Here is a 46,622-nt window from a genome sequence, read left to right on the forward strand (position 1 = left end):
AGCTTGTTCTGCTTTTACTTTAGCATCTTTAGCAGCATTTTCTGCTGCTTGCGCCAGCTCCTTGGCTTCTTCTGCTGCCTTCTTAGCCGCTATTTCTGCTTTAAGTGACTCTTCAATTTCCTTAGCTTTGACCTCTGCTACCGTAGCACGAAGATCTGCAGCTTTTGCTTTTTCTTCAGCGTCTTTAACTTTTGCTACTGCTTCACTAGCTATCTTTTTGGCTACATCCACTTCTTCTTTAGATGCTTTTGCAGCGGCTTCAATTTTTGCTACTGCTTCGACTCTTGCAGCTTCTGCTGCTGCTTTTGCCTGTACTGCTTCTGCTCTTGCTGCATCAATTGCTGTCTTCGATGCTTCTGCTGCTTTTTCTGATTCCTCTCCAAACTTCAATTCTGCTGCTTTAAGCGCTTCTTCTGCTGCCTTGGTTTTGGCTTCTGCTACTTTAAGCGCTTCTTCTGCTACTTTGGTTTTAGCCTCAGCTGCTTTAATAGCTTTTTCAGCCTCAGTTATATTACCAGCTCCACCTCCCGTATCAGTACCTGGCAACACAGGTGTTGGTTTCGGAGTGATAGGATCATCTCCGCCACTAGTCACACATGACGCTAGAATAATAGCACTTAAGAGAACCACACTGGCTTTGAGTGGTGTATTTAGTTTTTTTGCTGCTGTTACAGCTGAGATTGAATGACAGTTAGGCGACATTCGTCTTCCTCCATGAAGAGTTTATGATATTCCGTTACTTCGAATAAAATACAACTTTAATCCAGTTGCATGCATACATAAACAAATCCACTACAGAAAGTCAATTAATATTAATGAAATAATGTTCACTGTAATATTTAGTTACCAATTAATCCTTATAAGCGAATACAATAAGCTATATAGAGAAAATATGTATCAATATACGCACAAAAGAATATAGGACACTCTTATACTTTCATAGTCATCCAAATTAAAATAATTACGATAATCAATGATGCATTTCCATGTATTGCGTCATTTTTTAGAAAAAGTAAGATAATCATCATTTTTTTAGAGTAAATTGAGTATTTCCTATGTTTTATAAGAATAGTTAGACTAATATAAGAAAAATAATGAAGCATTAGTAATTATATAAGTCCTTTATCAATACAATATTAGAAATATTAATTAGGAAGTTTTGAAATAATAAAAAATCCTCCTCATATTAATTTATATACCTTGATACATATAGAGATGTTATTGAGATTAAAGACAGGGATTGAGTCAAATAACAATTTGAGAATTAATTATAAAAATCGAACTATGTTCAATAAATTCTCATATTAAATAGCAGTCTTAAACTATATTGATACAAAATATACCAATTTTTGTTTTGTATTTTTATTACTTCTACTTACTAGTTAATCTTTCCATCATGCTTTATACAGATTTCGTGAATACAAGAATCTAGAAAACAAAAAAAAGCGCCCTAAGGCGCTTTTTTATATCTAAGTTTTTATGTTTAATTTATTTATTGCTTTTCAGCACCAAAGGTTCCTTGGAAAGTCGTGCCTTCACCTGGTTGAGCACCCTTGCCGCCTTGAGCTAACGCTTCTTGGTAAACGCCGCCTAAGAATTTAGCATCTTCACCATAGAAACCACCTGCGGCATCGATACCATCCTTGTTACCGGCGAAAGTATTTCCTGTAATATTAGCATTGATATTAATTTGGTTGCCAGTAGGCATATATTTATAATCGCCATCTGCAAACTTCAATGTACCTTCAAGCTTATTATTGACAAAATCAACATCGAACTTCGAAGTACCATCAACTACCGGACCACCGCGAGCGCCTTCTTTTAGATGCAGGTTATCCATATAGGTAGCAACACCAGCATAGACTACCATACCATCATTGATGTCGTTATCAATATTGTACTGTGCCAAGTCTTTCATGTACTGCATATCTTCAAGGTTTGTACCATTGCCTTGTACGTAGACAGTGGATACACGCGCCAAGTCTGTTGTAGCTAACTTTGGATCTCCATATACATGTCCAATTTGCATCTGCGTTTTCATTTGTGTATCAAAGTTCTTATAAACAGATGAATAGTTTAGATCTAATGCTACAGGACCTTGAACTTTTGTGTTTTCAGTATGAAGCTTAAAACCATTACCATACTCTGAATCACTAGTTCCACTTATATTGACAAGAACCTTCTGTTTTACAGAGTCAGGCTTGGTCATGTCAGCACGGGCAAAGAATTTATCGTAACCAGTAAAGTTATCTCCTAATTGATTGTCTACAGGAACCTTAGATCCATCTACAGTCACAGTCTCTGTAAAGTCAGATTTGTCATTACGTATCTCTGCATAACCAATCGCATCTTCCGTAAGAGTTAAGAACTTTTTACTACTTAGCGTATTACTCTGGAAACCAGTAAGTTCAGTATCTACTTTAGCATCGGGATTAACTGGCGGCGTCGGCGTTGGCGTTGGCGTTGGCGTTGGCGTTGGCGTTGGCGTTGGCGTCGGTGTCGGCGTCGGCGTTGGCGTTGGCGTTGGCGTTGGCGTTGGCGTCGGTGTCGGCGTCGGTGTCGGTGTCGGTGTCGGTGTCGGCGTCGGTGTCGGCGTTGGCGTTGGCGTTGGCGTTGGCGTTGGCGTCGGCGTTGGCGTTACAGCTGCGTTTTTCTCAGCTCCAAAGGTACCTTGCGAACCATTACCTTCATAAATACCACCGATATAATTGGCGTCCTTACCGTAGAAGGCACCATTAGTATTATACTCACCCTTTTTACCTGTGAATTCGTTGCCATTGATATCAGCACCTAGTGCAATATCGCCGGCTTTAGTAAAGCTTAGCTTACCATCGACTTTTTTCGCAACGAAATCAGCTGTAAATTCTGAGCTACCATACTCAATGGCATTCCCTGAACCTACTTTACGATTGGTGGCATCGCCAGTATATTCAAACTTACCTTCACCCGGTAGAGTTGCTGTTTTATTACCAATGACTAATACGCCGTCCACTGGGATTTGATTTCCTAATGCATTCACCTCACCATCAACATGGGCGATACGGAGTGCACCATCAGTACCGAAATCTTTATAGGTTGAGGTATAAGTTAGGTCGTCTTCACCCAGCACATTGCCTTTGCCTTGATGAGATTTAAACCCACTTCCGGTGTCAACATCATTGTCACCAGATAAGGCAACTGCTACTGGTTTTTGAACAATTCCTGTCAAAGCTTCATCAGCGCGGGCATCGGCATCGGATACACTACGAATATCAAAAATACGTGTGGTTACTTCTTTTACCCCTGCAATCGCTCCTGTATTCACAGAAAGATGCTGTGCACCTGATAATTTAGTTTCTGCTGCAGAGCTATAATCCGCAGGTGTTGGTGTTGGTGTTGGTGTTGGTGTTGGTGTTGGTGTTGGTGTTGGTGTTGGTGTTGGTGTCGGTGTCGGTGTTGGAGTTGGTGTTGGTGTTGGTGTCGGTGTCGGTGTCGGTGTTGGAGTTGGTGTCGGTGTTGGAGTCGGCGTTATTGTTTCAAATACATCGCCAAGATTATAAGAAGGCTCATCAGTCGTATTACAGGCGGCGAGGATCATTGATGTTAAGAGTACTACACTGGCTTTTAGCGGGGTTTTGAATTTTTTAGCTGTCGATACAGCCGTGATTGAATGACGGTTAGGTGACATTCTTCTTCCTCCATGGATGATTAATTGATATTCCTTTATCTACTACTTGTACTACTAGTGTTTAGATAAGAGCTATAGATAACCAAATTTAGTTTACAAAGTCAATTCATAACAGCTGACTGCTGTTGATAAAAAATGACGCAAACGTTCATTTGTGAGAGGTTAAACATTTATATGAGTATTAACTCAGTACTCAATAAGATAGATAATAGTCATTAGTGAAGCTTATCTAACTCACTAGATAAGCTTTTTAAGAACTTTATTCAAAATAATACTATCAAATGCAATTTTACTGACTTTGGTAAGAGATTTTTACGCCCGCAATATAACCATCATTGTCTTCAGCCTTACTGACGATACTACCATTAGGTAACTGTCCAGTAGCATCCCCAAACTTAAGATACTTGCCGCCGACAGATACTGCCCATTCTGGTGTGACATTGTATTTAATGCCACCACCAATACTATAAAAACCTTCAATGGTACCAAGTGAACTCACAGGGTCTCCAGCACCAGAATCATAGCCGAGAACAACTGAACCAGCCAATTTTTCATTAAATCGCTTAGCTAAACCAACATCGACCTTCCACTGATCTTTTTCGTAGGATAATAATGGTAAACCTTCTGGTACAGCTGCCTTTGAGAATACATTATATAAAGGCGGAACAATCGAAAAATCACTCCAAGGTACCCAGCGAACATCCAGCGTTCCTAATAGTTGATATTTCTCACTCAAACCTGTCTGTATATTTAAGTTTACTGATTCAGGTGTGGTAACTGTCGCCTCAGTTGTCGCATTGGCTTGGATATCATATCCAGCACTTCCTGGAATCTGAGAAAGAACAAGGCCTTTATATTCACTATCTAAAAGCGGAACTCTCTCAGCGATATCTGTTTTATGTTCAATTTCAGAACGATAAGTTAAAGCAGCATTAAGCGCTATTTCAGGTTTGCTATAAGCAAGACCTGCAACCCAGCCGTAATCAGTATCCGCATTAACGTTAGCATCATAGCCTGTTAACGGACCATAGGCTTTACCTCGCAAATGTACGTCCGCTTTTGCTTTTTGCATTACTGGGCCACCAAATACTTGGAAACCATTAGACTTGTAACCAACCAAACCGGTCCAAGTCTCAGTATGAACACTAACATTGGTATTTTTATTATAATCAGGGTCTGTTATTGCAGAGTTTATTTTTTCGTTTTCAGCACCTATTCCATTGAATTTAGGTGTGATAAGCGTTTCTTCACCTACTTTTGATACGAAATTACTATCACCTTTATATTCTACCTCTGCCCCGAATGGCTCATCATAAAAGACACCAATACTTATATTGTCATTGACGTCCGTTTTGACACCATAACGCATAAAGCTATAGGTATCATCAGTAGCATTACCGGTACTCTTACCTTTAACATATTCAGCTTCAGTATTTGTTATACCAAATTTATTGCCCGCATTGTCATGAGCAGATACCTTGGTATCGATATAAGCAAAATCAACTTCTGCATAGGTTCCGGGATTAAAAAAGCCTTTGATATCTTGACCAGAACGATCAAGACCAGCAGCTTGCGTCAATGATGCAGCCGATAAAGCAAAAAGAGCGAGAGTAAGTTTAGAGATAGGGAATTTTTGAGACACTTGATATCCTCCATGAATATAATAACTGGCAAATAGCTTGGTTATGATATGTCTTATATCAGTAACTTCAGCTGATGCTGTGCAATCCTTTGCCAAACGACTTTGAACTAAATCTTTAGAAGTAAGAATCGATGACTCGATCTTCACATTTCCTAAACATCAGACATTACAGCTATGTAAGATAACGTAACCGATTTAAGTATCATAATTAAAGTTGAGTCTTATAGCAACTCCCTTTTTGAACTTTAAAGAAATAGGCTAAAGCCGATAGAGTTTATACTAAAAAACAAATATAGATTGGTACGACTCAAACCTATGATATCAGTACATCTTAATCAGAAAATTATGTATTAGACATATTAGTCAGAGGAATTTTTTATATTAATTTCTAAATATATAAGTATAAAAAAAGCAAAGCAGCCTATATGGCTGCTTTGCTTTTACGAACATTAATCCTATCAATTATTGATAGAGAGTATAGTTACTTACCTTGATAAGACAATTTTACACCAACGATATATCCATCATTGTCTTGGAAATCTCCGACAATTTGCTGCGTCGGTAATTGACCTTTGGCATCACCAAACCACAAGTATTTACCACCGGCGGATACAGCCCACTCAGGAGTGACGTTATACTTAGCGCCCAAACCAACACTATAGTAGCCATCAATCGGACCTAATGATGTCGTTGGATCGCCTGAACCACTATCCCAACCAACCGTACCGCTTAAAGCGAGCGCAGGTGATAGACGTTTAGCCATGCCAAGCTCTACCTGCCATTGATCATCGCTATAGTCTACTAGAGCTAAACCATCTGGACCGTAACTGCGTTTACTAACTTCATTATATAATGGCGGTACGATAGAAAAATCACCCCAAGGTACCCAGCGTACTTTTGCCGTGGCTAATGTCGTAGGATTAATACCCGTTTGAAAATCAAAGTTTACTGATTTTGGCGTGGTGATTTCCATGTTATTGGTTTGGGTAGCTGCCGCTGGATTACCCGCTAAAAGACCTGCTAATGGATATGTTTCAGTAATATCCATGCTATGGTCAATCTCTGAGCGATAAGTAAGCGCTGCTTTTAAAGCAATCTCAGGTTTACTATATGCTACACCCGCTAGCCAACCATAATCTTGATCAGGACTAATATGGGAAGTATAACCTGTAGCAGGTCCGTACGCACTACCACGTAGTTTTACATCAGCCTGAACGCGCTGAGCAACTGGACCGCCATATATTTGAAAGTTTTTATTTGCACCAAGCTTCATACCCATTATGGCAGTGATATTTTCAGAGCGTACTTCAACGTTAGTGCCTTCAGTATTAGCAAGCTGATTAGCAGCATAATTGTTTAGCCCTTCTAGAGGAGCCAATTGTGCTTCACCAGCTGCAATTTGCGCCTGTCCTGCTACAATCTGTGGACGTAAAACCGCTTCGAGTGCAGGGTTCGCTGCGATGGCAGCTTCAGCTTGTTTAACTCGTTCTCTACCTGCGTCAAGGGTTTGTTGAGCACCTTTAACATATGTGTCTAGGCCTTGGGCAGTCGTAACTCCAGGTAACTTCCCAGTTAATTGTGACGCAATCAGCCCATCAATGGCGGCGGTTGGCGCACCTACAAAGTTATTATCACCACTATAGGCAGCAGCCGCACCAAAAGGCTCATCGTATAAGATACCCACACTAAAGGTATCATTAATATCAGTTTTTACACCATAACGGAAAAAATCATAAGATTCAGCAACTTCACCCGTACTCCTACCTTGGACATAACCGGCATCATCAGTGGCAACACGTTGATTATCATAACCGCTAACATCAGCGTCGATATAGGTATATACAGCTTCGGCATAAGTGCCATCTTGTAAGAATGCAGTGATATCTTGACCTGAGCGATCAAGACCTGCAGCGTTAGTCATACTGGCTACAGAAAGAGTAGCTATCGCTACGGCAAGGGTTTTTAAGTGAAAAGTAGCGCGCATTGTATATCTCCAAACATCCTCGTTGTTTAATCGTTGTAATAATCAACATTTAGCATTGTTACGCAAAATATATGATTATGTAAACGATGTCCTAAAATGAATAGTAATGACTTTCTGACACTAAAACAACAATTAAAACGCTTTATTTCTTGTTAATGACTGAGCGGTACAAAACATTAAATTACTTTAATAAACAATAGTTTACTTAACACACAATCATTAATTCCTAATTAACATTATTGGCGAACTTAAATCGGAAAATATAGGTTTTTATTCTTAAATTAAAAGATATTTATTATTGTATTTCTCTTTATTTTAAACATAAAAAAAACGACCTATTTAAGGTCGTCTTTTTATCTATAAAATATAATTTATATAAATATTAGCAATTTATAGTTTACTTAGCTTGATAAGATAGCTTCATACCAAGAGCAAAACCATCATTGTCTTCAAAGTTACTAACGACATTCTTAGTTGGTATTTGACCTTTAGCATCGCCGAACCATAGATATTTACCACCGGCAGAAACTGCCCAGTTCTCAGTGAAGTTATATTTTGCACCTAGACCCGCGCTGTAATAACCGTCAATAGGACCTAATGAAGTTACTGGATTACCAGCACCACTATCCCAACCAATATTACCAGTCACTGCTAATGCTGGGGTTAGTCGCTTAGCTAAGCCTAATTCTACTAACCATTGATCTTTGTCATAGCTCACTAAAGACAAACCTTCAGGGTACTGCGCTTTACTCACTTCTGTATAAACAGGAGGTACGATTGCAAAGTCACTCCATGGTACCCAGCGTACTTTTGCTGTCGCTAAAGTCGTTGGATTGATACCTGTTTGAAAATCAAAGTTTACAGATTTTGGAGTAGTGATATCTATCTCACCAGCTTTTTCAATGCTGGCTGCAGGATAGCTTTCAAATATTGGTAAAGTATGATCAATTTCTGAGCGATAGGTTAACGCGGCTTGTAAAGCAATTTCAGGTTTACTATAAGACACACCTGCTAGCCAGCCATAATCTTGATCTGAGCTAATATGAGCGGTATAGCCAGTCGCAGCACTATATGCCAGTCCACGTAGTTTTACATCAGCTTGTACTTGTTGAGCAACCGGACCGCCATAAACTTGGAAATTTTTATTTTCGCCAAATTTCATGCCAAGAATTGCAGTGATATTTTCAGTACGCACTTCAACGTTGGTTCCTTCGCCTTTGGTATTAAACTCTGCTTGTGCCGCAGCCACAGCTGGCGCTAATGCTTTGTATTGTGCTTGCTCTGTAGGCGTTAATTCAATTTTATTGTCAATTTTATACTTAATTCCACCTACTGTTTGAGCCGCAGATGCAAAATCCTTAATCTTACCACCTGATACAGCATTAATCGTAGCGTTGCGATCACCTTGAGCAACAAAGTTGTTGTCACCACTATAATCGGCAGCAGCACCAAAAGGCTCATCATATAAAACACCAACGCTAAAGGTATCATTGATATCTGCTTTTACGCCATAACGGAAAAAGTCATACGACTCTGCGATATCATCAATTTTCTTACCTTGCTGATAAGCATTTTTATCTGGGCCAACATAAGCATTATCATGACCACTAACATCAGCGTCTAGATAAGTATAAACGGTTTCGGCATAGGTGCCATCTTGTAAAAATGCCGTGATATCTTGACCTGAACGATCAAGACCTGCTGCACTAGCGATACTAGCTGCAGAAAGAGCAGCCAAAGCTACCGTAAGAGTCTTTAGATTGAAATTTGCGCCCATTGTGTATCTCCAAACATCCACATTGTTTTACCGCTACACCGAACTTTGTTAGGTAGACAGTATCTAAGGTGAAGGATACTAATGTTTTTTTTACATTAAGACAACCTAAAAACACATTATTTCTCTAATATGACCCAATAGTCATCGTACGGTGTATTTATGCAAAAACACACATATACGCTTATCATAAACAGCCCATCAGACGGCTTATCAGTAAGAGGTATTTTTCTACTTAATAGTGTGGCGGTCTATCTGCCACAACATCAAACGGCGCCACACCGCCCTCTCCATCTTGGCTTTCGACTTGTTTATAGATAAACTGCACCTGTCGCTGCAAGGTTTGGATATCTCTGTCTTGACGCGTAATGACTTCATCAAGCCGTTCTACGGTAACCTCAAGATGAGACAGGTTCATCTGTAATTCAATAACCTGTGCTTGTAAATCCGCTTGGGTATCTGACAGCTTAGCTTGACTATTGGAAGGTTTGCTATCTATCGAATTCAGTTCATTCATATTTTTCTCAATACCAGATAATGTATTCATGACCTTTGTCAAATCTCACCCATGACCATTTAAAATAACCGTTATAAAATAGTGCTTATAAATGCATTTATGCATACTACAGTTAGGTGGCAGCATGTTATACTGCTAGCAATTTTGCAACAACCCCTACCTCACTATTATATAAGCTTAAGATATTCTATGGCATTGATACATTTAAAAGATATTCACTTAGCCTTTGGCGTCGCTCCTGTTCTTGACGGCATTGATTTTGCGATTAATGCGGGCGAGCGTGTGTGTTTAATTGGCCGCAATGGCGAAGGTAAGTCCACCTTATTTAAACTGATTAACGGCTCATTGCAGCCTGACAGCGGTGAGATTATCACCAATAGCAGCATGCGTGTTGCGATGCTAGAGCAAGACGTCCCTGAAACCAGCGGTCGTATCCTGGACATCGTGATGGGCGGTAGCCGCCGTACCGCTGATTTGCTCATTAACTATAATAAGCAAGTCGATATGTGTGCCAACGGCGATATGGACGCTTGCGAGCATATGGCAACACTGCAGCATGATATCGATGCGGTACATGGCTGGGATTTAGAGCGTGATGCAACCCGTCTGATTACGACCATGGGACTCGATCCTGAAGATGATTTGTCTTCACTCTCTGGTGGTCGTAAACGCCGCGTACTACTTGCACGTGCGCTGGTTACTAAGCCTGACGTACTATTACTCGATGAGCCAACCAACCATTTAGACGTTGAAAGTATCGAATGGTTAGAGCGCTTCTTATTAGATTGGCAAGGTTTGACTTTATTGTTTGTGACTCACGATAGAGCATTTGTGAATAAGCTTGCTACGCGTATCGTTGAGCTTGATCGTGGTCAATTAACGAGCTATGACGTCACCCAAGGCGCAAAAGGTTATGCCCGTTATCAAGAATTAAAAGAGCAGCAGCTACTTGCTGAAGAAAAAAATAATGCTAACTTTGATAAGAAACTGGCACAAGAAGAAGTTTGGATTCGCCAAGGTATCAAAGCGCGTCGTACCCGTAACGAAGGTCGCGTCCGTGAGCTAAAAGCCTTGCGCGAAGAGCGTAGTGGTCGCCGCGAGCAAGTCGGTAACGTCAATATCACCATGGGTGAAGGCGAGAAAAGCGGCAAGCTGGTCTGTAAAGTTAAAAACTTGCATCTGGAATATGATGGCAACGTCTTGGTCGATAACTTTAGCACCATGATTATGCGCGGCGATAAAATTGGTATCGTTGGTCCCAACGGCGCTGGTAAAACCACGCTCATTAAAGCCCTACTCGATATGTCTGACGATGAAGTGACCAAAACAGGTACAGTTGAGCTTGGCACTAATCTGAAAATTGCCTTTTTTGATCAGCTGCGTGATCAGCTAGATTTAGAAGCCAGTGTGGCGCAAAACGTCTCGGAAGGTTCAGACTTCGTCGAAGTTGGCGGGCGCAAGACGCATATCATGAGCTATCTACAAGACTTCTTATTTGCCCCAGAACGTGCACGTACGCCAGTCAAAGCCCTATCAGGTGGTGAACGTAACCGTGTATTACTTGCCAAGCAGCTATTAAAGCCTGCTAACATTCTGGTACTCGATGAGCCAACCAACGATTTGGATATGGCAACCTTAGAGCTATTAGAAGAGTCTGTTAGTAGCTTTAACGGTACTATCCTGCTAATTAGCCATGACCGCTCATTTATGGACAACGTCGTCACTTCTACTTGGGTGTTTGATACTGATGAAGACGGCAAAGGGGTGGTCAAAGAGTATGTCGGCGGTTATCAAGAATATTTGGTACAAAAAAACCGTGAAGAAGCAGCAAAGGCTAAGAATGCTAAATCGTCTAACGATAATGCCGCCAATAGCAAATCTAGCAATAAAGCTGCGGTAGCCGCAAAGCCTAATACAGCGGCTAAAAAGCTCAACTATAACGAGCAGCGTGAACTTGATAATTTACCGAAAGAAATCGCCGCGCTTGAAGCTGAGCAAACTCAGCTAGAAGAAAAGCTGGCTGACGGGTCATGGTTTACCAAAGATATTGAAGCCGCGACTGCCGCCAGTGAGCGTTTATTGGTCATTGAAGATGAGATGATGACTAAGCTTGAGCGCTGGCATACCCTTGAGAGCTAGTATTTATAGTTAGTATAAAAAATAAAGTACTACAAGCTTAATCTGAATCATGGCGCCCTTACCTTTAATGGTTATGCCTTTAATAGCTATCTTATTAATAGATATCTTATTTAAAATGCACTATTAAAGGTAGGGCGATTTATAAGTATTTCATTTTAGTAAGTAGAAATAAATAGCCAACGGCTACTTACACAGTAGTGATGTGCTGAAAGTTAGTGAACATTGTCTGAATTTCAAGTATCATTCGCTATTGCTGAATATCCTTATTAATTATAAGGTCATTATTCCTATAAGCCTTGTTGCATACAGGCATCTGTTAAACATTGATAAGTAAGGTCTTTTAGACCCATTATCTGGTTTAACGTTGTAGCGTGCCCTATCAAGGTTGCTTTATTTTTAACACAATAATTTATTTTATGACCGAAATAGCTTAGAATAGCAACAATTAGCAAAATTAGGCACAGCTAACGTGGCTTGATAATTGTAATTTTTCTAAGCCACAAACCCAGTGTGGGATAATCCCATTTCATTCACCTGGAGGAAGTTTTAATGAGCCATGCCGAAGGCGTTAACGTACAACGTCGTAGAGTTCTTATTGCCTCGACTGCCGTAATTGGTGCAGCTGGGGTAGCTGCTGTGGCAACACCTTTTGTCCGCTCTTGGACCCCAAGCGCTAAAGCTGAGGCTGCTGGTGCGGCAGTGACCCAAGATATTGGTTCTATCGAAGCAGGACAGATGATTGTCGTCAAATACCGTGGTAAACCTATCTTTGTGGTCAAGCGCACTGAAGAGATGCTGACCACGCTTGAATCAGTAAAGCCACTATTATCTGACCCCGATTCTGATGCATCTTTGCAACCTGAATACTGTAAAAATCCTGAACGCTCTATCTCGCCAGAAGTATTGGTAGTAGAAGGCGTCTGTACGCATTTAGGCTGTGCACCAAACTACCGTCCTGATGTTGGCGCAGCCGATTTAGGTGGTAATGATTGGTACGGTGGATTTTTCTGCCCATGTCATGGCTCTAAATATGATTTAGCGGGTCGTGTTTATAGTGGTGTACCTGCACCGCTTAACTTACCCGTCCCAGAGTACAACGTGGATGGTACCATCTTGACGATTGGGGAGGCTTAATATGAGCATGGGTAAAAAGTTAATGCATTGGGTGGACGCGCGTTTTCCTGCGACTGAAACCTATGAATATCATATGTCAAAGTACTATGCACCAAAGAACTTTAACTTTTGGTATTTCTTTGGCGTGTTATCAATGGTGGTACTGGTCAACCAGTTAGTCACTGGTATTTGGCTGACGATGATGTACAACCCAAGTGCCGAAGGGGCATTTGCCTCTGTTGAATACATCATGCGTGATGTTAAAGGTGGCTGGCTCATCCGTTATATGCACTCGACCGGCGCATCAGCGTTCTTCGTCGTGGTATATTTACATATGTTCCGCGCCTTGCTATACGGTTCATATCAAAAACCACGTGAGCTTATTTGGCTCATCGGTATGGGTATTTACCTAGCATTGATGGCAGAAGGTTTCTTCGGTTACCTACTTCCTTGGGGCAACATGTCATTCTGGGGCGCACAGGTCATCTTAAACCTACCTGCTGCACTGCCTGTGATTGGTGATGGTCTTGCTGAATGGGTACGTGGTGATTATATTATCTCAGGTATCACCCTAAACCGCTTCTTTGCCTTGCATGTGGTTGCGATTCCGCTGGTGCTTGTGGGCTTAGTCTTTATGCATTTAGTGGCTCTGCATCATGTTGGTTCGAACAACCCTGATGGCATCGACATTAAGAAGCTAAAAGATAAGAATGGCGTACCATTAGACGGTATTGAATTCCATCCGTACTACACTGTGCATGATATGGTGGGTATTGTTGTCTTCTTTATCTTGTTCTTTGCAGTGGTGTTCTTCTTCCCAGAAGGCGGCGGTTTCTTCCTTGAGCCACCAAACTTTGAGACAGCGAACTCGCTAAAAACACCTGCGCATATTGCGCCAGTATGGTACTACACACCTTTCTATGCCATCTTACGGGCAGTTCCTGATAAGCTTGGTGGTGTTATTGCGATGGGTGGTGCGATTGCCGTACTGTTCTTAATTCCATGGCTCGATAGATCTCCAGTACGCTCGATACGTTATAAAGGCATCTTATCTAAGATTGCACTTACTATCTTTGCGATTAGCTTTGTCGTACTAGGCTACTTGGGTGCAACACCTGCAACCCCAACGGCGACTATCATGTCACGTATATTCACAGTTCTATATTTCTTGTTCTTCTTATTGATGCCGTTTTACACTGCCATTGAGAAGTGTAAACAGCCACCAGAACGCGTTACCGGAGGTCACTAATGAGCACGCTAATTAAATCCCTAGCTGGTCTAGGCTTAGGCGCGGCATTAACCTTGACTGCTGGTAGCGCACTGGCAGCAGGCGGTGGCTGCGGTACTTTCACCAATGCTGACGGTGTGGTAGAACACCTAGCTTGTAGCACAGCCCCTATTGATTTTACCAATAAAGGCTCGCTACAAAACGGCGCGAAAATATTTATGAACTACTGTGCCGGTTGTCACTCCGCACAGTACGTTCGTCACTCGCGCATTGCTAAAGATTTAGAGATACCACCTGAGCTGGTCGAGAAGTATTTGATGGTCACCACCGATCAAATCGGTGATCATATCAATGCTGAAATTGACCCTGAAGTACAAGCATCATGGTTCGGTGCGGCTCCGCCAGATTTGTCTCTTGAGACACGTCTGCGCGGTGATGACTGGGTATATACGTACCTGTTGTCATTCTATGAAGATCCAAGCCGTCCTTGGGGCGCTAATAACTTAGTGCTTGCAAACGCTGCGATGCCTCACGTCTTGCATAATATGCAAGAAGAGCTGAGTGCCGATGAGTTTGAATCTGAGGTTGGTGACTTGGTTAACTTCATGGCGTGGATGGCTGAGCCTGTTCGTCATGACCGCCAAGTGATTGGTTTCTTTGTGATTTTATTCTTATTGGTATTACTAATTCCAGTTTACTTATTGAACAAAGAGTTCTGGAAAGACGTAAAATAATTTAAGTATTAAATACTAAGACTGCATCATAAAAAAGGCATTACTTCGGTAGTGCCTTTTTTTATTCTTTGACAAACCGTTAAACACTAAAACATTAGCTGATAGCAAGGCTGCCCCCTAATGTTTACGTACGCTACCTTGATAAACAGAGCCACATTGTTTACGATAACAGGCTTTACTAATATATTAGGCTTTCATGATTGATGCGAATGACATTCCAAGTAGTCAGCTGATTTTATACGCTGATGACGGCTACGACAGTCATGTGGTGCGTCTATTACTTGAAGAAAAAAAGCTTGCCTATTATTTATCACGTTTGCACTCTGAGCGTCCTGAAGATTTGACAGAGCTCAACCCCTATCATACTCTGCCTGTCTTGCAGCAGCGGGAAATTGCACTATATGAGATTAACGTCATCTTTGAATATCTTGAAGAGCGCTACCATGCCAATAAGCTATTGCCTGAAACGCCGCAAGAGCGCGCGCAATTCCGCCAATTAGCATGGCGTATTCAACGCGATTGGCTGGTACTCGGTAAACGCCTGTTGATGCATCCAGACAGTTTCAATAAAGCCCAAGCTGCCATGGCCAAAAAACAGCTGAGCGATTCACTCATTACTTTATCACCACTGTTTGCGCATAAGCCTTACTTTATGGCAGATGAATTTGGCTGGTGTGATGTGCTCTTAGCGCCTCTACTATGGCGGTTGGAAGAAATGGGCATTGAGCTACCGCGCGCTATCAGTCGTCCTCTATTTGATTATCAAAAACGGGTTTTTGAGCGTGATAGCTTTCAAAAAAGCGTGCGCTAATTAGACAATAGCAAAATGCTACCTTAAAATAACCAATAATTAAGCATGAACGACTTTTTTATAACGAACACTCTACCGTCAATTCTTTTTTAATTATTATTTCATATCCTCAGTATAGGAAGCCAAAGATGAGCGAAGAAACCACCTCTATTACCCCAACCCGTCCTTATATGGTGCGCGCGATATATCAATGGATAGAAGACAATGCGCTCACGCCGTATCTGATGGTGGACGCCACCGCCGACAATGTACAGATTCCAAGAGAACATGTACAAGATGGGCGTATTGTGCTCAATATCGCCAGTCGTGCGACCGGTAATATGAGTATGGGAAATGACTACATTAACTTTAGTGCGCGCTTTGGTGGGGTATCACAAGAGATTTGGGTGCCGCTGACGGCGGTAATGGGCATCTATGCCAAAGAAAATTCGCAAGGGATGTTTTTTGACCCTAATGAATATGACAATTATGAACCTGAAGAGGACGCTGTTGCGAGTAGCAGCTCTAAAACCAACATTGCAGCGCCTAAGCCCAAACGTGATAATAAAGCCGGTTTAAAAGTTTTAAAATAATTGACCTTAAAAAAATAATCGACTTTGAAATAGCTGAGTTATAAAACAATAAAAAAGCCAGTCATATTAAATATGCTGGCTTTTTTATTGTCAGTCTAAAACACTTAAATTCTTAGCGCTTAAATTCTTAGCGCTTAAATTCTAGACGCCTAAGTTCTAGGTAAAGTCACGCCGCGTTGACCTTGGTATTTACCACCGCGGTCTTTATAACTGGTTTCGCAGACGTCATCAGCATCACTTTGGAAGAACAGCATTTGCGCCACGCCTTCGCCTGCATAAATACGTGCTGGCAAATTGGTGGTATTACTAAATTCTAACGTCACGTGCCCTTCCCACTCAGGCTCAAGCGGCGTCACGTTGACGATGATACCGCAGCGTGCATAGGTTGATTTACCGAGGCAAATGGTCAATACGTCACGTGGAATGCGGAAATATTCCATCGTACGCGCCAATGCAAACGAGTTTGGCGGAATAATACATTCGTCACCAACGATATCGATAAAGCTTTTCTCATCGAAATTTTTAGGGTCAACGACAACCGAATGCACGTTGGTAAAAACTTTAAACTCAGGGGCACAGCGCACATCATAACCATAGCTTGAGGTGCCGTAACTGACCAAACGCTCGCCTGCATCATTAAAGCGTACTTGACCTGGCTCATATGGTTCAATCATGCCATGTTCTTCGGCCATTTTACGGATCCAGCGGTCAGATTTGATAGACATTGTTCTTCCTTAGCAAAAGCAAATATTTAATAGTGGTTATGATACCGTATTTCGATAGCGACGATTATACGGAATTGGCGCCTTAATTTATAGAGCCTCAACGACTTTAAAATAAAGCATGCTATTCAATATCTAATAAATGTCTTACTGATGTCTTGCTGCTGCTACTCAAACCTATGCTCACTACACTACCATTTGGCAAAATGGTCTTCTGCCAAGCCCATTACCTTATCAATTTTAATGACCTCATCTCCTAAGCGAATCTCCCCACTATATAATCCAAGCCATTGCTCAAAGATACTGGCAAGCACACCGAAGTTATCGGTCTTTTTATAGACGGTAATTGGCGTAAAGGTTAAATCAATATCGACATTGCTCCAGCCGAGGTTTTGATGATAAATACGCCACGTATTCTGCGCGGGTGTATCCAAATCTTGACGTATAAACATCACGGGCGGCAGATAAACTATCTGACCATCAAGCCAGCAAGCATTTTCACTGGCGCCCGTTTCATTGACGCCCATTGATAAATTCAAGGTAAAATGACGCCCGTCTGGCAAATAGCTATTAATACAGCTCCAAAACCAATTGGTCTTGTGACGCATATAGCCAAGCGTCCAATCTAGATTGGCGCTAGTGGTATCAGTAAAGTCTATTTGCTTAGCTTTAGCATCGGGAGAATTGAGAGAATCAGGATTATGAGCAGCATCAGCGTTAAATTTTGAATTGTCTTTAATGCGTAAATGCCCAGATACAGCGGTTAATGGTTCTTTTTGGGTAAACGTCCAGCCGCGCCTGCCCGTTGGCGTACAGATAGCAAGTGGCTGTGATTGCCTTGCTAAGGCTGCATGGAGTGCAAGGTTTTGACTGTCTAGCACAACGTTAATCTGCGAAGGCGTAAAATCTAAATTGACGGTTAGTTTGGCATGAGTAAATGCCATTTGACCTTGATAGCAATCACCTGTCAAATGCGTCTGCCGAGTCAAAGGCTGCAAGGCTTCATCAACCTCTAGCTCACCAGTCTCATCATTGTAAAGATAGACAAAGGCACTGGTTGCGAGCTTAATCGTCGCCAGTGCTAGACAGATTCGATACGGCGGCTGAATAATTTGAATAAAGCAGAATTGGTTGGCTTTAAGCGCTTTACGCCAGTTGGGCAGTGCTTTTTGCGAGATAAGATGACTGTGATAGTCCAGATAATTGATGCTCTTAACTTTCGCAAATACGCCAAAGGTAGGTTGACCGTTTTGAATAAGCTGGTCAAGTTCAACTGGTCTAAAGTGATTAGCGATAGGTTGGTTATTATCATTTTGCTTCATTTTTACGGCATCCTAGCCAAAATTCATTGCGAGACTACCTGTCCTTGGTAGCTGACTGCGGTACTTATGATTCTTCTTTTTGCCTGTCCTGATGCTGCCCAAACTGCTTCTCTAATGGCTTTAATCTCTATCGTGGTCAACCCATCTGCTAGCGTTTCGGTTACATTCGCTACTGCAAAGCCATTCAATGCAAATGCATGCTTGGGAAACTTAAGCAATAAATCAGTCATGGCTTGTACTGCTTGCGAAAAATCAGCAATCACCATTCGGCGATTGCTAAAATCCGCATTAACCTGATGGCGTTTACTACTGCCATCTTTATAGTAACAAACGGCAATCAGTTGATTGTTTGAGAGCTCAATCACGTATATCGGTGGGCGGAATAATTTTAATAACTTATACTGTTTGGGAATATTATCTAAATGACGTTGATAAATCGATAAGCTCACGATATTCCCTTTTCTAAAAATTAAAATCATTCAAGTTTTGCATACTTAGGCTATTTTGCTATCAATAAAAGCCATTAGCACTATTAAGAGCCATTAGAAAACCATTAAAAAATACGCTTATCATCGACAGGCTTGGCAAACTTACTAATATTGGCTTCGATATTTTTGGCAATACTCAAATAATACGGCGCAAACTCATCATCGGCCAACACGCTCGGCTCCCCTTTATCCACTTGTGCACGAATACCGCTGGCTAATGGCAATTGTCCTAATAGCGGCACCTGATATTGCTCAGCGATAAACTCGCCACCACCCGTACCAAAGATAGCTTCGGTATGATTACAGTTGCTACAGGTATGTAGCGCCATGTTTTCAACCACGCCAAGCACTGGAATATTGGTCTTGTTAAACATCTCGATACCCTTTTGCGCATCGAGCAATGCAATATGCTGCGGCGTCGTGACAATCACCGCACCTGTGACGGGGATACGCTGTGCGAGCGTCAGCTGAATATCGCCCGTACCTGGTGGCATATCAATCACTAGGTAATCTAATTGTGGCCAGTTGGTTTGGTTATAGAGCTGCATCAGTGCACCGGTGGCTTTTGGTCCACGCCACGCGACAGGGGTATTATCACCGTCAAGCAAGCTACCAATCGATAGCATCGCCATACCATGGGCATCAACTGGCACGAACTGCTCGTTTTCGAGTTGCGGCTTTACATCGGCGACGCCCAGCATCGTTGGCATACTAGGGCCATAAATATCAGCATCGAGGACGCCAACACGGTTGCCCAGTTTTTGTAATGCCAAAGCGATATTAACGGTGGTGGTTGATTTACCAACGCCGCCTTTACCGGAAGCTACGACAATAATATGACGAATACGCGGATGCGCGGCCAATGATGCTTGCGTTGGCGCAGCTTTAGTGATCGGTGGTTCACTGTCGCTATTAGACTGTGCGCTAGGCTTGGATTGATTTGCCATAGCATCCGTGGTCTTTGGCATTTGCTTTGGTAAGGTTGAGCCTGCACCCTTAGCTGGTGCCGACAGACGCACATTCATATGAATGGTTTTGATGCCATGCGGGTGCAGCAGTTGCCCAAGCTCTTGCTGAATGGTTTCAGGGCTACTGTCCTCTGGCAGGCGTAAGTCTAAGGTAAGCTCTTCACCGTTGCGCTCCAGTCCCAGCACCATGGTGGCAATGCTAAGCGTACCTACTTCATAGCCGAGCAGCACCTTATCCACGGCACTGTCACGTTCTGCCCGCTGCTGCGCGGTTTCGGTTTTTGGGGTCGGTTTATTTTTTTTCATAAAGTTAAACATAGCTACCGTTACTGCCTATACAAGTGGGTGGGCATGGTAAAAAACTCAATTCATACTGTGATAAACAGGCTAAATCATACTGCCCATGAGCTTCCTAGCCAAACCTTTTATCGTGACAGTGTAGCTCAATTACAAGGATAAAAAAACCACAACGCCAATAGGATGATGCTTTGTAAAATTCATCTATTTTCAATGATTGTTATTAATCACTGGTGCCAATGATTGTTATTTCTTTATTACCTTTATTAGCTAATGAAGAAATTAAATGGCTAAGAATTTTGAAGCAATAAACAGATAAATCAGCACGCCTGACGCATCACATACCGAGGTAATCAAAGGCGCACTGGCAGTAGCAGGGTCAAAACCTAACTTATTAAGCACAAACGGTAAACTCATGCCAATCACACAGCCAATCATGACCACCGACATCATACTCAGCGCCAGCACTAGCGATACAACTGCATCCCCGCGCACATAACCGATAACTGATATAGCTACCGCCATCGTAGCACCTAGCATGAGCGCAACCAAGGCTTCACGACCGAGCAATGAAAACCAGTCACGCATGACCACATCGCCAGTGGCTAGCGCACGTACCATCAAGGTTGCGGACTGAGAACCGGCGTTACCACCACTATCAACCAGTAACGGTAAGAAAAACACCAATACCAAATTGGCGGCAATCACATCTTCAAAGTTTGAGATACTAAGCCCAGAGAGCAGGTTTCCAAAGACTAAAAACACTAGCCAAAACACACGCTTACGATATAAAACCCTGATACTGACGTCTTTTAATCTGCCGACCATGGTCGAGACACCACCCGACTTATGAAAGTCATCGGTGGCCTCATCGCTAGCAACGTCCATCGCATCATCGTGAGTGACGATACCGACTAACGCGCCGCTGGCATCAGTAATTGGCAAGGCAATCAAATCATAGCGCGCGACGGTTTTAGCAACGTCTTCTTGATCGTCGTTTACATCAGAAGATATGACCGAGCGCACCATAATGTCATTAATCAGTTGCTCAGGCGACGCTAAAATAAGTACTCTTAATGACACCACGCCTAGCAGTTTACGCGCATCATCAATCACATAAGCATGATAAATGGTTTCAGCATCAGGTGCTTCTAACCTAAGAGCATCCAGCGCTTCAGCAACCGTCATCTCGGCCGCTAACGTCGCATAGTCAGATGTCATCAACGCGCCAGCCGTGCGCTCTTCATAGGCAGACAGCCGGCGAATATCTTCACGTTTTGCCTGTGCAAGTGCGGGTAGCAACGCATCTCGCTGTTCCTGATTTAGATGCTTATATAAGTCGGTGCGCTCATCAGATGGCATCTCTCCGACTATCTTTGCTAGGCTTGCACGCGGAAACTCAAGAGCCATCGCAACCTGAATATCGACGTCTAAATAGGCAAATATCGTCGAGCGATTGGGCAAAACCTCAAGCAGTTGCCACGCAAGTTTGGGTTCAATCAGTGCCAGCACATCAGCAATATCAATCGGACGTAATGCTTGCACCTCATCAATTGCTTGCTCAAACTGCTGCTGCTCGATAGCACGGCTTAGTTTTGCAGCAAGGGTCACCGCTAGGTCTTCATTATTCATTATTTTTACTCCGTGCAGCGCGAAATTATGCAACAGGCGCTCATAAAAAAGAGCCAATATAATTGGCTCAAGTTAACATAAAATCAAATCCTAATGGATTGGGGTTTTATTAGCAAGCTAATGATTTTTAAACCAATCAAACAGCTCGCAAACCTATCCATTAACCACGCCGTTAATTCATAAACCAGCCATGACTGGCAACGATAGACTGACCAGTGAATACATTACTTGGGAATGCTGCTAAAAATAATGCCAATTGAGCAATATCATCAACGGTGGTAAATTCTTTGTCGACGGTATTAACCAGCATAATGTCATTCACTACCGATTCTTCACTGATGCCTTTTTCAGCCGCTTGTTGCGGAATTTGTTTTTCGACCAATGGTGTTTTGACAAACCCCGGGCAAATCACATGCGCGCGTACATTGTGCTCAGCGCCTTCTTTTGCCAACACACGGCACAGTCCAAGCAGTCCATGCTTCGCAGTCACATACGGTGCTTTAAATAATGACGCTTCATGCGAGTGCACCGAGCCCATATAAATGACCGTACCGCCTTTGTCAGCTTTATACATGTGCTGTACGGCCGCTTTGGTGGTTAAAAACGCCCCATCTAAATGAATAGCAAGCATTTTTTTCCAATCATCAAACGCCATTTTATGAATCGGGTCAATGATTTGAATACCAGCATTAGAGACAAGAATATCAATAGCGCCAAAGGTATCAACTAATTGCTGCACGCCAGCGTTTACCGCGTCTTCTGATGTGACATCCATTTCAATTGCCAGTGCCCGACCGCCAGTAGCTTCGATAACATCGACCGTTTGCTGTGCTGATTCAAGATTAATATCGGCAATACCAACTGCAGCGCCTGCCTTAGCATAAGTCTCAGCGATATCGCGTCCAATGCCACTTGCAGCACCTGTGACCAATGCTACCTTGCCGGTCAAATCTTGTTGTAATGTGGTCGCCATATTTTATAATCCATTATTAAATAGGTTTTTTGGATGTCTGTGCTAGACATATTTATGCAACAAGCTTATTGAGCAATAGTCACGGGCGTTTTTTCTTGTAGCTCATCGAAGCTAACACCTTCTGCCAACTCAACCAATTTTAGGCCATTGTCAGTGACGTCTAATACGGCAAGTTCGGTGATAATACGGTCGACCACGCCTTTACCCGTTAATGGCAGCTCGCAATTGGCAAGGATTTTTGGCTCGCCATGTTTATTAACTTGCTCCATCAGCACAATCACCCGTTGCACGCCTGCGACCAAGTCCATCGCGCCGCCCATGCCTTTAACCATTTTTTTGGGAATCATCCAGTTGGCCAAATCGCCTTTTTCTGACACTTCCATCGCGCCCAATATCGCCAGATTGACATGGCCACCACGAATCATCGCAAATGACTCTGAGCTACTAAAATAACTGGCGCCCGGCTCTGCGGTTACCGTTTGCTTGCCCGCATTAATCAAATCTGCATCCACGTTCTCTGCCGTTGGAAACTCGCCAATACCTAGCAAGCCGTTTTCAGACTGTAGCCAAACATCCACATCTTCAGGAATGTAGTTGGCGACTAGGGTTGGTAGTCCAATACCCAAGTTGACATAATAGCCGTCTTGTAGTTCTTTTGCGGCACGCTGTGCCATCTGCTCTCTTGTCCATGCCATGGTAACTTCCTTATTTTTTACACTGCTTTATTATTAATATAATCATTTAAAAATATTTTTATAAAATTACTGAATAACTTAAGCGCTTTCAACGGCTTTAGTGGTGGTTTTTTCAATACGCTTTTCAGGATTGCTGTTTAAGACGATACGCTGTACAAAGATACCTGGTAGATGTACTTCATCAGGATCGAAGGTGCCCGTTTCTACAATTTCTTCGACTTCGACGATGGTAATTTTGCCTGCCATGGCGCAATCTGGATTAAAGTTACGCGCCGTCTTACTAAAGATTAAATTACCCGCTTTATCTGCTTTTTGCGCTTTGATTAATGCCACATCCGCACGTAATGAATGCTCAAGCACATAAGTACGGCCATCAAAATCACGCGTCTCTTTGCCTTCAGCCACTTGTGTGCCGACGCCCGTCGCCGTATAAAACGCTGGAATACCAGCGCCACCTGAGCGTAGTTTTTCTGCCAAAGTTCCCTGCGGCGTTAATTCAACTTCTAATTCACCTGCCAAGTATTGACGCTCAAACTCTTTATTTTCACCGACATAGGATGAAATCATTTTTTTAATTTGACGGGTTTGTAATAGCAAACCTAAACCAAACCCATCGACGCCGGCATTATTACTGATACAGGTCAAATCTTTGACGCCGCTATCACGTAACGCTTCGATGAGCGCCTCAGGAATACCACACAGACCAAAACCGCCGATAGCAAGTGTTTGTCCATCACTTACCACACCTTTTAGCGCCTCTTCGGCACTACTATATACTTTTGAGCGACTCATGCTTATCTCCTTGCAAGTCGAGTTTTTGTTATTAACAGTCATCATCAATGATGATTTGCTTTCATTTATAAATCAATCATCTATAATTTTCATTTTATAGTAATACATTATCTATCGATATATTAGATACAGCTGTAATGCTAACTTACCATATTATTGTGTTAGCGAGAAGAGAATAACGGTAAGAACTTACGCGCCAGCGCCGTCATTTAAGACATCCTCATTCACTGTGGCAGCAGTCTAGATTTATGTTTAATAAAATATTGAATACTGCATATTTTGATTAATTTTATTGACCCATGTCAATACGCCCTGCATACTCGATGCTTGAACTTTGCCAAGGAGGGCGGATCATGATGAGTACATTTGCTATTGTCATCACTTTATTACTATTGATGTTTTTTGCTTATCGCGGCTATTCTGTGCTGATTTTAGCACCGATTATGGCGATATTAGCCGTATTACTTTCAGGTGATTTTTTAAGCAGTATCCCCGCCTATACCGATGTCTTTATGGGGGCGTTAAGTGGATTCTTACTGAAGTTCTTCCCTATTTTCTTATTGGGTGCGCTATTTGGGCGTTTGATGGCAGACTCTGGCGCGGCGACAGCGATTGCCAATACTGTGGTCGAAAAGCTCGGTGCCAGTAAAGCCATTTTAGCGGTCATCTTAGTTTGCGCCATCTTAACCTATGGCGGCGTGTCGTTATTTGTGGTGGCCTTTGCCATCTATCCAATCGCCAAAGACTTGTTTAAAGCCGCTGATATTCCTAAGCGCTTGATTCCGGCAGCGATTGCGTTAGGTTCGTTTACCTTTACCATGACAGCATTGCCCGGCACGCCCGCCATTCAGAATGCCATTCCGATTCCTTATTATAATACCAACGTCTTTGCCGCGCCTATCTTAGGTCTCATCGGCGGTAGCATCATGTTTATTTGTGGTTGGTTATGGTTACAATCTCGTGCTAGAAAAGCCAATGCAGTAGGTGAAGGCTACGGTCAGCATGATGAAGAGGATGTCGGTGGCGTTGGTGCGGCAAAACAAGCATCTGAGACCCTAAGTACGCATCACACCTCGTTTACCGTTGCTATGATTCCGCTGGTGCTGGTCATCGCCCTAAACGCTTTATTAACTTATGCTATTTTCCCGTCGCTCGACTTTAGCGCCTTACAAACTCAATTTCCCGACTTAAATATCGCAGGCTCGCTCGGCTTGTGGTCCATCATTATCTCATTGGTGGTTGCTTGTACCGTACTCATTGTGCTGCGTATTGGTCATTGGAACAACCTACAAAAAACTATTAACCGTGGTACTTATGATTCGATGTTGCCGATTTTTAACACCGCCTCAGAAGTGGGTTACGGTGCGGTTATCGCCTCGCTAGCAGGCTTCCTTATCATTCGTGATAGCATCTTAAACCTAAATCCTGACAATCCTTTGATTTCAGAAGCAGTGGCGATGACCACGCTGGCTGGTATTACGGGCTCATCGTCTGGTGGTTTGAGTATTGCCCTATCGACGTTGGGTGAGGACTATTTAAGAATGGCGGTGGCCGCTGGTATTGACCCAGAGCTGATGCACCGTGTTGCTGTGATGGCAGCAGGTGGTTTAGATACGCTACCTCATAGTGGTGCGGTCATCACCTTACTGGCGATTTGTGGCTTGACCCATAAGCAATCCTATCTAAACGTTGCCATGGTGACGATGGTGATTCCACTTATTGCGGTGGTCGCCGTTATCATTTTAGGGACGATGTTTGGCTCATTTTAAAAGAAAGTCGGACGTTGAAAATAGACTTTAACTTGCAAAGAAACATCTCTTTTATAAACCCACTTGGCAAATTGCTTAGTGGGTTTTTTATCGCCACTTTATGACGATCCTCTTTAAAAAAAATAGCTTATTGACACTTAATAAATGCATAGAAATCTATCGGCATAATATAGCCAATGACTATGTTGGTTAATGGATTAATTACTGAGGAATGTCACAAAATTGGCTGAATTACGGTATCATAGGCACACTTTTTTAATTTTTCTCTTTTTTGTAAGTTTTTAGACGTTTTTAGCATTGATGATTTAATATTAATCATATCGCGCCTGCTCGTCATAAAGCGCTTGAGACGTTTGATAACCAACCCGTTTATATAAAAATATAGGTGATGAAAGTGCGTGAGATTCTAGTAACCAGTGCGCTGCCCTACGCCAATGGCTATATCCATTTGGGGCATCTTGTAGAGTATATTCAAACCGACATTTGGGTACGTGCGATGAAAGCACAGGGCCATCAAGTCACCTATGTCTGCGCCGATGATGCTCATGGCACCGCCATTATGCTCAAAGCTGAAGCCAATGGCGTAACGCCAGAAGAGCAAATCGCCTCGGTAAAAGCCTCACATGAAGCAGATTTTGCCAAATTTTTGATTAATTTTGATAATTATCATTCAACGCATTCAGAAGAGAATCGAGAGTTCTCTGAGCTGATTTATCGTCGCCTTAATAGCGCCGGACATATCAGCACAAAGGATGTGAAGCAGCTTTTTGATCCTGAAAAACAGCTGTTTTTAGCCGATCGTTTTGTCAAAGGAGAGTGCCCTGAATGCGGCGCGCTTGACCAATATGGCGATAATTGTGAAGTGTGCGGTACCACCTATGATGCGACCGACCTTATCAATCCGCACTCAACGTTATCCAATGCGACGCCAGTACTTAAAACTTCTAAGCATTATTTCTTTGACTTACCAGAGTTTGAGCAGTTCTTAAAAGATTGGACGCGCAGCGAAAATCGCTTGCAAACGTCGGTTGCCAATAAACTGCAAGAGTGGTTTGACGCTGGCTTGACCAGCTGGGATATCTCGCGTGATGCGCCCTACTTTGGTTTTCAAATTCCAGATACGCCAAGCGATGAGCCAGATAAGTACTTTTATGTCTGGCTCGATGCGCCAGTCGGTTACATGGCAAGCTTTAAAAATCTATGTGACAAGCGCGAAGGTACCGAGCAAGCGCTTGATTTCGACCGTTATTGGATGCAAGAAAACGAGCACAAAACCGAGGTTTATCATTTCATTGGTAAAGATATCGTCTATTTCCATGCGCTATTTTGGCCAGCGATGCTTGCCGGTAGTGAGTTCCGTACGCCGACTGGTGTCTTTGCCCACGGTTTCTTGATGGTCAATGGCGAAAAAATGAGTAAGTCACGCGGCACCTTTATCAAAGCCGAAACTTACGCGGAGCATTTGCATCCTGAATACTTGCGTTATTATTTTGCTAGTAAGCTGTCTGACAAAGTTGAGGACATCAATCTTGATTTAGAAGACTTTATGCAAAAGGTCAACTCTGACTTGGTGGGTAAAGTGGTTAATATCGCCAGTCGCAGTGCCGGTTTTATCGTGAAGAAATACGACGGTATGCTGTCGGACGTTTGCGTAGAATCAGAACTATTAGAAGATATCACCAAAACCGGTGATGAAATTGCCGCCGCTTACGAGAATCGTGAGTTCTCGCGTGCGATGCGCTTAATCATGCAGTGTGCCGATAAGGCCAATGAATATATTGATGAGAAAAAACCTTGGTCGCTTGCCAAGCAAGAAGGCACTGAGCAAGAAGTGCAAGACGTCTGCTCGGTGGCGATTAATATCTTCCGCCAATTGATGGTTTATTTGGCGCCAGTATTACCTGAGCTGACTGCCAATGCTAAGGAGTTCTTAAATATTGATGATTTAAGCTTTGCTAGCCGTAATGAGTGGTTACTTGGTCATAAAATCAATAAATTTAAACCTTTAATGCAGCGTATCGAAGAAAAAGACGTTGCGGCAATGGTTGAAGACTCAAAGGCCTCATTGGCGCAAGCAGAAGCCCCTACTACTAGCAGCGATAATAATTCAGATAATAAAACAGCGGCAGTAAACACTCAGCCAGCAAAAAAGGCTGATACTGATACAAATGCTGAACAAGCTGACTATATCGGTATTGAAGACTTTGCCAAAGTTGAGATGAAAGTGGCGCACGTCTTAGCCTGTAATTATGTCGAAGGCGCGGATAAGCTTTTACAATTCACCCTAGACGTTGGCGAAGACAAACCGCGTAATGTCTTTAGCGGTATCCGTAAGTTTTATGAGCCTGAGCAATTACTGGATAAAAAGGTGATTTGCGTCACCAATCTTGCGCCGCGTAAGATGAAATTTGGCATCTCAGAAGGGATGGTGCTATCAACGGGCAATCCAAAAACACAGTTAACGGTGGTTACTTTACCGGACAACTGCGTGATTGGCGATGTACTTGCTTAAAAACATTAAATCAAGTAATAATTAAAGAACAAAAAAAAACGGTCGCCATAGACCGTTTTTTTGTTCTTATGTGAAAAAAAATAGAAAGTAAGCTTGCTGTTTATCTAGTTAAAATATCAATAATCTGCAACGTATCATTAATGACCGTCACAATTTTATTTTCTGGCGTGCGAATACGAACGTAGCGGTCATCATAACGGTCTAAAATTACCGAACGATCATAAATATTCCTATCAATCTTGCCGACTACTCTGTAACCGTATTGATCAAGATCACGTTTGAATGAGGCATTAGGGCTAGCATTGCGATAAGCGTTGATATTAGGTTGGGCGTTGCTATGATGGTTATAACCTTTATTGATATAAACAGCTTTGCCCTTGGCATTTCCATTTCCATCTTTTGCCGTAGCAGGTAAGCAAATCAATGAGGTAGCAGTAATGCCAGCGATGGTTAATAGTTTAAGATTAGAAGTGTTCATAATGTTACCCTTAAAATATTCGTTTGAAAAATATTAAGTAGATATTAGAGTGGGTTGTACATTCACCAAGTCAGCATAATAGTAATGTGAATTTTATAGTAATGTGAATTTTGGACTCACTATAATTCTCGTATAAAAACTAGCTTATGTTAATTATGAAGGGCGTTCGTAATAGATGCGTTACTAGCTTGTAAGCTTTTTGATTGTAATTTTACCAAATAAAAAGATGCTTTCGTGGCATCTTTTTTATTGCCCAAAATTCATTGGTAACTATGTATAAAGAACCTGATAAGAAAATTATTTATCTAACAAAAATTGATTTAAACACCCCTTTATAAAGCTAATGACAAACGCGTTTTATTTTCTTATTGCCATAAGTTACATTACTGTCATAATATGGACGTAATGATCAATGGATTGATTACCTTAATGTTAGCCCGTTATCTCAGCATGCACATAACATTGACTCGGGTAACCTGCACCTTTTAACCTATGAGCCAAAATAAAATGACCTTTGCCACTACTTTACGCCTTAGCCTGTGCGGCGCTGCTATTAGCGCGGCGCTTGGATTAACCGCCTGCTCTAATAATGCTACTGACCCTGCGGCCACTGCTGATGACAGCGCAACTAACGATAAGCCTGCCAAAACCTTAGCCATCACCCAGATTGTCGAGCATCCTTCTTTAGATGAGATGCGCCGTGGCATTATTGATGAGCTGGCTGAAAATGGTTATGTAGAAGGTCAAAACCTAAAAGTTAACTTTCAAAGCGCGCAAGGTAATACCGCAACTGCAGGGCAAATTGCCAAACAGTTCGCTGGTGACAATCCAGATGCTATCGTCGCCATCTCAACACCTTCTGCCCAATCAATCGTGGCATCGACCAAAACCGTTCCCGTTATTTATACCGCCATCTCAGACCCTGTAGCAGCGAAGCTTATTGACGAAAATGATGTACCTATCCAAACCAACGTGACCGGTCTGTCGAGCGAATTACCTATCGAGCCACAGTTAGACAATATTCAAAAAATTGTCCCCAATGTAAAAACCATCGGTTATGTTTATAGCCCAGGTGAAGCCAACTCTGTGGTGGTCCTTAAGCAACTTGAAAAAGCGGCACCAGCACGTGGGCTTAAGATATTGGGCGTAACTGCTAATCGCCCTACTGACGTTGCGATGGCGACTCGTAGTCTTGCAGGAAAGGTAGAGGTCATTTATACCTCATTGGATAACAACGTGGTCTCGGCTTTTGAAGCCATGGCCAGTGCGGCTAATGAGCTTGATATCCCAGTTATTGCCTCAGATGAATTTAGCGTCAGACGCGGTGCGACTGCGGCGCTTGGGGTTAATGACTATGATTTTGGTCGTACCACGGGCAAAATGGTTTATCGGGTATTAAATGGTGAAGCTACCAAAGATATCGCACCGCAAGTGATGAACACCTTGACGCTATATGTCAGCCCAAAACACGCCGCTGAACAAGGTACCAGCCTATCAGCAGACTTACTTAAAAACGCCATCAATGTCGATAAAGAAGCACAAAAGACCAGTAAGTAATCGCTGGCAAAACAGCAGTGAGCATTGAATAGAAAGACCGTGATTAACAAGCAGTCAGCGCTACCTTTTATTTATCATTTATATAATGTACGGACACATTATTATTTTCAGGAGTCAGACCCATGTTGTATCAAAATCGTTTTGCTAAAGCTTTATTATGGGGCGGTGTTTGCACCGCTATCTTGACCGGCTGTAACCAACCAGCACAAGATGCCAACACCACTGACGGCGCTGCAACAGGTGGCGATGCCAAAGCTGCCATGAAAACGGTCGCTATTACCGCCATCGTTGAACATCCAGCACTCGATGATGTGCGTAAAGGCGTTATCGATGAGCTAAATGACGCCGGCTTTAAAGAAGGTGAGAATTTAACCATCAACTTCCAAAGCGCCCAAGGTAATACCGCTACCGCCGGTCAGATTGCTAAGCAATTCGTCGCTGATGCACCAGACGTCATCGTTGCCATTGCAACACCATCAGCTCAGTCTGTGGCTGCCTCTACCAGCACCATTCCCATGGTATTCTCAGCAGTGACTGACCCTGTAGCAGCCAAACTGGTGCCCAAGCTTGATGGTTCTGGCACCAACGTTACCGGTGCTTCGGATGCCCTGCCTTATGCACCGCAAATCGATTTGATGCGTCAAATTATCCCAAGCTTAAAAAACGTCGGCTATGTTTATAGCCCAGGCGAAGTTAACTCAACCATCGTTTTAAAGGCATTGAAAGATAACCTAACGCCACTAGGTATCAACGTACACGAAGCGCCCGCTCAGCGTAGTAACGATATTGCGATGGCTGCCCGTAGCCTTGAGGGTAAAGTTGATATGATTTATACCTCAACCGATAATAACGTCGTTTCAGCTTATGAATCACTGTACCAAATCGCTAAAGAAAGCAAGATTCCACTAATTGCCTCTGATACCAGCTCTGTTGAGCGCGGTGCCGTTGCGGCTTTAGGGGTAAACTATTACGATTTGGGCCGCGAAACTGGTAAAATCGTGACGCGTATTTTAAACGGTGAAAAAGCGGGTGCTATTCCTGTTTATACCCCGCAATCGCTTGATTTATATGTCAGTCCAAAAAATGCGAAAGCCGAAGGCATTACTTTGCCACAAGCGGTTATCGATAAAGCAAAAGTAGTGGTAGAATAACTGCGACTTCTGGTATCGCACCGATAGACGGTAATTTTTATCAATTATCGTCTATGGGCGATACCGCTATTTATTTAGCGCAGACAAAACCCAGCTATCAGTCAGTAGGCTGGGCTTGTTTTTTAAAGGCTTTAAATGAGCAAGATTTATGATTATGCGTAATTATGATTATGCGTAATAATGACAAGTCTTGTTTTACCCTAGCTGCAGATAACCCAATCTGTTAAATTCACCGCTTCGTCGTTTAGCTAAAACTCATGTATAGATTTATATATAGATTCATTTATAAATAAAATAGCGCTGCTATATAGCGCTCACTTATCCTATGAATCACTAGAATGTTATTTGCTAAACGCTTGGTTATGACTTACTGATCTCTTATGTCTTTAATTGCTTTTTTTGGTGCGCTTGAAAGTGGTCTGATTTATGGCCTAGTGGCGCTTGGCGTCCTAATCTCATTTCGTACCCTCGACTTTCCGGATTTGACCGCTGACGGTAGCTTTCCGTTAGGTGGCGCCGTCGCTGGTATTTCTATCATTGCCGGCATCAATCCTTGGCTTGCTTGTGCCTTTGGTATGCTAGCAGGGTCAGTTGCCGGTATTGTCACCGCATGGCTACACGTCAAACTGGGCATTTTGCAGCTGCTTGCCAGTATCCTTGTGATGGTTGCCTTATATTCTGTCAATCTACGGATTATGGGTGCGCCAAACTTGCCGCTATTGGGTGAAACCACGGTCTTTAGTACCTTGGTCCATGACGGCAATGGTTACTGGATGCGCTGCTTAATTATTGGTGTTGTCGTGCTACTGGCCATGTTATTTTTAAACTGGTTTTATAGTACCGAGACGGGCTTATCGATGCGTGCGACCGGCTCAAACTTACGTATGGCACAGGCGCAAGGTATCAACACCTCGTGGATGACCATCATTGGTATGGCGATTTCCAACGGTTTGATTGCTCTAGCGGGTGCGCTATTTGTGCAGACGCAAGGTGGCGCAGATATCTCGATCGGTATCGGTACGATTGTCATTGGTCTGGCAGCGGTCATCATCGGTGAGACTATTATTCCAGCCAAGCGGATTTGGCTGATTACCTTTGCTGTGGTTGTCGGTGCGGTATTGTACAAGCTGTTTATTCAGGTTGCCCTATCGAGCGATACGCTACGTAGTATCGGTTTTGGTCCGCAGGATTTAAACTTGATTACAGCGCTGCTCGTGGTATTGGCCTTGGTATTGCCCAAAGCTAAAAATAAATTTTTAAGTCGTAAAGTTCGGGCTTAATGTCAATGTGCAACCATAAGGAATAATTATTATGATGCAAGCTACAGATTTGCGGTTGACCTTTAATCCTGGAACGCCCATTGAAAACCCTGCCCTACGCGGTATCAATCTGAATATCGCTGATGGTGAATTTGTCACTGTTATCGGTACCAATGGCGCGGGTAAATCGACCTTTTTAAATGCGGTCAGTGGCACCACGCGCGTCGATAGCGGTTCAATCTTGTTAAATGGCATCGATGTTACCAAAAAAACCGCGCACCAACGTGCTCATTGGGTCGCTCGTGTATTCCAAGACCCGATGGCGGGAACTTGTGAGGCGCTAACCATTGAAGAAAACATGGCGCTTGCCTATAAGCGCGGCGGCAAACGTGGTTTAAGCTTTGCGCTCAACCAAAATAACCGTGACTTATTTCGCGAGAAACTGTCAGTATTAAAATTGGGTTTAGAGAATCGCTTAACTGACCGTATGGGCCTGTTATCCGGTGGTCAACGTCAAGCCGTTAGCTTGCTGATGGCATCATTGCAGCCATCTAAGATTCTACTGCTTGATGAGCATACGGCGGCCCTTGACCCTAAGACTGCGGCTTTCGTTTTAGAGTTGACCGATAAAATCGTCACGGACAATCAGCTTACCACGATGATGGTCACTCACTCGATGCAGCAAGCCTTAGCCCATGGCACGCGTACCGTGATGCTACATCAAGGACAAGTAGTGCTCGATGTCGCAGGCGATATTCGTAAAGGCATGAATGTGCATGACTTACTCGATATGTTTGAGCAGACTCGCGGTGAAAAAGTCGAAGATGACAGCTTGATATTAAGCTAAATCATTTAGCTTAATATTTTGAATTTAAAAAAATAAAACGCCTGTTTAATAGCAGGCGTTTTTTTATGACTGTTTTAGTTATTAAGAATCAAGCATGACCAATTTCTGAATCAACTCACTGACATGCTGCGCTTGCATTTTTTTCATCACCTGTGAGCGATGTACCTCTACCGTACGGACAGATATATCTAAATGATCGGCGATATTTTTATTCAGATTGCCTTGCAGTAACTCATTGGCTACCTGCTTTTCTTTATCGGTCAGCTGCGCATAGAGTTTTTTAATATTATAAAGCTGAGCACGTTTGATTGTTAAGGCTTGTGCACGCGCAAGCGCTTCTTGTAAACGGTGACTATTAATCGGTTTTTCGAGATAATCAGCGGCTCCTTGTTTGAGCATGTTGACTGCATCAGCAATCTCACCCTTGCCAGTTAACGCAATAAACCCTATCGGACTGTCATGTTTATTAAGATACGCTTGTAGTGCCTGACCGCTCATTTCTGGCATCATTAGATCACTGACCACCACTGCTGGGCGATAGATATCGACTTGCTGCAAAAATGTCAAAGCGCTAGCCCACACTTTGGTTGGTAATCCTAAACTACTAATCAGAAAATCACAGGATGTACGCACGCTTTCTTCATCGTCGATGATATGAATCAGCAGAGGTTCGCTAATAATAGCAGCTGAACCATTACCAGCTGTTTGAGAATCTAAGTGTTTTAAGTGCTTATTGAGATAATGCTGAGCATTCATACGCGACCTTATGATTAAGTTAATTTACAAAGTTTATAGGCGCTTGGTTTTTCATAACTCTCTTATGCTCACTTTCTCTTTTGATTGCTTTATTTCTGAGCCTCATCAGCCAAATGCAGCGGCAGATAAAAAGACACTTGCGCACCAATCTTATTTGCTGGCGTGTAAGTATTTTCAGTGTTCATCAAGCGCACTTTACCATTTAAATTACGCTTAAAGCGTTGCTGATAACCGTCTAACGCTTGTATGCAATTAAGCTCCTGCTGCACTTCGATATTGCTAAGTCGCATCATACCGCCAAGTGATTTGCACAAGCGCTGACATATCATCAAACCCAAACCTAAACCATTGGCTTTGGTTGATTTGGTGGCGTAATGATTAGGTAGACGCTGCTGTGATTTATTATCAACTAGCTGCTTATTACCAGTTAACGGTTCATGGTCAAGCAACTGCGCCTCATCAAAACCGCCTGCATCATCGGTTATATGCAATACTATATAAGATTTTCCATTATAATCTTCTGCCTGACAACGTAACATTATCTGCGTCGCCCCTTGCTGCTCGGCGTTTACCATACTATTCATCAATAACTGGTCAAGAACTAGGCTTGGCAACTGCAACGATGGATAGTCGCTCGTTAGCCAAAAACTCATGGCTGAAGCCTTCTCACCCAATAGCAATATACACTGCTCATAGGTAGTGGCGATATCCACCCTCACTTCATCCGGCTGTGAGCGCCCTGCCCAGCGCCGAATATTACTGATAACAGCCGCGACCCGCTCGGTTTCATTGACAATTTGCTGCAATGCACTTTCTGTCGCTTGTTTATCTGCCACTTGTTTGTCTGTTGCTTGTTTGTTAGTCAGGGAATTTTCTACCGCATGCAGACTATTTAAAGAGTTTTTATCCAGACTCGTACTTTCTTGACCGCCTTGACTAATCTGATTGCTTTGACTGCGAATCAGTAATCCTTGGGCATAATTTTGAATGGTCGCCAGCGGCTGATTGATTTCATGGGCGATGGATCCACTCATCTCACCGATGACAGCGAAGCGTTCTGATTGACGTAGCTGCTGGTCATAATCACGAATCAATCGATTTTGCAGGGTTATTTTTTGCCGCCGTCGCCACGCCAACCAACTCATCCACGCATAATTTACTGTTGATATCAAAATAATTAAAACAATAACTGCCATCCACAATCGATGCGCCTTTACCCATTCAACCATATGCGCGCCCAGCTGCTTTTGGGCGGGATGACGGTTCATATCATAGAGGATACGCTCAGCATTACTACTCGATTCGGGTGGTAGCCAGCCCTGATTTATTCCTAACAACGCTTGCTCTGATTGACTTGTACCAAATAGATTTTGATTAATCTGTCGCACCAAAGCATTTGGCGCTTGCTCGGTCGCCGCCAATGTCCAATTTGGATATATCGGCGTTGAAGATTGACAGCTAGAAGCGGTCGCAACAGGGTGAATAAGTCGGTATTGTTTCTCACTAACTTTCCCTTGCCGTGCCATCTCTTCCATCAAGCAAAGCGGCGCTATCGCCGCATCTACGCTGCCATTCGCTAGTGCATTTAACGTGCGCTCAATAGGATAACCGACGAACTGGGTCTGATAACGGTTGGATGGCACACCATTTTGTTGTAATAAATGCGCGACCAATAGATAACCACCAAAAGCCTCGGCATCGACGGCAGCAATTTTACGCTGCTGCAAATCTTGCAGCTGATAAATGCCGCTGTCCGCCTTTGCCCAAAGTGCACTGGCGACCTCTTCCATGGCGCTAGGTTCTTTTAACGGACTACCCTGACTGAGCTTATTAAATTCATTGGCTAGATTAACCGTTGCGGAAAACTGCTTATCAGCGGTTTTACTGAAACCCTTTTCATTAAAACCTTTTTCATTAAAGTTTTTACCATTGATATCAGCAGGCGCAGTCAATTTAGTTGGCGCCGTATCCGCTTGCAAGGTCGCAAGCCAGCGCCAATGGGTAGTATTCATTTTAATCAGCTGTACTTGTGGACCAAGCACTAAGGCAAATTGCTGCGCCTCAATTTCCTGCTGCCAATTCTCTAACGCCAGCGGCACCAAGACCACTGTGTCCTCTTGCAACTGCTCATTAAGCTGATTGAGCCAAGGTTGCCAGCGTTCTTGCGCAACTGTTTCACCTTGCGGCGCCAGCACGCCTAAATAATACGTCTGGGCGTTTGCCATCGACATAACCAAGCAAGCATTTAATGCCATCAGAGCCATAAAGGGTATTAACGCTTGTAACGCTTTCCACGCCCTCAAGGTTATGGTTCTAAGCGCAATTTTCGATAAAAAATAAATGGTATTTATAGGCATTATTTGCGACTTAAGACGTCCAAGTTTGTAAAATTTATTAAAACCATATAATTAATGTGGTTTTCCACAATATCAGCATATTACGCCATATTCTATACTACATAGCAAGATTGTATCTTTTAATTGGCTGAGCTTAATGATTGCTATCGAATATAAAAATCAGGCATTACCAATAAGCCTTACAACATAGATAGCGACAGTAAGCGCAGTAATATTTTTATAGACTATTTTTATGGAGGGCAGGCTTATGAAAAAGTGGCCATTAATCATTATTATGGCAGCCATTGTCGGGCTGATTTTAGCGTTTATCATTGGGCAAATACTGCCTAATATGCGCACGAGTAGCAGTGACATAGAGGTCAATATCACCGACCCTGCACTTATTAAACAAGGGGAATACGTCGCGCGTACCGCTGACTGTGTTGCTTGTCATACCACGTTAGATGGCGAGACTTATGCCGGTGGCCTGCCTATGCTGACACCACTAGGTGCCATTTATTCAACCAACATTACCCCTGATAAAGAAACCGGTATTGGTCAGTATACTTTTACTGACTTTAAAAATGCCGTCAAGCATGGCGTGCGTCGTGATAATAAAGCCCTTTACCCTGCGATGCCCTATCCTTCTTATCAGCTTATGCCAGATGAAGATTTGGCCGCGATGTACGCCTTTTTTATGTCAGACGTCAAACCCGTCAAGCAAGCCAATCTAAAAAGCGAGCTACCACCGGTGACCAATTGGCGCTGGCCCTTAGCATACTGGCAAGCAATGTTTGACCCAAAACGTGACTTTGTCGCCGAAAGTGATGATGCAGTGTTGGCTCGTGGACAATACTTAGTTGAAGGTCCTGGGCACTGCGGCTCTTGTCATACTGGCCGCGGTATCGGTTTCCAAGAAATCGCCTTAAATAATGCCGACTCAGAAGAATATTTGAGCGGTGCGGTTATCGATGGCTGGCGCGCCAAAAGTATTCGCGGTGAACATCGCGGTTTGGGTACGTGGACGGTCGCAGAACTGAATGACTTCTTTAAAACCGGTCGCACTGATACCACGGCTGCTTTTGGCGCCATGGCCGAAGTGGTCGAGCACAGCACGCAATATATGACAGACTATGATATCAACGCCATGTCATCTTATCTAAAGACTTTAACGCCCGCGCCAAATAAAGAAACAACCTTGCCGGTGAAAAAAGACATTACCACGCAAAAACTGCTTGATGGCAACTATGATTCGCGCGGTTCAATCTTGTACGCCGAGTATTGCCAAGTTTGTCACCGTGCCGATGGTAAAGGCGTGGCGCGTATCTTCCCAGCCCTTGATGGCAATAGTGCGGTATATGCGAAAAATGCCGACTCGGTACTACAAATCACCTTGAGCGGTGGTCGCATGCCAGAAACTCCGCACGACCGCATGGCCTTTACCATGCCTGAATTCACTAACTTAAGTGATGCGGATGTGGCAGAAGTGGTCAACTATGTACGTAATAGCTGGACCAACCAAGCGCCTGAAATCGGTGTCGATGATGTGGTAAAAATGCGCGCTTTCCTCGCCAAAAAACCAAAAACCAGTACCGATATCGCCCCAGACTTAAGTATTGATGCGCAAACAAAAGGAGCAAAATAATGAAAAACTCTCCACACAATCTGCCTGCTATTGTTAGCGTTATCTCTCAGAAAATGAAAATGAGCAAACTAACCACCGCTGTTCTGACTGCCTCAGTGGTTAGTATCGCCGCTATCAGTAGCGGTTGCTCACAGCCAGAGCCTATCGAGCAAAATGCCCCTAAATATGGCTTAGTTACTGCTGATGATGCCAACGAAGATGTTGGTACTTATGTGCTGCCGCAAGATACCTCTATCTTGGATGAGCCAAACGCTGATGAAATCTTTTATGGCAAACGCTTATTAAACGAAACCAAGCGTTTATTGCCCGAGCACGTCGGCGCGCAAATGAACTGTAATAGTTGCCATATCTCGCAAGGTAAAATCCCGCTTGGCGACCCCTACATCAACAGTTATAATTTCTACCCGCGCGTAATGCCTCGTGCTGGTAAAGAAGTTGATTTAACCAAGCGCATTAATGGCTGTTTTCAGCGGTCGATGAATGGCAAACCTTTAAAACCTGAATCACCTGAAATGTTGGCAATGTTGGCCTATATGAAATGGCTGTCCCAAAATACGCCGAAAGAACAAAAGGTCGATATCCAAAACGCTGGTAAAGTGGATGAATCTTTGGTTGGCAATCCTGTACGCGGTGAAAAAATCTACCAAGTACAATGCGCCACCTGTCATGGTGATAACGGCGAAGGCATGAAAGACAGTCGCGGCGATATTGTCTTCCCGCCATTATGGGGCGATGAATCCTTTAACATTGGCGCTGGGTTGGCGCGTACTTATAAAGCTGCGGCTTTTGTTAAGTACAATATGCCAATGGGCATTCAGACCAAAGGCTTATGGGGTCATGGTAACGTGCTGAGTGACCAAGATGCTATCGATGTCGCTGAATTTTTCACCCATCAACCGCGTCCCGACTTTGCTGGTAAAGTAAATGACTGGCCAAATGGCAACAAACCTAAAGATGCCCGTTATTAAATGCGCTAGCCTGACAACATATCAGTCATGCTGATTTATAAAATAGAAAAACCTCAAACGCATTCATTGCTTTGAGGTTTTTTGTTATCTATAAGTAATGAAAGTCAATATTTCTTATCAGCCATTATATAGTAGCACTTAATGTAGTAGCACTTAACATAATCACTTTTATTATAGTAGCCCTTACTATCGCCATTCGCCTATGAGGTCTGTCATGCGCAAAATCCCTGTTTATACCCATCCTGCTGCTGGTTGGCCAGCGCTGATCTCATCGACTCGTAAGCTGATGGATTACAAGGCGTTTATGCGCGGTAGTGTCAGCATCTTACATAGCAATCAGCCTAAGGGCGGCTTCGACTGTCCGGGCTGTGCGTGGCCTGACCATAAGACCCATAAAGTTATCGATATCTGTGAAAACGGTATCAAAGTCATTGCCAGTGAAACGATGAACCAACGTGCAGATGCGGCGTTTTTTGCCAGACATAGCGTGACCGAACTGCAAAGTTGGTCAGGCTATGAGCTTGAGCATAGCGGACGCTTATCAGAGCCGTTATATTATGATGCAGCGCAAGATCGTTACATCGCTATTTCTTGGCAAGCGGCTTATGAGCGTATCGCTGATGTCTTAAAAAATCTTGATTCACCAGATGAAGCCTTATTTTATACTTCAGGACGCGTGACCAACGAGCCAGCTTTTATGTTTCAGCTGTTTGTACGCTGTTTTGGCACCAATAATTTGCCAGATTGCTCCAATATGTGTCATGAGCCAACGTCAGTGATGCTTGGCAAACAATTAGGCGTCGGTAAAGCCACCGTAGTTTTGGAAGATTTTGAGCAAGCAAAGTTGATTATGCTGTTTGGGCAAAATCCTGCCACCAATCATCCGCGTATGCTTGAGATGCTAGCGCACGCTCATAAACAAGGCTGCCGTATTATCTCTATTAACCCGATGCGTGAGCAGGGTTTAAGCAAGTTTAGGAATCCACAAAAACCAACTCATATGGCTGCAGGACAAAGCGATGAGATGGTCGATGAGGTCATTCAAATTCAAATCGGTGGTGATGTCGCTTTATTGACTGGTTTGGCTAAATGGCTGGTAGAAAACGATAAGATTGATAGTGAGTTTATTAGCACTCATACTTCAGGATTTGATGATTTAAAACAATGGCTGATCGCCCAATCTTGGACAGATATTGAGCTTGGCTCTGGTATTACGCAAGCAGACATCATCAACCTTGCCAAGCTCGTGGCAGACAGTCCTGCCACTATCTGTACGTGGGGTATGGGCATTACCCAACACGTCCAAGGCGAAGATAATGTCGCCATGATTACCAATTTGCTGCTGCTGATGGGTATGATTGGTATCGACGGTGCAGGCGCCTCGCCCGTTCGTGGTCACTCCAATGTGCAAGGCGATCGCACTATGGGTATCCATGAGCGCCCTAAACAAAGCCTACTTGATAGCCTTGAGCGCGTGTTTCAGCGCCCTATGCCGCAAGAAGACGGGCTTGATGTCATTGCTGGAGCTAAAGCATTGATGCAAGGTAAACTTAAAGCCTTTATCAGTATGGGCGGTAATTATGCCGTTGCCGCACCCGATAAGAGTGCGATTCAAACCGCCTTAACCACTACTCAGCTTAATGTTTTTGTCGCTACCAAGCTCAATGAAACCATGCTATATCCGGGTACAAACAACTTAATCTTGCCTTGTATAGGGCGCACCGAACGCGTGATAACGGCTAAAGGCGAGCAGTTTGCAACGATTGAAGACTCTATGTGCCAAATTGTGCCCACACAAGGACGTCTAAAACCGATTAGTGATGATTTAAAGTCTGAAGCGCAAATTGTGGCTGATATGGCAACCCATGTGCTTGGGTCTGATTCATCAATTCCATGGCAGACCATGGGTAGCGACTTCGATATCATCCGTAATTATATTGCCCGTGCTATTGACGGGTTTGAGAACTTTAATGAGCGTATCCGTGAAAGCGAGCGCGGTTTTCATTTATACCACCCAGCACGTCATCGCGTTTGGAATACCGATAGTGGCAAAGCCCAATTTGAAGTACCGCAATATCCGATTACTTATGTCGCCGCGCAAATGGCACAAACTAGCGCGGACTATCACAGCAATGACACGAGCGATAATTTTAAAGATAAAAATATCGAAAAAAGTACTGAGCAAAAAGTATGGCAATTGACTAGCGTCCGTAGTCATGATCAATTTAATACCATGATTTTCGGGTTTAAAGACCGCTATCGCCAAACCAACCGCCGCGATGTGTTATTTATGCATCCCGATGAAATCAAGCGTTTAGGCTGGCAAAAAGGCGATAGCGTCATGGTATCGCGGCAAGACAGCAAGGATGAGCGGCGCACCTTGGGTCCTTTGATACTTACTGAGATGGATATCGCTGCCAACGCGGTGGCGACCTATTATCCTGAATGTAACGACCTTATTGACTTGGACAGTCATGCTCCTGACTCGAGGACGCCTGCTTATAAGTCCGTCACCGTTGTTTTACAGCGCGTTAATGAAGGCATGTTGGCAGCTACCGCTTAATAGCACTTGATGTCCTACAATAATGGTTAAAAATAATATAATGGTCAATAAAAATAACTTAGCGACAGTAGATACTTTGGCAACAGATGCTGCTGAGGCGTCAATAGAGACCCAGACAGTGCCACTATCTCGGCTGCATTGGGCACAAAAACATCGTTATTTATCTACTGAAAACTCTACTCATGCAACCAAAGAAATAGAGATTGATGATAAATCAGCAATGCTAGCAGTAGAGGCAGCCGTTGCGATTGTCATTAATGGTATCCATTATGCGATATTGATGGCAAGCCCCTATCAGCTTGAATATCTTGCCATTGGCTTTTTATACAGTGAAGGGCTGATTCATCATAGTCATGAGCTATTAGATTGGGAAGTAACGCAACTGACTGATATCGCAAGTTATCAGAAATTTAGCAATGACTTAACGGATGATTCGGCTACTGCAACGACTACTTTTGAGCAGTTTTCAACGCAGCTACAAGACTATGATGTGTATGTTGTGGAACTGGTATTAAATCAGCGCTGTCATCAGCGTATTCAAGCGCAAAAGCGGCAGCTAGCAGGACGTACAGGCTGCGGAATGTGCGGTATTACAGGACTGGCGCAAGCACTTCCTGATTTAAGCAGTTATTCAGCGCCAAGCTTAGAATCAGCCAAAAAAATGTCGCAACCCACCGCCCCTACTCTGAATTATTTATTACAAGTACGACAAAATATTAACGCCGCACAACACACGCATCAATTAACCGGTGCGGTACATGCCGCTGCCACCATGCAAGGCGCTGACTTATATCTATTCGAGGACGTCGGACGCCATAATGCCCTCGATAAACTCATCGGTTGGCAATTACGCCACAAAGCAGAGCTGACATGCGTGGTGATGACCTCGCGGCTGTCTATTGAGCTGGTGCAAAAATCTATTCGTAGTCGCCTACCTTGGCTTGTCGGCATGTCTGCACCGACCAGCACTGCGGTACGGGTTGCTGAGCGCTATGGCTTGGGGCTGGCAGGATTTTTACGCGATGACCGAGTTACTTACTATACCAACACTACACCAACTGTCCAAACGCTTAAAACACCAATCTAGAGCGGATTCTGCTGTTATATCTCTATAACTAAACATGCCAGATATTACTCCGTTACTATGCACTCCCATTACCCTTCCTGTGCAATTCTCCAATTATCCATTCGATTAAGCTTTTTTAGCTCCATCTTGCTCTAACACTGATTACAGTTATTATTATAAATCTATCTATTAGTTTGCCTTAACCATCCTTGACTCAGAAGTTTGAGGGAAAATTTGAGGTTAGAGATAGAATAGGTTACCCTTACCGCACAAACATGTTACGAATATTTAACATAGTTGTAGTTTTATTTATCAATGATAAGTAAATGAGCACCACAATCCCAATAAGATTTTACTTATTATCACGACAACGGATGATAGCTCACACGCAATAAATTGAGTAAAACGCTACTCTAATTATTGCTTATCACAGCTGATATAAGCTGTCTACATTGAGCACAAGTCATAAAGTTTTGGCTTAGTGCTTATCCGTAATTTTGCTATGGACGCTTACCATGTAAGCCTCGTGTAGCCTATCGCTACTATCGATGATGCCGTATTTGACCGCGTAATGGTTTATCCATTAGCAGACGCTAATTGAGAGTTGCCGCTGTTATTTTTCATACAAGCTTTTAGTCGATATTTTTTATTAAATATTTTAATAGCCTGTGGCCAATGAAAAATTAATACACCCTCTGACGTTAGCATTTGGTTTTTATAACCATTTATTTTATTGCGTATTGCTCGTTGCTAATTGTACGCACGGGCAAAATTGTATGCGCGTGGCAAATAGGCTGAACGCGCGTTTTTATATTTTCGCCAGTTTGTAAGTTTTACTTTAAAGCGAACTATTATTCTATTAAAACAATTGCGAGGTATGAATTTGAAAACTGAGTCATTGTTCCAATTCTCATCGTTAACCATTCTTTTATTATTGCTAGCATTTTATGGTGGCACGTATTTACTGTCTTTATTAATCAAAAAAGACAAGGAGACAACTTCAGGATTTATGGTCGCCGGTCACAGTGTAGGCTTCGGCATGGGTGCAGCCAGTATGACCGCCACATGGATTTGGGCGGCGTCGTTTTATGCAGCCGCTACTTCTGGTTATAAATACGGCGTCTCAGGACCGATACATTACGGTTTTTGGGGTGCTTTGATGATTTTATTCATCTATCCTTTTGGTATGCGCTTTCGTGAACTTGCCCCAAATGGTCATACCTTAGGTGAACTCATCCACGCCCGCCACGGCTCATCAAGCCAATTAATTTTAGCCATATCCAATATTATGGGGAGCTTAATTAGCTTGATGGTCAACTTCACCGCTGCTGGTGCTTTGGTATCCGTACTGTCACCCTTATCGTTTCAGACGGGCGTCATCATCGCAGGCGTTGGGGTGCTCAGCTATACGTTAACCTCAGGATTCCGAGCCTCCGTCTTTACCGACTTTGCCCAACTGGTCGCCTTAATGGCCATTGGTGTCATCATCATCCCAGCGGTACTATTTTCCATGGGTGGTCCGTCGGTCATGGTCAGCGGACTGTCAAATTTAACCTTTGAGCAGCAAAATTTCTTTTCCTCTGAAGCGTTCTTTCAGCAAGGTGCGCCATATTTTGTCGCCGTATTGGCTTATGCCATCGGCAATCAAACCATTACCCAGCGCCTATTTGCTATTGATAAAACCAAAATTAAAGCGACCTTTATCACTGCCACGGTCGGTTATGCCGGTATCGTCATTGGGCTTGGTATGATTGGACTCATGGCATTAACCATAGGTATCGAGCCACTTGATGGCAATATGAATAACTTAATTCCGCAAATGGTCAGTACTTATTTGCATCCGGTCTTTATCGCATTATTCTTTATTTTAGTGATAGGTTCGCTGTCCTCAACCGCTGACTCAGACTTATCAGCGCTATCAACGATTATGATGGCGGATGTCTATGGCAAAAACCTTGCCAAGGGGCGCGTTAAACCAAAAACTATGATGCTTGTCGGTCGCGGAACCATGATTGTCGCCACGGCAGCAGGATTGATTTTTGCCAGCTTTAAGCTTGATATTTTGGTAATGCTGGTCTTCGTTGGCGCGTTATGGGGTGCGATTGTTTTCCCAGTGATTGCCAGTGTGTTGTGGAATCGCGTCACCAATGTCGCCTTTACCTCAGCGGTCATCGTTGGGCTGTTATTGTTCTGCGTTGCGCGCTTTGAGCTGATACCGATTACCGGCTTCACCGCCTTATTCTTTGAGATATTGGCCAGTGTCGGTGCCGCAGTGGTTATTGGCCTTATGGTCTTTGGCTTTCTAGGTCGTAAAATCGGCATGGTCGCCGCCGCTATCACGCTGGTGCTGATGTTAATCTTCGCCACTGGCTTCCTACGCCAGTACATGGTTTTACTCGCTTCACTGACCGCTTACGGCGCAAGTACCATCGTCTGTGTGATTATCAGCCTAATGGGTGACGAGCATTTTGACTTTGATCTCATTAAACAGCGGGTTGGCGACTATGATAAAAAGCCGCCAGTACAACCGCTAGCAAAATCTTAAATAAGATTAATATTATCAAGTGATGGTTGGTCATTAACTGGCTAGCCATTATTAGAAGCCAGCAAAGCAAAGTAAAAATCAACACCAACAATTACTAAATATAAGGAGCTATCATGGACAACGTCTTTATCTATGGATTATATATCCTCATTTGGCCGGCGATTACGCTAGGTGTACTGATATTAATTTGTACCGCAACCTATCGCGATATCAAAAAAGCGAAATATAATAATAAAGATATCGTTTAGCACACGGTATTAGACGATGTGTTTTATAAAGCCATCATGTAGCAAAGGCTTAGTGATGGCTTCATTTAGTCTAACAATACTTCGAATTAGCGTTAATTTATGGGCAAATAGCCAAAACTGAGCAGATAAGTAGCATTTAATTAAAAAATGACTTGTAATTTAAATTATTTTTGCTAATATAGGCATCCTTGATTGGCTGGGTGGCAGAGTGGTCATGCAGCGGACTGCAACTCCGTTAACGCCGGTTCGATTCCGACCTCAGCCTCCAATTATTTAGGTTAAAAATATTATAAATATTACGTTAATTTTAGCTTGCTTTATTAACATAAATGCTTATAATAGCGACCACTATCTAACAAGTAGCAAGCTTACTTTTAGATAATACAAGTTTTGCCCGGGTGGTGAAATTGGTAGACACAAGGGATTTAAAATCCCTCGCTAGTAATAGCGTGCCGGTTCAAGTCCGGCTCCGGGTACCATTACATAGTCCTATACTATCTTATAGAACAGCCAAAGCCCCTGATATCAGGGGCTTTGTTGTATCTGACGTTCCATACTGTCCTATGAATCTATCCTAATCCATGCACTTTGAGTATACTGTCAAGTATACCGAGTTTTGAGTCTACTCATGGAGATCTGGGATATGGAAAGAAAAGCGATCAGTTCAGACAGAAGCATCAGCAGCCATAAGACTGAAGATAAGAAGTACTTCGTTGCTGTCAAAAATCATCCTAAACTATTCTTAATGGTACGTCCTACTGAGACTAAGTCATGGATGTATCGCTACTATCCGCCTTCAAATCCTAAACAAAGCATTATCTCCATCGGTATATATCCAAGTATCTCGTATGC

The 46,622-nt window shown here is 43.1% G+C and carries 35 protein-coding genes, 2 tRNA genes and 1 pseudogene; 21 read left to right on the plus strand and 17 right to left on the minus strand.

Going from position 1 to position 46,622, the window contains the following annotated elements; translation table 11 throughout:
- The 6 genes and pseudogenes from PG901_RS07190 to PG901_RS07215 all read right to left on the minus strand — a co-directional run.
- Positions 1-702, minus strand: a pseudogene (locus tag PG901_RS07190) (hypothetical protein); the annotation flags it as partial.
- A gap of 790 nt (positions 703-1,492) precedes the next feature.
- Entirely contained in the window at positions 1,493-3,667 is a 2,175-nt protein-coding gene (locus tag PG901_RS07195; protein WP_271134035.1) for a transferrin-binding protein-like solute binding protein, read from the minus strand.
- 289 nt (positions 3,668-3,956) lie between these two features.
- A complete protein-coding gene (locus PG901_RS07200) occupies positions 3,957-5,309 on the minus strand; it encodes an OmpP1/FadL family transporter (RefSeq protein ID WP_271134055.1) in 1,353 nt (450 codons plus the stop codon).
- A gap of 481 nt (positions 5,310-5,790) precedes the next feature.
- Complete coding sequence (locus tag PG901_RS07205; RefSeq protein WP_271134036.1) at positions 5,791-7,293, minus strand: OmpP1/FadL family transporter; 1,503 nt, start codon at positions 7,291-7,293, stop codon at positions 5,791-5,793.
- Positions 7,294-7,690: 397 nt separating this feature from the next.
- Positions 7,691-9,070 (minus strand): outer membrane protein transport protein, encoded by a 1,380-nt coding sequence (locus tag PG901_RS07210; RefSeq protein ID WP_271134037.1) that lies wholly within the window; start codon positions 9,068-9,070, stop codon positions 7,691-7,693.
- A gap of 232 nt (positions 9,071-9,302) precedes the next feature.
- Complete coding sequence (locus PG901_RS07215; RefSeq protein ID WP_271134038.1) at positions 9,303-9,614, minus strand: SlyX family protein; 312 nt, start codon at positions 9,612-9,614, stop codon at positions 9,303-9,305.
- A 159-nt stretch (positions 9,615-9,773) separates the two neighbouring features.
- Here PG901_RS07215 and PG901_RS07220 point away from each other — a divergent pair, with 159 nt between their 5' ends.
- The 6 genes from PG901_RS07220 (at position 9,774) to PG901_RS07245 (ending at position 16,181) form a co-directional block, all read left to right on the plus strand.
- Positions 9,774-11,723, plus strand: coding sequence for an ATP-binding cassette domain-containing protein (locus PG901_RS07220; protein WP_201564747.1), 1,950 nt, complete (start codon positions 9,774-9,776; stop codon positions 11,721-11,723).
- A 549-nt stretch (positions 11,724-12,272) separates the two neighbouring features.
- Positions 12,273-12,857: a ubiquinol-cytochrome c reductase iron-sulfur subunit gene (gene petA, locus PG901_RS07225; RefSeq protein WP_201564749.1), complete on the plus strand. Its 585-nt coding sequence runs from the start codon at positions 12,273-12,275 to the stop codon at positions 12,855-12,857.
- A gap of 22 nt (positions 12,858-12,879) precedes the next feature.
- Complete coding sequence (locus tag PG901_RS07230; RefSeq protein WP_201564808.1) at positions 12,880-14,085, plus strand: cytochrome b; 1,206 nt, start codon at positions 12,880-12,882, stop codon at positions 14,083-14,085.
- Positions 14,085-14,798: a cytochrome c1 gene (locus tag PG901_RS07235; RefSeq protein WP_201625718.1), complete on the plus strand. Its 714-nt coding sequence runs from the start codon at positions 14,085-14,087 to the stop codon at positions 14,796-14,798. Before PG901_RS07230 ends, PG901_RS07235 begins: the two co-directional genes overlap by 1 nt.
- A 196-nt stretch (positions 14,799-14,994) precedes the next feature.
- Positions 14,995-15,609, plus strand: a complete 615-nt coding sequence (locus PG901_RS07240; protein ID WP_201564753.1) for a glutathione S-transferase N-terminal domain-containing protein — start codon at positions 14,995-14,997, stop codon at positions 15,607-15,609.
- A gap of 128 nt (positions 15,610-15,737) precedes the next feature.
- Positions 15,738-16,181: a ClpXP protease specificity-enhancing factor gene (locus PG901_RS07245; RefSeq protein WP_271134039.1), complete on the plus strand. Its 444-nt coding sequence runs from the start codon at positions 15,738-15,740 to the stop codon at positions 16,179-16,181.
- A 149-nt stretch (positions 16,182-16,330) separates the two neighbouring features.
- On the opposite strand, the gene dcd is transcribed toward PG901_RS07245, so the two are convergent.
- The 8 genes from dcd to PG901_RS07285 all read right to left on the minus strand — a co-directional run bounded on the left by dcd (position 16,331) and on the right by PG901_RS07285 (position 24,070).
- On the minus strand, positions 16,331-16,906 hold the full coding sequence (dcd, locus tag PG901_RS07250) for a dCTP deaminase (protein WP_149489812.1): 576 nt from the start codon (positions 16,904-16,906) through the stop codon (positions 16,331-16,333).
- A gap of 188 nt (positions 16,907-17,094) precedes the next feature.
- Entirely contained in the window at positions 17,095-18,225 is a 1,131-nt protein-coding gene (locus tag PG901_RS07255; protein WP_271134040.1) for a DUF2804 domain-containing protein, read from the minus strand.
- Positions 18,226-18,248: 23 nt separating this feature from the next.
- Positions 18,249-18,674: a hypothetical protein gene (locus PG901_RS07260; RefSeq protein WP_271134041.1), complete on the minus strand. Its 426-nt coding sequence runs from the start codon at positions 18,672-18,674 to the stop codon at positions 18,249-18,251.
- 104 nt (positions 18,675-18,778) lie between these two features.
- Complete coding sequence (apbC, locus tag PG901_RS07265; protein ID WP_271134042.1) at positions 18,779-19,999, minus strand: iron-sulfur cluster carrier protein ApbC; 1,221 nt, start codon at positions 19,997-19,999, stop codon at positions 18,779-18,781.
- Between the two features lie 261 nt (positions 20,000-20,260).
- The gene (gene mgtE, locus PG901_RS07270; RefSeq protein WP_201564769.1) at positions 20,261-21,610 is read right to left on the minus strand and encodes a magnesium transporter; all 1,350 of its coding nucleotides are present in this window, start codon (positions 21,608-21,610) and stop codon (positions 20,261-20,263) included.
- Between the two features lie 172 nt (positions 21,611-21,782).
- The gene (locus PG901_RS07275; RefSeq protein ID WP_271134043.1) at positions 21,783-22,583 is read right to left on the minus strand and encodes a 3-hydroxybutyrate dehydrogenase; all 801 of its coding nucleotides are present in this window, start codon (positions 22,581-22,583) and stop codon (positions 21,783-21,785) included.
- Positions 22,584-22,648: 65 nt separating this feature from the next.
- A complete protein-coding gene (locus PG901_RS07280) occupies positions 22,649-23,278 on the minus strand; it encodes a CoA transferase subunit B (protein WP_271134044.1) in 630 nt (209 codons plus the stop codon).
- Positions 23,279-23,356: 78 nt separating this feature from the next.
- Complete coding sequence (locus PG901_RS07285; RefSeq protein ID WP_271134045.1) at positions 23,357-24,070, minus strand: CoA transferase subunit A; 714 nt, start codon at positions 24,068-24,070, stop codon at positions 23,357-23,359.
- Positions 24,071-24,423: 353 nt separating this feature from the next.
- Between PG901_RS07285 and PG901_RS07290 the strand changes: the two genes are divergently transcribed.
- On the plus strand, positions 24,424-25,839 hold the full coding sequence (locus PG901_RS07290) for a GntP family permease (RefSeq protein WP_201564777.1): 1,416 nt from the start codon (positions 24,424-24,426) through the stop codon (positions 25,837-25,839).
- 388 nt (positions 25,840-26,227) lie between these two features.
- On the plus strand, positions 26,228-28,351 hold the full coding sequence (metG, locus tag PG901_RS07295) for a methionine--tRNA ligase (protein WP_271134046.1): 2,124 nt from the start codon (positions 26,228-26,230) through the stop codon (positions 28,349-28,351).
- A 100-nt stretch (positions 28,352-28,451) separates the two neighbouring features.
- Here the strand turns inward: metG and PG901_RS07300 are convergent, their stop codons facing one another.
- Positions 28,452-28,829 (minus strand): hypothetical protein, encoded by a 378-nt coding sequence (locus PG901_RS07300; RefSeq protein ID WP_201625708.1) that lies wholly within the window; start codon positions 28,827-28,829, stop codon positions 28,452-28,454.
- Between the two features lie 507 nt (positions 28,830-29,336).
- On the opposite strand from PG901_RS07300, the gene PG901_RS07305 reads away from it, so the two are divergent.
- The 4 genes from PG901_RS07305 (at position 29,337) to PG901_RS07320 (ending at position 33,643) form a co-directional block, all read left to right on the plus strand.
- Positions 29,337-30,386, plus strand: a complete 1,050-nt coding sequence (locus tag PG901_RS07305; protein WP_201629942.1) for an ABC transporter substrate-binding protein — start codon at positions 29,337-29,339, stop codon at positions 30,384-30,386.
- A gap of 122 nt (positions 30,387-30,508) precedes the next feature.
- The gene (locus PG901_RS07310; protein ID WP_201625707.1) at positions 30,509-31,537 is read left to right on the plus strand and encodes an ABC transporter substrate-binding protein; all 1,029 of its coding nucleotides are present in this window, start codon (positions 30,509-30,511) and stop codon (positions 31,535-31,537) included.
- A 380-nt stretch (positions 31,538-31,917) separates the two neighbouring features.
- Positions 31,918-32,817 (plus strand): ABC transporter permease, encoded by a 900-nt coding sequence (locus PG901_RS07315; RefSeq protein WP_183620874.1) that lies wholly within the window; start codon positions 31,918-31,920, stop codon positions 32,815-32,817.
- 31 nt (positions 32,818-32,848) lie between these two features.
- Positions 32,849-33,643 (plus strand): ABC transporter ATP-binding protein, encoded by a 795-nt coding sequence (locus PG901_RS07320; protein WP_183620875.1) that lies wholly within the window; start codon positions 32,849-32,851, stop codon positions 33,641-33,643.
- A gap of 81 nt (positions 33,644-33,724) precedes the next feature.
- Here the strand turns inward: PG901_RS07320 and PG901_RS07325 are convergent, their stop codons facing one another.
- Positions 33,725-34,399 carry a response regulator transcription factor gene (locus tag PG901_RS07325; RefSeq protein WP_271134047.1) on the minus strand — a complete coding sequence of 225 codons (675 nt, stop codon included), beginning with the start codon at positions 34,397-34,399 and terminating at the stop codon, positions 33,725-33,727.
- An 89-nt stretch (positions 34,400-34,488) separates the two neighbouring features.
- A complete protein-coding gene (locus tag PG901_RS07330; RefSeq protein ID WP_271134048.1) occupies positions 34,489-36,756 on the minus strand; it encodes a sensor histidine kinase in 2,268 nt (755 codons plus the stop codon).
- Between the two features lie 247 nt (positions 36,757-37,003).
- Between PG901_RS07330 and PG901_RS07335 the strand changes: the two genes are divergently transcribed.
- From PG901_RS07335 to PG901_RS07375, 9 genes are all read left to right on the plus strand, one after another.
- Positions 37,004-38,380, plus strand: coding sequence for a cytochrome c (locus tag PG901_RS07335; RefSeq protein WP_271134049.1), 1,377 nt, complete (start codon positions 37,004-37,006; stop codon positions 38,378-38,380).
- The gene (locus PG901_RS07340; protein ID WP_265088601.1) at positions 38,380-39,348 is read left to right on the plus strand and encodes a c-type cytochrome; all 969 of its coding nucleotides are present in this window, start codon (positions 38,380-38,382) and stop codon (positions 39,346-39,348) included. The genes PG901_RS07335 and PG901_RS07340 overlap by 1 nt, the downstream gene beginning before the upstream one ends.
- 214 nt (positions 39,349-39,562) lie before the next feature.
- Positions 39,563-41,911, plus strand: coding sequence for an FdhF/YdeP family oxidoreductase (locus PG901_RS07345; RefSeq protein WP_271134050.1), 2,349 nt, complete (start codon positions 39,563-39,565; stop codon positions 41,909-41,911).
- Between the two features lie 40 nt (positions 41,912-41,951).
- A complete protein-coding gene (locus PG901_RS07350; protein WP_271134051.1) occupies positions 41,952-42,998 on the plus strand; it encodes a formate dehydrogenase accessory sulfurtransferase FdhD in 1,047 nt (348 codons plus the stop codon).
- An 877-nt stretch (positions 42,999-43,875) separates the two neighbouring features.
- Complete coding sequence (locus PG901_RS07355; RefSeq protein WP_333780677.1) at positions 43,876-45,522, plus strand: sodium:solute symporter family protein; 1,647 nt, start codon at positions 43,876-43,878, stop codon at positions 45,520-45,522.
- A gap of 113 nt (positions 45,523-45,635) precedes the next feature.
- Positions 45,636-45,770: a putative transporter small subunit gene (locus PG901_RS07360; protein WP_271134053.1), complete on the plus strand. Its 135-nt coding sequence runs from the start codon at positions 45,636-45,638 to the stop codon at positions 45,768-45,770.
- Positions 45,771-45,964: 194 nt separating this feature from the next.
- Positions 45,965-46,038: transfer RNA gene (locus PG901_RS07365), tRNA-Cys, on the plus strand.
- A gap of 124 nt (positions 46,039-46,162) precedes the next feature.
- Positions 46,163-46,249 (plus strand) — tRNA-Leu (locus PG901_RS07370).
- Between the two features lie 164 nt (positions 46,250-46,413).
- The coding region (locus PG901_RS07375; RefSeq protein WP_271134054.1) for an Arm DNA-binding domain-containing protein at positions 46,414-46,622 on the plus strand (209 nt) is incomplete at its 3' end.

Source organism: Psychrobacter sp. ANT_H3 (assembly GCF_027919975.1).
Taxonomy (GTDB): Bacteria; Pseudomonadota; Gammaproteobacteria; order Pseudomonadales; family Moraxellaceae; genus Psychrobacter; species Psychrobacter maritimus.

Coding starts and splice junctions, on each gene's coding strand:
- PG901_RS07210 (WP_271134037.1), bottom strand. CDS start 9,070: ATGGGCGCAAATTTCAATCTAAAGACTCTTACGGTAGCTTTGGCTGCT.
- PG901_RS07315 (WP_183620874.1), top strand. CDS start 31,918: ATGTCTTTAATTGCTTTTTTTGGTGCGCTTGAAAGTGGTCTGATTTAT.
- PG901_RS07320 (WP_183620875.1), top strand. CDS start 32,849: ATGATGCAAGCTACAGATTTGCGGTTGACCTTTAATCCTGGAACGCCC.
- PG901_RS07300 (WP_201625708.1), bottom strand. CDS start 28,829: ATGAACACTTCTAATCTTAAACTATTAACCATCGCTGGCATTACTGCT.
- dcd (WP_149489812.1), bottom strand. CDS start 16,906: ATGTCTATCAAATCTGACCGCTGGATCCGTAAAATGGCCGAAGAACAT.
- PG901_RS07245 (WP_271134039.1), top strand. CDS start 15,738: ATGAGCGAAGAAACCACCTCTATTACCCCAACCCGTCCTTATATGGTG.
- PG901_RS07240 (WP_201564753.1), top strand. CDS start 14,995: ATGATTGATGCGAATGACATTCCAAGTAGTCAGCTGATTTTATACGCT.
- metG (WP_271134046.1), top strand. CDS start 26,228: ATGAAAGTGCGTGAGATTCTAGTAACCAGTGCGCTGCCCTACGCCAAT.
- PG901_RS07220 (WP_201564747.1), top strand. CDS start 9,774: ATGGCATTGATACATTTAAAAGATATTCACTTAGCCTTTGGCGTCGCT.
- PG901_RS07285 (WP_271134045.1), bottom strand. CDS start 24,070: ATGAGTCGCTCAAAAGTATATAGTAGTGCCGAAGAGGCGCTAAAAGGT.
- PG901_RS07325 (WP_271134047.1), bottom strand. CDS start 34,399: ATGAATGCTCAGCATTATCTCAATAAGCACTTAAAACACTTAGATTCT.
- PG901_RS07235 (WP_201625718.1), top strand. CDS start 14,085: ATGAGCACGCTAATTAAATCCCTAGCTGGTCTAGGCTTAGGCGCGGCA.
- PG901_RS07215 (WP_271134038.1), bottom strand. CDS start 9,614: ATGAATACATTATCTGGTATTGAGAAAAATATGAATGAACTGAATTCG.
- PG901_RS07345 (WP_271134050.1), top strand. CDS start 39,563: ATGCGCAAAATCCCTGTTTATACCCATCCTGCTGCTGGTTGGCCAGCG.
- PG901_RS07230 (WP_201564808.1), top strand. CDS start 12,880: ATGCATTGGGTGGACGCGCGTTTTCCTGCGACTGAAACCTATGAATAT.
- PG901_RS07290 (WP_201564777.1), top strand. CDS start 24,424: ATGATGAGTACATTTGCTATTGTCATCACTTTATTACTATTGATGTTT.
- PG901_RS07330 (WP_271134048.1), bottom strand. CDS start 36,756: ATGCCTATAAATACCATTTATTTTTTATCGAAAATTGCGCTTAGAACC.
- mgtE (WP_201564769.1), bottom strand. CDS start 21,610: ATGAATAATGAAGACCTAGCGGTGACCCTTGCTGCAAAACTAAGCCGT.
- PG901_RS07255 (WP_271134040.1), bottom strand. CDS start 18,225: ATGAAGCAAAATGATAATAACCAACCTATCGCTAATCACTTTAGACCA.
- PG901_RS07195 (WP_271134035.1), bottom strand. CDS start 3,667: ATGTCACCTAACCGTCATTCAATCACGGCTGTATCGACAGCTAAAAAA.
- apbC (WP_271134042.1), bottom strand. CDS start 19,999: ATGTTTAACTTTATGAAAAAAAATAAACCGACCCCAAAAACCGAAACC.
- PG901_RS07360 (WP_271134053.1), top strand. CDS start 45,636: ATGGACAACGTCTTTATCTATGGATTATATATCCTCATTTGGCCGGCG.
- PG901_RS07340 (WP_265088601.1), top strand. CDS start 38,380: ATGAAAAACTCTCCACACAATCTGCCTGCTATTGTTAGCGTTATCTCT.
- PG901_RS07350 (WP_271134051.1), top strand. CDS start 41,952: ATGGTCAATAAAAATAACTTAGCGACAGTAGATACTTTGGCAACAGAT.
- PG901_RS07275 (WP_271134043.1), bottom strand. CDS start 22,583: ATGGCGACCACATTACAACAAGATTTGACCGGCAAGGTAGCATTGGTC.
- PG901_RS07335 (WP_271134049.1), top strand. CDS start 37,004: ATGAAAAAGTGGCCATTAATCATTATTATGGCAGCCATTGTCGGGCTG.
- PG901_RS07305 (WP_201629942.1), top strand. CDS start 29,337: ATGACCTTTGCCACTACTTTACGCCTTAGCCTGTGCGGCGCTGCTATT.
- PG901_RS07280 (WP_271134044.1), bottom strand. CDS start 23,278: ATGGCATGGACAAGAGAGCAGATGGCACAGCGTGCCGCAAAAGAACTA.
- PG901_RS07205 (WP_271134036.1), bottom strand. CDS start 7,293: ATGCGCGCTACTTTTCACTTAAAAACCCTTGCCGTAGCGATAGCTACT.
- PG901_RS07310 (WP_201625707.1), top strand. CDS start 30,509: ATGTTGTATCAAAATCGTTTTGCTAAAGCTTTATTATGGGGCGGTGTT.
- petA (WP_201564749.1), top strand. CDS start 12,273: ATGAGCCATGCCGAAGGCGTTAACGTACAACGTCGTAGAGTTCTTATT.